Source organism: Paenibacillus sp. ALJ109b (assembly GCF_010747435.1).
GTDB lineage: Bacteria > Bacillota > Bacilli > Paenibacillales > Paenibacillaceae > Paenibacillus > Paenibacillus taichungensis.
In genome coordinates this window covers 1-57,671 of record NZ_JAAIFP010000006.1, presented here as the reverse complement: position 1 = coordinate 57,671, position 57,671 = coordinate 1, and the positions used below count along the sequence as shown (strand labels likewise).

General features: G+C 46.0%; 48 protein-coding genes (1 of these 48 running past the window's edge). 35 read left to right on the top strand and 13 right to left on the bottom strand.

The features are described 5' to 3' along the window. The 13 genes from G3352_RS06500 to cdiI (G3352_RS06440) all read left to right on the top strand — a co-directional run. Positions 1 to 334: the end of an LLM class flavin-dependent oxidoreductase gene (locus G3352_RS06500; RefSeq protein ID WP_163755389.1), read on the top strand. Its footprint begins 848 nt before the window's first position; the window shows 334 of its 1,182 coding nt (coding positions 849-1,182); its start codon lies beyond the left edge, outside the window; its stop codon occupies positions 332 to 334. 212 nt (positions 335 to 546) lie between these two features. After that, on the top strand, positions 547 to 1,821 hold the full coding sequence (locus G3352_RS06495) for an ABC transporter substrate-binding protein (RefSeq protein WP_163755135.1): 1,275 nt from the start codon (positions 547 to 549) through the stop codon (positions 1,819 to 1,821). Between the two features lie 3 nt (positions 1,822 to 1,824). Further along, positions 1,825 to 2,697, top strand: coding sequence for a carbohydrate ABC transporter permease (locus G3352_RS06490; protein WP_175480658.1), 873 nt, complete (start codon positions 1,825 to 1,827; stop codon positions 2,695 to 2,697). Between the two features lie 49 nt (positions 2,698 to 2,746). Continuing rightward, complete coding sequence (locus tag G3352_RS06485; protein ID WP_163755133.1) at positions 2,747 to 3,562, top strand: carbohydrate ABC transporter permease; 816 nt, start codon at positions 2,747 to 2,749, stop codon at positions 3,560 to 3,562. Positions 3,563 to 3,676: 114 nt separating this feature from the next. Next, positions 3,677 to 4,894, top strand: a complete 1,218-nt coding sequence (locus tag G3352_RS06480; RefSeq protein ID WP_076288250.1) for an MFS transporter — start codon at positions 3,677 to 3,679, stop codon at positions 4,892 to 4,894. Positions 4,895 to 5,175: 281 nt separating this feature from the next. Continuing rightward, positions 5,176 to 6,234, top strand: coding sequence for a cell wall hydrolase (locus G3352_RS31080; protein WP_240342968.1), 1,059 nt, complete (start codon positions 5,176 to 5,178; stop codon positions 6,232 to 6,234). A gap of 519 nt (positions 6,235 to 6,753) precedes the next feature. Further along, positions 6,754 to 8,460, top strand: a complete 1,707-nt coding sequence (locus tag G3352_RS06470; RefSeq protein ID WP_205524738.1) for an AraC family transcriptional regulator — start codon at positions 6,754 to 6,756, stop codon at positions 8,458 to 8,460. Between the two features lie 466 nt (positions 8,461 to 8,926). Beyond that, positions 8,927 to 10,486: a contractile injection system protein, VgrG/Pvc8 family gene (locus G3352_RS06465; RefSeq protein ID WP_163755129.1), complete on the top strand. Its 1,560-nt coding sequence runs from the start codon at positions 8,927 to 8,929 to the stop codon at positions 10,484 to 10,486. A gap of 20 nt (positions 10,487 to 10,506) precedes the next feature. Beyond that, the gene (locus tag G3352_RS06460) at positions 10,507 to 11,652 is read left to right on the top strand and encodes a pentapeptide repeat-containing protein (RefSeq protein WP_163755127.1); all 1,146 of its coding nucleotides are present in this window, start codon (positions 10,507 to 10,509) and stop codon (positions 11,650 to 11,652) included. Next, positions 11,649 to 12,176, top strand: coding sequence for a hypothetical protein (locus tag G3352_RS06455; protein ID WP_163755126.1), 528 nt, complete (start codon positions 11,649 to 11,651; stop codon positions 12,174 to 12,176). Before G3352_RS06460 ends, G3352_RS06455 begins: the two co-directional genes overlap by 4 nt. Then, positions 12,177 to 12,839 carry a PAAR-like protein gene (locus G3352_RS06450; protein WP_063565632.1) on the top strand — a complete coding sequence of 221 codons (663 nt, stop codon included), beginning with the start codon at positions 12,177 to 12,179 and terminating at the stop codon, positions 12,837 to 12,839. It abuts the gene before it with no gap. A gap of 28 nt (positions 12,840 to 12,867) precedes the next feature. Next, complete coding sequence (locus G3352_RS06445) at positions 12,868 to 16,023, top strand: CdiA family toxin C-terminal domain-containing protein (protein ID WP_163755124.1); 3,156 nt, start codon at positions 12,868 to 12,870, stop codon at positions 16,021 to 16,023. Positions 16,024 to 16,031: 8 nt separating this feature from the next. Continuing rightward, positions 16,032 to 16,412 carry a ribonuclease toxin immunity protein CdiI gene (gene cdiI / locus G3352_RS06440; protein ID WP_240342967.1) on the top strand — a complete coding sequence of 127 codons (381 nt, stop codon included), beginning with the start codon at positions 16,032 to 16,034 and terminating at the stop codon, positions 16,410 to 16,412. 100 nt (positions 16,413 to 16,512) lie between these two features. Here cdiI (G3352_RS06440) and G3352_RS06435 read toward each other — a convergent pair whose 3' ends face one another. Beyond that, positions 16,513 to 16,950 carry a transposase gene (locus G3352_RS06435; RefSeq protein ID WP_163755120.1) on the bottom strand — a complete coding sequence of 146 codons (438 nt, stop codon included), beginning with the start codon at positions 16,948 to 16,950 and terminating at the stop codon, positions 16,513 to 16,515. Between the two features lie 61 nt (positions 16,951 to 17,011). Then, positions 17,012 to 17,452, bottom strand: coding sequence for a COG3415 family protein (locus tag G3352_RS06430; protein WP_163755118.1), 441 nt, complete (start codon positions 17,450 to 17,452; stop codon positions 17,012 to 17,014). 321 nt (positions 17,453 to 17,773) lie between these two features. On the opposite strand from G3352_RS06430, the gene G3352_RS06425 reads away from it, so the two are divergent. The 6 genes from G3352_RS06425 (at position 17,774) to G3352_RS06400 (ending at position 25,192) form a co-directional block, all read left to right on the top strand. Then, positions 17,774 to 19,204 carry a hypothetical protein gene (locus G3352_RS06425; RefSeq protein WP_163755116.1) on the top strand — a complete coding sequence of 477 codons (1,431 nt, stop codon included), beginning with the start codon at positions 17,774 to 17,776 and terminating at the stop codon, positions 19,202 to 19,204. Next, positions 19,189 to 19,680, top strand: coding sequence for a CdiA family toxin C-terminal domain-containing protein (locus G3352_RS06420; protein ID WP_163755114.1), 492 nt, complete (start codon positions 19,189 to 19,191; stop codon positions 19,678 to 19,680). The genes G3352_RS06425 and G3352_RS06420 overlap by 16 nt, the downstream gene beginning before the upstream one ends. Positions 19,681 to 19,716: 36 nt before the next feature. Next, positions 19,717 to 20,109, top strand: coding sequence for a ribonuclease toxin immunity protein CdiI (gene cdiI, locus G3352_RS06415; protein WP_163755113.1), 393 nt, complete (start codon positions 19,717 to 19,719; stop codon positions 20,107 to 20,109). Between the two features lie 1,505 nt (positions 20,110 to 21,614). Beyond that, positions 21,615 to 22,493, top strand: a complete 879-nt coding sequence (locus G3352_RS06410; protein ID WP_163755111.1) for a prohibitin family protein — start codon at positions 21,615 to 21,617, stop codon at positions 22,491 to 22,493. Positions 22,494 to 22,709: 216 nt separating this feature from the next. Then, complete coding sequence (gene yaaA / locus G3352_RS06405) at positions 22,710 to 23,462, top strand: peroxide stress protein YaaA (RefSeq protein WP_163755109.1); 753 nt, start codon at positions 22,710 to 22,712, stop codon at positions 23,460 to 23,462. Between the two features lie 641 nt (positions 23,463 to 24,103). Next, the gene (locus G3352_RS06400; RefSeq protein ID WP_163755107.1) at positions 24,104 to 25,192 is read left to right on the top strand and encodes a DUF1648 domain-containing protein; all 1,089 of its coding nucleotides are present in this window, start codon (positions 24,104 to 24,106) and stop codon (positions 25,190 to 25,192) included. Between the two features lie 410 nt (positions 25,193 to 25,602). Here G3352_RS06400 and G3352_RS06395 read toward each other — a convergent pair whose 3' ends face one another. Beyond that, positions 25,603 to 26,958 (bottom strand): right-handed parallel beta-helix repeat-containing protein, encoded by a 1,356-nt coding sequence (locus tag G3352_RS06395; RefSeq protein ID WP_163755105.1) that lies wholly within the window; start codon positions 26,956 to 26,958, stop codon positions 25,603 to 25,605. Between the two features lie 467 nt (positions 26,959 to 27,425). Further along, complete coding sequence (locus tag G3352_RS06390; RefSeq protein ID WP_163755103.1) at positions 27,426 to 29,018, bottom strand: catalase; 1,593 nt, start codon at positions 29,016 to 29,018, stop codon at positions 27,426 to 27,428. A gap of 173 nt (positions 29,019 to 29,191) precedes the next feature. Here G3352_RS06390 and G3352_RS06385 point away from each other — a divergent pair, with 173 nt between their 5' ends. Continuing rightward, entirely contained in the window at positions 29,192 to 31,174 is a 1,983-nt protein-coding gene (locus G3352_RS06385) for an ATP-dependent DNA helicase (RefSeq protein ID WP_163755101.1), read from the top strand. A gap of 143 nt (positions 31,175 to 31,317) precedes the next feature. On the opposite strand, the gene cysK is transcribed toward G3352_RS06385, so the two are convergent. The 4 genes from cysK to G3352_RS06365 form a co-directional block, all read right to left on the bottom strand. Beyond that, positions 31,318 to 32,277, bottom strand: coding sequence for a cysteine synthase A (gene cysK, locus G3352_RS06380; RefSeq protein ID WP_205524737.1), 960 nt, complete (start codon positions 32,275 to 32,277; stop codon positions 31,318 to 31,320). 281 nt (positions 32,278 to 32,558) lie between these two features. Next, the gene (locus G3352_RS06375) at positions 32,559 to 32,945 is read right to left on the bottom strand and encodes a YhjD family protein (protein WP_163755099.1); all 387 of its coding nucleotides are present in this window, start codon (positions 32,943 to 32,945) and stop codon (positions 32,559 to 32,561) included. 391 nt (positions 32,946 to 33,336) lie between these two features. Further along, positions 33,337 to 33,570, bottom strand: a complete 234-nt coding sequence (locus tag G3352_RS06370) for a hypothetical protein (RefSeq protein WP_163755098.1) — start codon at positions 33,568 to 33,570, stop codon at positions 33,337 to 33,339. Then, on the bottom strand, positions 33,567 to 34,604 hold the full coding sequence (locus G3352_RS06365; protein WP_163755096.1) for a nucleotide-binding protein: 1,038 nt from the start codon (positions 34,602 to 34,604) through the stop codon (positions 33,567 to 33,569). The genes G3352_RS06370 and G3352_RS06365 overlap by 4 nt, the downstream gene beginning before the upstream one ends. 849 nt (positions 34,605 to 35,453) lie before the next feature. On the opposite strand from G3352_RS06365, the gene G3352_RS06360 reads away from it, so the two are divergent. Further along, entirely contained in the window at positions 35,454 to 36,176 is a 723-nt protein-coding gene (locus G3352_RS06360) for a YitT family protein (RefSeq protein ID WP_163755094.1), read from the top strand. A gap of 189 nt (positions 36,177 to 36,365) precedes the next feature. On the opposite strand, the gene G3352_RS06355 is transcribed toward G3352_RS06360, so the two are convergent. After that, a complete protein-coding gene (locus G3352_RS06355) occupies positions 36,366 to 36,839 on the bottom strand; it encodes a DUF2188 domain-containing protein (protein WP_163755092.1) in 474 nt (157 codons plus the stop codon). A gap of 226 nt (positions 36,840 to 37,065) precedes the next feature. Between G3352_RS06355 and G3352_RS06350 the strand changes: the two genes are divergently transcribed. Then, positions 37,066 to 37,866 (top strand): lipid II flippase Amj family protein, encoded by an 801-nt coding sequence (locus G3352_RS06350; RefSeq protein WP_163755090.1) that lies wholly within the window; start codon positions 37,066 to 37,068, stop codon positions 37,864 to 37,866. 319 nt (positions 37,867 to 38,185) lie between these two features. On the opposite strand, the gene msrA is transcribed toward G3352_RS06350, so the two are convergent. Both msrA and G3352_RS06340 read right to left on the bottom strand, forming a co-directional pair. Next, positions 38,186 to 39,148 carry a peptide-methionine (S)-S-oxide reductase MsrA gene (gene msrA, locus G3352_RS06345; protein WP_163755087.1) on the bottom strand — a complete coding sequence of 321 codons (963 nt, stop codon included), beginning with the start codon at positions 39,146 to 39,148 and terminating at the stop codon, positions 38,186 to 38,188. 128 nt (positions 39,149 to 39,276) lie between these two features. Then, on the bottom strand, positions 39,277 to 39,888 hold the full coding sequence (locus G3352_RS06340) for a TVP38/TMEM64 family protein (RefSeq protein WP_163755085.1): 612 nt from the start codon (positions 39,886 to 39,888) through the stop codon (positions 39,277 to 39,279). Between the two features lie 200 nt (positions 39,889 to 40,088). Between G3352_RS06340 and G3352_RS06335 the strand changes: the two genes are divergently transcribed. Next, positions 40,089 to 41,027: a Gfo/Idh/MocA family protein gene (locus G3352_RS06335; RefSeq protein WP_163755083.1), complete on the top strand. Its 939-nt coding sequence runs from the start codon at positions 40,089 to 40,091 to the stop codon at positions 41,025 to 41,027. 83 nt (positions 41,028 to 41,110) lie between these two features. Then, complete coding sequence (locus G3352_RS06330) at positions 41,111 to 41,425, top strand: hypothetical protein (RefSeq protein WP_090900900.1); 315 nt, start codon at positions 41,111 to 41,113, stop codon at positions 41,423 to 41,425. 41 nt (positions 41,426 to 41,466) lie between these two features. Here the strand turns inward: G3352_RS06330 and G3352_RS06325 are convergent, their stop codons facing one another. Beyond that, the gene (locus G3352_RS06325; protein ID WP_163755081.1) at positions 41,467 to 42,285 is read right to left on the bottom strand and encodes an AraC family transcriptional regulator; all 819 of its coding nucleotides are present in this window, start codon (positions 42,283 to 42,285) and stop codon (positions 41,467 to 41,469) included. Between the two features lie 189 nt (positions 42,286 to 42,474). On the opposite strand from G3352_RS06325, the gene G3352_RS06320 reads away from it, so the two are divergent. From G3352_RS06320 to G3352_RS06285, 8 genes are all read left to right on the top strand, one after another. Beyond that, complete coding sequence (locus G3352_RS06320) at positions 42,475 to 43,587, top strand: Gfo/Idh/MocA family oxidoreductase (protein WP_163755079.1); 1,113 nt, start codon at positions 42,475 to 42,477, stop codon at positions 43,585 to 43,587. A 27-nt stretch (positions 43,588 to 43,614) separates the two neighbouring features. Next, the gene (locus G3352_RS06315; RefSeq protein ID WP_163755078.1) at positions 43,615 to 44,379 is read left to right on the top strand and encodes a sugar phosphate isomerase/epimerase family protein; all 765 of its coding nucleotides are present in this window, start codon (positions 43,615 to 43,617) and stop codon (positions 44,377 to 44,379) included. Next, the gene (locus G3352_RS06310) at positions 44,372 to 45,454 is read left to right on the top strand and encodes a Gfo/Idh/MocA family protein (protein ID WP_076291845.1); all 1,083 of its coding nucleotides are present in this window, start codon (positions 44,372 to 44,374) and stop codon (positions 45,452 to 45,454) included. The genes G3352_RS06315 and G3352_RS06310 overlap by 8 nt, the downstream gene beginning before the upstream one ends. Before the next feature lie 180 nt (positions 45,455 to 45,634). Then, the gene (locus tag G3352_RS06305) at positions 45,635 to 46,603 is read left to right on the top strand and encodes a sugar phosphate isomerase/epimerase family protein (RefSeq protein WP_024631039.1); all 969 of its coding nucleotides are present in this window, start codon (positions 45,635 to 45,637) and stop codon (positions 46,601 to 46,603) included. A gap of 24 nt (positions 46,604 to 46,627) precedes the next feature. Beyond that, positions 46,628 to 47,356 carry a ThuA domain-containing protein gene (locus tag G3352_RS06300; protein ID WP_076291846.1) on the top strand — a complete coding sequence of 243 codons (729 nt, stop codon included), beginning with the start codon at positions 46,628 to 46,630 and terminating at the stop codon, positions 47,354 to 47,356. 322 nt (positions 47,357 to 47,678) lie between these two features. Beyond that, positions 47,679 to 47,975, top strand: a complete 297-nt coding sequence (locus G3352_RS06295; protein ID WP_148661829.1) for a winged helix-turn-helix transcriptional regulator — start codon at positions 47,679 to 47,681, stop codon at positions 47,973 to 47,975. Positions 47,976 to 48,142: 167 nt separating this feature from the next. Continuing rightward, entirely contained in the window at positions 48,143 to 48,874 is a 732-nt protein-coding gene (locus G3352_RS06290; protein WP_163755076.1) for a hypothetical protein, read from the top strand. Positions 48,875 to 49,071: 197 nt separating this feature from the next. Then, positions 49,072 to 49,785, top strand: coding sequence for a hypothetical protein (locus G3352_RS06285; RefSeq protein WP_163755074.1), 714 nt, complete (start codon positions 49,072 to 49,074; stop codon positions 49,783 to 49,785). A gap of 83 nt (positions 49,786 to 49,868) precedes the next feature. Here G3352_RS06285 and G3352_RS06280 read toward each other — a convergent pair whose 3' ends face one another. Further along, the gene (locus tag G3352_RS06280) at positions 49,869 to 50,585 is read right to left on the bottom strand and encodes a Crp/Fnr family transcriptional regulator (RefSeq protein WP_076291848.1); all 717 of its coding nucleotides are present in this window, start codon (positions 50,583 to 50,585) and stop codon (positions 49,869 to 49,871) included. A gap of 430 nt (positions 50,586 to 51,015) precedes the next feature. Here G3352_RS06280 and adhE point away from each other — a divergent pair, with 430 nt between their 5' ends. The 3 genes from adhE to pflA all read left to right on the top strand — a co-directional run bounded on the left by adhE (position 51,016) and on the right by pflA (position 57,499). Continuing rightward, positions 51,016 to 53,628 carry a bifunctional acetaldehyde-CoA/alcohol dehydrogenase gene (gene adhE / locus G3352_RS06275; RefSeq protein ID WP_163755072.1) on the top strand — a complete coding sequence of 871 codons (2,613 nt, stop codon included), beginning with the start codon at positions 51,016 to 51,018 and terminating at the stop codon, positions 53,626 to 53,628. Positions 53,629 to 54,400: 772 nt separating this feature from the next. Next, complete coding sequence (gene pflB, locus G3352_RS06270) at positions 54,401 to 56,659, top strand: formate C-acetyltransferase (RefSeq protein ID WP_163755070.1); 2,259 nt, start codon at positions 54,401 to 54,403, stop codon at positions 56,657 to 56,659. A 90-nt stretch (positions 56,660 to 56,749) separates the two neighbouring features. Further along, on the top strand, positions 56,750 to 57,499 hold the full coding sequence (pflA, locus tag G3352_RS06265) for a pyruvate formate-lyase-activating protein (RefSeq protein WP_163755068.1): 750 nt from the start codon (positions 56,750 to 56,752) through the stop codon (positions 57,497 to 57,499). Positions 57,500 to 57,671: the final 172 nt, after the last annotated feature.

The following is a 57,671-nucleotide window of genomic DNA, read 5'->3' as shown; positions in this document are numbered from 1 at the left end:
AAAAGCCAAAGCAGCCTTCGCAGAGACGGATGCAACCAACCAACGCAGACAGAATAAGCTGCGGGAGCTGTCCGAGAAACAGCAGTTCGTTGTAGGTCCAAACCTGTGGACAGGGTTATCCGTTGTACGTTCAGGCGGAGCGATCCTCATTGTCGGTACAGCGGAACAGGTCGCAGAACGATTGATGGAATATGGTGATCTGGGCGTGACCACATTTATATTGTCGGGATATCCTCATTTGGAAGAAGCCGAAATTTTCGGCCGGACCGTGATGCCCATTATTCGTGAGAAATGGAAAACAAGACAAATACAGCATTCAGTTACTACCAACTAAATAAGTGAAACCTTTTTTACACGGTAACGAAGAGGACAGAAAAAATCTGGAGAAGCGTAGCGTTCGCCTTTATCCCCGGATTTCCACCTTTAATTAAGTGATTTTAAAAAAATCTGGGGATAACAGCGATTGGAAGATGGTTCTGACCGCGTAGTGGTTCAGTGTAAAATCATTGTTTAACTTATATAACATCCTTCAGGAGGTCTTTTTTCATGAGAAAAAAACAAAAATATATCCTTCCCCTTGTCAGTATGCTGGTGATGTCCATCCTGCTGTCTGCCTGCGGCGGCGGGGATAACGCTGCATCAGGAGGGAACGATTCCTCCGGTTCGGGCAAAGTAACGATTAGCTTCATGCACTGGCGTGGAGAGGATGTGAAAGCATTGAACAAGACGATTGATGCGTTTGAAAAGGAAAATCCGAACATCCATGTGGAAATGCAGACTCTTCCTTCAGATCAATATCAATCTACTGTACAATCCAAAATCAGTGATGGTTCAGTTGGAGATGTATTTGCTTCCTTCCCTGGTGCACAGTTCGAAGCCTTCACCAAAGCCGGATTGTTCACCGATCTGACCGGGTCATCGTTTATGTCGGCCTACAATTCAAAGCTGATTGAAGCAGGCCAGCACGATGGCAAGCAATATGCAATTCCCTATCAACTCGTATACAACGATCCAATCTACAATGTGAAGCTGTTCGAAAAATATGGACTGACACCACCGACGGATTGGGAAGGCTTCCTGGCACTCTGCCAGACACTGAAAGACAACGGCATTATTCCGATTGCATTTGCTGGAGCGGACATTGGTCCGGGCCAATTCATGAATACGATGGTGATGAACAATGCACCGAGTGACGACATTTTTACCAAAGTGGAAGCCGGAGAGGCCAAACTGACGGATGAGTTTTGGGTGAAAACATTAACTCAGATCAAAGAACTGAACGACAAAGGATACTTCCAGCAGGACGCACTGGGAACGAAAGACCCGGCAGCGGGAGCACTCTTTATCCAGGAGAAAGCAGCCATGCTGGCAAGCGGATCGTATCAGCTGGCTCAGAACAAGCAGCAGAACCCGAATTTGGAGCAGAAGCTGCTTGCACCGATTACGGTGAGTACCGATCAGGCGAAGTATGAAGGTGTTCATACCACGACATTTATGCTTGCGGTGAACAGTAAGTCCAAACACCCGGAAGAAGCGAAGAAGTTCATTGAATTCCTGAGCAATCCGGAAGTGGCTGGCGAATATGCGAACCAGACGGGACAGAATGTAACGGTGAATGATGTGAAGTACGATACACCTGAGCTTCAGGTTGCCGGAGATTGGGCGAGCAAAAAGACCGTGTTCCAGCCACGGTTTACCATCCTGAACGGAGATAATCAGAAAGCGGTGACGAACTCTATTCAGGCTGTACTGAGCGGAACTTCTCCTGAAGAAGCAGCGCAGCAGGCACAGGCGATCATTGATCAGCATATCGGGAAATAAACGATGAAGAACCGTATTCAGCTATCCCTGTTTTTGTTACCCGGGTTGCTGCTGTACGTTGCACTGTTCGTATTTCCTACATTGACGGGGCTGTTCTACTCCTTTACGGATTGGGACGGGGTATCCCCGTCGTATGCATTTGTAGGGCTGGATAATTACAAGGACAGTCTCAGTAGCATCGTATTTCGCAAAGCCTTTGGCAACAACGTCGAGTTCATGTTAACGGTTGTCATTGCGCAAACCTTTATTTCACTTGTTCTGGCGCTGCTCCTGGTACGTAACACAAAGACACGCATCGCGCTCCGGGCGCTCTATTTTCTGCCTGCGATTCTGTCCTCTGTATCGGTGGGTTTGATCTGGGCATTTATGTACGATCCTTCCATTGGCCTCATTAACTATGGTTTGAACGAGGCAGGTATGGGGAGCATTGCCCACAACTGGATTGGTGATCCGAAGATCGCCATCTACTCGATTGCCGCGGTACAGGTCTGGGCACATGCCGGGCAGATGATGATCGTGTTTATCGCAGGTCTGCAAGGCATCCCAGCGGAGCTGTATGAAGCAGCACGTATGGATGGCGGCAGCAAATGGCAGGTATTCCGTACCGTGACCTGGCCGCTACTTGCACCTTCGGCAACGATTGTCGTGGCCTATACCACGATTCAATCCTTCAAGGCTTTTGATCTCATTTTCACAATGACGGACGGAGGCCCGAACTACGCAACTGAAATTTTGACGACATATATCTATCACACCGCCTTTGGCAGCTACTCATTTGGCCTCGCTTCTGCGGGTTCGATGATTTTCCTGGTTCTGCTCGCTTTGCTGACGTTATTGCAGTTCAAGGCGCTGCGTGCCGACCGGGTAAGCTATTGATATTGTTGCTGGAGCATTTATCCTGCACAAGAGGCAGAAGGGAGTTCACATGTTTCTAAAGTGGTTCAACCGCCTGATTTTAATGCTGTACGCGCTGCTGATTATCGTACCGCTGTACTTTGTATTTGTTTCATCGTTCAAAACGAGCAGTAACTTCTTCATCAGTCCATTTAGCTGGCCGGACCCGTTTACGTGGGACAATCTCACTGGCATGTTCCGCAACCAGCCGATGTGGCAGTATTTCGGGAACAGTCTGGTCGTAACGCTGGGTACGGTTGCGATTGAGTTATTGCTCAGCAGCATGATTGCGTATGGCATTGTCCGCTGGGGTGGCAGTGTGGGCAAAATTGTGTTTGCTTTGTTCGTTGCAGGTCTAATCGTTCCTTCCCAAGTGAGCATGCTGCCGATCTATTCTCTGACGCGTACGCTCGGGTGGTCGGACAGTCTGACAGGACTCATTGTAGTATCAGCCGCGATGTTAATGCCGGTCTCCGTATTTATGCTGACGGGTTTTATGCGTATGCTGAATGCGGAAATACTGGAAGCGGGCAGTATGGATGGAGCAAGCGAGTGGAGGCTCTATACACGAATTGCGCTACCACTCGCTGCACCTTCTCTGGCAGCTACAGCCACGTTCCTGCTCGTGATGGTCTGGAATGACTTGCTCATTCCGATGCTAATGCTCAGCAGTAAGTCCAAGCTAACGTTACCACTCGCACTCATGCAGTTCCGCGGGGAATACGTGACGAACTATCCGATGATGCTCACCGGTGTGCTAGTAACAGCCATTCCGATGATCGTGCTGTTCATTTTGCTCCAGCGTTATTTTGTAGCAGGCCTGACAGCGGGTTCACTCAAGGGGTAAGGTATGAGGAGAAGATCAACGGATATGCGTATTTTACATTGATTTCTGGATCATTCTGCATAATAATGGTTTAGTGTCAGAATGACTACATAGAGATCAAGGGAGCTATAAGACATGAGCAAACTGGAAGTATTGCGGAATCCCAAGCAGCGCAAGCTGCTGTTCAGTGCCGGCATGAGCTGGCTGTTTGATGCAATGGAAGTCGGCATGATTTCCTTCATCGTGGCTGCACTCGCCAAGGAATGGAGTCTCAGTCCCGGACAAGTCGGGGTGCTTACGAGTATCAACTCCATCGGTATGGCGCTAGGTGCATTGCTTGCGGGGGCACTCGCGGACCGTTTCGGCCGAAAGGCAATTTTGATGTGGACCCTGCTGGTATTTACGATTGCTAGTGGCCTGTCAGCATTGGCGACCGGATTCGCCGTATTGTGTGTACTGCGTCTGATTGCAGGTATTGGCCTTGGCGGGGAGCTGCCCGTTGCATCTACGTTGGTATCGGAGTCGATGCCTACGGCAGAACGTGGACGTGCAGTTGTACTGCTGGAGAGTTTCTGGGCAGGTGGCTGGATTGTATCAGCACTCATTGCCAACTTTGTTATCCCGGAATATGGCTGGAGAATTGCTTTTGCCATTGGTGCCGTTCCAGCGTTCTATGCGCTGTATCTGCGCCGTGCCATTCAGGACCCGCCTCGTTACAAGAACAATACCAAGATTAAGAAAATCACGTTCCGCGAAAAGGTTGCGACCGTATGGTCAGCACCTCATCGCCGTACAACGTTGATGCTCTGGATCTTGTGGTTTACCGTCATTTTCTCTTATTATGGTATGTTCCTCTGGTTGCCGTCGGTTGTTATGGCAAAAGGGTTTACGCTGGTCAAAAGCTTCCAGTACGTGCTGATTATGACGATCGCACAGCTGCCAGGTTACTTCACAGCGGCGTACTTCATTGAGCGGTTTGGCCGCAAATTTGTACTTGTCGTTTATCTTACATTGACAGCAGTAAGTGCGATTGCTTTTGGACTGGCAACAACGGAAGCGACGATTCTGACCGCAGGTATCTGTCTTTCCTTCTTCAATCTGGGAGCTTGGGGCGGTCTGTACGCGTATAGTCCGGAATTGTACCCCACTTCCGTTCGTTCAACAGGTGTGGGTCTTGCCACATCGGTAGGCCGGATTGGGGGCGTGCTTGCTCCATTAATGGTTGGTATGTTGGTTCAGCGTGAGGTTGCAATCAGCCTGATTTTCACGATTTTCTTCGTGACCATCCTCATTGGTGCAGCGGCTGTGCTGTTCCTGGGCCGGGAAACCAAGGGTCTGGAACTGGCTGAATAAATGTCAATAAATACAACGCAACTTTTGTGCGGGTCTGCCTGCCTACGCCTATAACGGGTTGGATAAGCGGCAGAAGGTTGATACAAGAAGAGGCATGACCATGGCGTGACCATGGGCTCATGCCTCTTTTTGCTGTGTGTGGAGTGGATTTTCGCCTGCGCCATCGGTCCGATAGACGTTACTTTTTCTATATCCTATAATGACACTCGGGATGTCCAACCGTGAGGATTCAGGGGGAAGAAGTGGGATCTGGATTCAGAAAAGTGGAGGTTAATCTAATCATGAAGAACAGTAATGAAATGGATCAGACGTGTGAAATGATTGAAAAGAATATGATGAATGAGAAGAATAAAATGAATGAAAAGCAAATGATGAGTGGACAGAATAGCGTGTGCGAACTGATACTTGTGATTGAGAATGTCGGGATGAATGTGATGTACAGCTATAATGGCAACGATAGGATGAGTGAGATAAACGGGAGATATGATGTGATTGATCTTACTCCTATTAGAGAGATGAAAGAAATGAACCAGATGAAGATGACGAGCTATATCTACAGCCTTGATGAAGAGTTTAGATTAGATAGCGGGGATGAGAGGCTTGATCTGCATGATTTGCACACAAGCACTGACCACATGGAACCTATTAACGTCAGCCGAAAAGTCACCCATCGCAGGGGAAGAAAGGCTGGCAAAAGAGCAGGACGAGTCAGTGTGCTTCTTGGTGCCTTCGCGATGGTTCTTGGACTTACGATGGCAGCTCCGTCTGCCGGGGCGCAGAAGCTGGAACAAGGCGTTCGCGGTGAACATGTTCTTCAATTGCAGGAGCAACTAAGCGAACTGGGGTATTTTAAAGCTGGATTGACCGGATATTACGGTTCTATTACCAAAGGGGCTGTCCGTAAGTTTCAGCAGGCTCAAGGGTTGAGTGCGGATGGAATTGCAGGTCCGGCAACACTGAACAGACTGAACAAGAAGGCTGCAGCCCAAGGTAATACGCTGCGCCAGCTCGCGAAGCTGATCCATGGGGAAGCACGCGGAGAATCCTTTGAAGGACAGGTTGCTGTTGGCGCGGTTGTATTGAATCGAGTGCATTCAAATGCATTCCCGTCATCAATTCCGAAAGTGATTTTCCAGAAAGGGCAGTTCACGGCCATAGACGATGGACAGTTTAATACAAAGCCAACCCAGACTTCCTATCAGGCAGCTCGTAAAGCCTTGAATGGCACCGACCCGACACACGGAGCGCTCTATTATTATAATCCGAAAATTGCCACTTCGTTGTGGAGTAAGAGCAGACCAACGTTGCTGACGATTGGGCAGCATGATTTTACAAGGTGAGTTAGGTTAAGAGATATAAGTAATAATTAAAATAATGGTGAACCCCGGTTGTGCGCTGCTGAATGCAGACGTGCTGCCGGGGTTCTGTTGGTTTTGGAGGGGAGTGACAGGGATTTCCTCCGCACCTTTAAGTTGCTCTCTAATTGACAATGATTATCGTTATCGAATATAGTCAAATTGAATTATAAAGGGATTTATTACTGAATGTAGGTTCAGTATGTGGTCAAACGGGGGAGAAAAATAGTGAACTGGGAAGAGTATATTCAAATGTGGGACCATTCATCGATTCAGCTGGTGGATATTCGCCAAATTGTAATAAGTAGCGGGGGGAAGCAGCAATATCATCTCCCAGTCAGTGGTTTTATATATATCGTGCAAGGACAAGGCTCCCTTTGGTTGGATGAGGATATACATATTTTTAAACGGTTTTATCTATTGCATGCAGGAAAGGGAAGTAGGATCAGGTTTGAGGCTGGACAGGATGAGGTGACGTACTATTACATTTTATATAGAGGTAGTATGTCCCCAAAAGCTAGCAAAGAAATTCAGAAGAACTATCTCATGAACAACCCATTTCAGCTACCCTATGCCTACCAGCCTTTTGCTCCGGTTAATCTGTATCGTCATGTCGATTCGATGTATGAGGAATGGAACCGAAGACAGGTTTTTGAACATTTTCATGTGAAAATCTTTTTTTACCAGTTCGTATATACACTCGTCCAGCAGCTTAAGCTTCAAGGAGTTACTTCAAAGGAAAAAGATATGGTAGAAGAGATCATCCAGTACATTCACGAACATTTTAATGAATCTATTTCACTTGAATCCTTGGCTGAACAATGGAATTATAGCATTCAATACTTATCGAAACAGTTCAAACTTCGTACTGGCAGAAGTCCTATCGAATACGTGATTAAGGCGCGGATGGCTAAAGCAAAAGAATTAATGATTCGGACAGATGCCACTGCACAGGAGATTGCTTCAAGTGTAGGTTATAGTGACGTATTTTATTTTACACGTCTGTTCAAGAAGCAGGTCGGGATGACGCCAGGGCAATATAAAAAGAAAATGAAGGAGAGCTTAGGCGATTCAGATAGTCCATGGGAAGGGTTCGTATCCTCTATGGGCAAACATTCTTCTACTTGTTATGTTATTGATGATAATCATTATCAATACAAAACAGAAGGGGATAGACAGATGTATAGAGGAACAAGATCGAAGATGGTATTAACACTTATGTTATGTTTTACATTGATGCTTGCAGCATGCACGAATGGGAACTCCAGTCAAAATAATAGCCAGGGGTCAGCAGGCGGAAATTCAAATCAGAGTGCAGAGTCTACTCAAAATTTGCCTTCCAATGAGGCCAAAGAAGATACGAGCATGCGGAAAGTATCAACGGTCATGGGAGAAGTTAGTGTTCCGACACATCCCAAACGTGTTGTTGTTGACTGGGACTTAGGGCCAGTACTAGCTGTAGGGGTCACGCCAGTTGGAGCGTCCAGTACACAAATGAACTTTGCCAAGTTTCTAAAACCTTATTTACCTGACACGGTTCAAGATATTGGTTTGGAGGGGAGCATCTCTTTAGAGAAAGTATTGGATTTGACTCCAGATATCATTATTACTTGGAATACCGCAGCCTATGAAAGTTACTCCAAAATTGCACCGACCGTTGTGTTTGAGACAAGCAAGTACTCCACGATTCAGGAAGAAATCACGGCCATGGGCGATATCCTGGGTAGACAAGAAGAAGCTAAAAAGTGGAATGAAGATTTTGAAAGACGTACGGAAGCTGCCCGCAATAAAATCAGAAATGTAATTCCTAAAGATGCAACGGTCTCCATTGTGGATTATATTACTGTAGACAAATTTTTGATGGTGATTGGCAATGCAGGCGAGCGTGGAGGAAGAGCTACATACGATATTTTGGGACTAAACCCAACGCCTAAAGTAAAAAGTGAAATCATCGACAAAAAAGAGGACCGTATTGAAGTGTCATGGGAGACTGTAAACGATTATGTAGGAGACTATGTCATTGTGCTTAGTGTTGAAGGCAAAGAGCGACCCAAGCTCCCGGTGACGTGGACATCCTTAGATGCCGTCAAAAATCATCATGTAATTGAGATTGAAATGGAAAAATATTTTGCGGCGGATTCATTCTCATCCCTTTTACAAGCAGAAGATATTGCCGACAAGATCACGAAAATGGCTGCCACTGCTAAATGATTAAATGCTCCAATTGGATTTAGGCTTTCAATGGCAAACTTGAAACAACGCACACCGATTGAACATCAATGCCTATCGTAGCTTAACTATTTTAGTTAGAGGGTACCATCAAAGTCGCCTACATGGCGGCTTTTTTGGCAACATATTCAAATGTACAATAGTAGAGATTTAGAGATTCTATCCAAATGGATATGGGGGGAAGAAAAAAAGGAATAGAAGATACTATTTAATATGGCTATTAACATAATGATGCTCAAATAAGAATCCAAAGCGTAGGAATAAAGGAGGAGTAGCAAGCGCGCTGCTCTTTTTTATTCGTGTTTAGGAATTTATGGAATATGAGTAAAGTCTTATTTTATATCCTTTTTATTGAATTTAAGGATAATGTATAAACAAACATATGTTAAAAGTCGATAAATAGTAAATTAAAGCATCAGAATAAAAAAAAGTAAGTAGGTGAGAGGTCATGACACTCGCGACAATTAGTTACGAGCAACTCCAGATACAGCCTTTTGAGATTCGAATACATCAAGTTGCGATACATATGAAAGTTCATGAGCACGGGAAGTTAAGATTCACTGGGGTCATTCCAGAGGAAAAAGAAGAGCAATACGTACGTATGGCCGATGAGAGCACTCCCGTTGAATTGTTTTATACCGATGAACATGGACAAAAACAGCGGTTATTTCACGGTGTCATTCTGAAGCTCCAGGTCAGAGTGGAAAATCAGGTGTACTGGCTAGAGGCGGAAGCCGTCTCGCATACGCATGCCATGGATATTAAGCGCGTGACACGTTCCTTTCAGAATGCTGCCAGTTTGATTCCAGATGTCATGCAGAAGATTAGCGGGCTCTATCCAGACGGTCAGACATTCAATACGTTTATGGAAAAGAAAAAACTTGGAGCTTATACACTCCAATACCAGGAGACCGACTGGGAGTTTCTGCAGCGATTAGCATCTCATTATCATACGGTATTGATTCCTGTATCAACGGAAAAACGCATTCGTATCTATCTAGGTATACCCGAGCAACGGGATGCAGGCAAGCTGGAAGCAACGCATTACCGCATGTATAAGGACATGCTGGCCTATCAACAAGAAGCGCAAGGTGCTAGTGGCCTTAGTGAACAGGATTATATCCGATATGAAGTTAAGGTACATGACCGAGTTTTGCAACTTGGGGATGAGGTACAGTTTAAAGGGCAAAGACTCAACGTCTTTGAAATTCGGACCGAAATGCAGCAAGGGCTACTTATCCACCATTATGTGCTCGGGCACATGAAATCTGCTTATCAACGTAAGCGATACAACTCACGCCTTGTCGGTGCATCCATTTCAGGACAGATTATGGGCGTCGTGAGAGATGAGGTTAAAGTCCAGTTGGACTGTGATCAGGAATGGAGTCTGGCCACGGCCAATCTGTTCCCTTACTCCACCATGTATGCTTCGGATGATCAGACTGGGTGGTACTGTATGCCTGAGCAAGGGGATAGTATCCGTCTTTACTTTCCTAATGCAAGGGAGGCGGAAGGCATTGCACTGAGCTCTGTTCGCAAGAAAATACCGGAAGAGGCCATCTCATCACCTTCTTCGTCGCCTGCATCGGCCCAAACTACCCAAACTGGAGGTGGTGGAGGAGGGATCACCACTACGGTTGTTCAGCAGGAGCAATTGCAGCCCATTGTGCAATATGACAAGGATTTAAAAGAAGATCTGATGGCCAATCCCAACACCAAATTCCTCCTTACACCGACTGGACAGAAGATTACCTTTGAAGAAGACAAAATCACTATTACTGGAGCCACAGGAGGAGCGACTCTGACGCTGACCAGTGCGGGAACCATTATCCTGAACTGTGAGAACAAGATTACCCTTCAGGCAAGTAAGCAGATTGAAATGGTATCCGAGTCCGTCGTCATGCTAGCTAACCAAATAGATCTGTCAACCAAGGATGGAAACGGCGGCCTAACCATCGACCAAGGCCAGGTTGTCATTAAAGGGATTGAGATCTTAATGAACCAATAAAGACAGTGAGGGGCTAGATCATGCATCAGATGGAGCTGTGGCAGCAGTTCTTGGAACAGGAAGTGCTGCCACTTCGGAATAGCAAGATACAGGAGTTGCACACCTATTATGTTAGGCATCGGCAAGAGATAGTACAGGGAATTGTTCCTCTATTTGACGCCTTCTGTGAACGGGTAAGATTGCAACAAGAACAGGGTGAGCTACAGGCGTGCAGTACGCTGCACGTATCGTTAATGCGGACCAGGCTGAATCAGGGAGATCCGGCTTATATGCTATACGCGAGTGATCGGTACCGTGAGGGGGAGATGCCCGCGAGCGGGTTTCTATACGATGCAAGCTGGATTTATCGTTATATGGAACAGTGGTTCGAGGAATGTGAGAGCAGTCGCAAGAGATATATGAACCGGATTGATCAGGTTGCCCTTCATGCATGGCAAACAGGACAGTTGTATCCCTTTCATGTCTATATGGTACATGCTGTCCGTTATGCAATGGATGACATTCGTAAACTAGATTCATTTCAGAACTTAAACAAGGACATAGAATTTGAAGTTCGTGTTGGTGAATTTCAGGATCATGAGGTGACTGAATCGGTATACCGAATGAATGGGATGCAGCGCAGCTCGATAACTTGTAAGGGTTGGCTGGAGAGCAAGCTGACCAGTGAATACATCTATGAACATATTGCGAGTGTAGATCTTACGCAGGGGGATTATGGGGAAATAGATTTCAATTACGCTCGGTTCGAAGAAGTGAAACTCAGCGGTAGCCACATGGAGGAGACGAGCCTACTGGGAACTCGGTTTATGCGGTGCCAGTGTGATCATGTCAACTTTGGAGAGACGCTTTTGTATGATGTGGACTTTCGAGGGTGTGATCTGAGCAAGGCAAGATTCGATGGTGCTTTGGGTGGCCGCGATACCTTCGTCGATACACATGGACTGTTCTACGGTATGAACGGTGTCCAGTTTCAGGGAGCCAATCTGAATCATGCAAGCTTTCGATATGCGAAAATTGCGGGTGACTTTACAGGTGCACAGCTGGAGCAGGTAGATTTCACCGGGGCTGATCTGGCAGGAAGCCAGATGCTTGTACAAGATCGATTTCGGGTGCAGTTAACTGCTGAACAGCGCGCTGCTATTGAATGGGTGGAGAAGGATTCATGAGTGAAACAAATTACTACGTGATCGAACATGACAGACAGCTTTCTTCCAACGGAGCCAGCCTTCAATGGCCAGAGCGAATGCTTCAAGGTTATGACTATGCTGCTGAAGAGGAAATCGTTTATGTGAAGAGTGGTCAACCCTTTTATTCTTCCAGTATCCTTGCGCAATATCCTTTGCTGCTGCTCAGTGATGAGTTATCCAAGTTCATCATGAAACTTGCACCTGAGATTACTTCTAAAAGAGTTGTGGTGATGAACCTGGAACAGTATAACCAGACATTCTATCACTGGATGGATCTGCCGAAGGCGACGTGTATCGCTCCTGATCTAGCCTTGATCCAGAGCGGGCAGGTTATGAGCATAATGGCTGATCTCAGTGGCCTTGAACAAGAACCTGCATTCCTCGTTCCGTATTATCGGACTCAGCTGGTGATTGTTCGTCTTGAACTGGCAGAACGTCTACTGCGGGCAGGTATATATGGTTTGAAAATCAGACCGATTCAGATCACAGAAGGAGACATGTAGATGGGAGTTACAGATACAATCTTAACGAAGGATACGCTAAACAAGCTGCTTTCCTCCCCCTGGAGGAGTGAAGATACATATGTAACGGCAGGAGCCTATATGCATTGTACGTTTGGAACCCATGAGGAGGTACTGAACAAGCTGGAGCCCAATGGGGTGTACATAAACGGTAGCCCGATGCTAACGGTCGAGGATTGTGCCACGTCCACTTCTGAGCCAGGGACGATTCACGGTATACCTTATACAAAAATGGGACAGGAAATTGACGGGAACTTCTACTCCTTCGGGTATTGCCGGAGTGAGCTGCATCCGATGAAGTTAGCTGAACGTGTCGCAGGCCCCAAATCGGATCCTTCGTACATTATTGACCCCGATCCAACAGAACCAACATGTGGACAGGCTATCTACCCTTGTGCCCCTGGAATTATGCCCACCGCCTCGGCTTCTGCTCAAAGCACATTGATGTCAAAGCCTTCGTTAAGTGCACTGATCGAGGCATTGGCAGGGGCAAAGCCCCAGTGGACCAATGGAAGCCCCAATGTGTCCATTCAGGGAGTACCGGCCCTGACCAGTAAGTCCTGCCTGTTCTGTACATGTGGAGGACAGATACGCTTGTTAACCAATGGCATGGATCCGGCTCCTCCGGAGTTTGCTGTAAGGTAAGGCTGGCATAACGGAGGAGGGTATCGAAATGGATGTTAACTATCAGGGAGATGGATTTGAACTGCAGTGGCCCTACAAGATCAAGGACCTCCGCAGTTTTCGAATTGAGCGAGCTTTCAATGCACATACACGTTGTGTTTTTACAGCCCGCATGAGCGAAGAGGAGGCAGAGCAATGCCTCCTCCAGAGTTCCTTTAACGACAGCCTCGTTCTGCAGAAGCCAACGGATGTCAGACCGGAGGGGTGGTTTGCCGGAGGAATTACCAAAGTCGATATCCAGATGGAAGATGGGATCCCCCTTTTAGAAGTGGAGGCTCTATCACGTACATATATCATGGATATGAAGCCGCGGAGTCGCTCGTATCAGAACAAGCATCTGACCTATACCGATGCGATTCGGCAGCTGGTTCGGAATTATGCCTCAGGAGATGCCCAGAATATGGCGACAAGTGACCAGGCTTCCATAGGTGCTTTGTTGGTTCAGTATGAAGAAACAGATTGGAAATTTCTGAAGCGACTGGCTTCTAGAGTGGGAACCGTCATTTTACCGGACGTCTCCATGGATGCACCTCGTGTCTACTTTGGAGTCCCGGACTTATCCTGGGGTAAAGAGCTACATGTCCGGCGTTACAAGGCCATGAAAGATCGAGCTGTCTATGAAGAGCTTCGAGCTAATGCTGAAGGCAAGGATGCAGAACAGCTAGTGGAAGCCGATTTTGTTAACTACCGAGTAACCAGTGATCAGTATTGCCAAGTTGGCGATGATGTGTCATTTAAGAAACAAATGTGGGTGGTCTCCGAGTCCGTGATCAGCTACTCAGCAGGTTTATTACAGTATGAATACTTGCTGGTAAAGCGCCAGAGTCTGCGCCGAAAATCCCGCCGTAATGATAAACTCCAAGGGATGTCTTTGGAAGGACGCGTGATTAAACGGGCCAACAATATGGTGAAGGTGCATTTAGATATCGACGATGCACATGATAAGCAGGGAAATTGGTGGTTTCCTTATTCGGGAGAGGGCAACAATATCTTTCACTGTCTGCCGGATGAGGGGGCTCGTATTAAGGTCTATTTCCCCAGTGGCACAGAGAAAAAGGCGATGGCTATTAATTCGGTTCGTGGCGGCGGCGAGGAAATGAAGAGCCGGACGGTGTTCCAGAAACCTTCCACAAAAGTATTCGAGATGCCTGGTGAGGCCAAAATGCAGCTGGGAGATGACGGGGTATTATTTGAGAAAGGCACCGTTAGCCTGCATCTGGATGGAGGAAATATCACGCTGAATGCCAGCGAGGATCTTCTCGTTGTAGCAGGAAATCAGATTGAAGCCGGCAGTGGGGGCGAAGAGGGAGTTCTCGAATCTCTTCGAATCCGTGCTGAGCAGGAAATTGTACTCCAGACGAATACGGACCAGTATGTTATCCTGAACGGTAACCGGATGGGGATCCAGAGTGCCAAGGTTGACTTCCAGAAGATCGAAGTGGACTTTGTGGATCTTCTAACCGAAGAAGAGCTGGAAGAGTTGTATGTAGATAAGCTCGCTCAAGGAGAAATTGCGAAACAAGAGATCGATCTATCGCTCCAACTCAAGGCTGCAGTTCAGCTAACGGATGGGCAGCGAGCGGATATTCGTAATCAAGTAGCCGAGACGGCTAAGAGTGATCCGGGAATGAAGGATCAAGCCAAGAACTGGCTGAGCACCATGTCTTCCGATGAACAAAAAACAATCTATCAACAAAAGTATATCAATCAGCCCGCTGTAGAGCCGGAAAAGAAAAGCAAAGCAGAAAAACAGGTCGAACTGGCGAACCAGCAGAAGGTTTACGACCAGATGGACCAGGATCGAACGGCGATGTACGATTGGAAGCAGCAAGCCAAACAGGTGATGGAACAAGGGGGGCAAGCAGGCAAGTCATCAGAGGAAATCCATGCGATGATGCCAGCTCCTCCAGTGCTGAGCGGTCAAGGATCCTCCCAACCGGCTGGATCGAGCGGAAAGCCAGGGATGATCCAGCAGTTCGTGGAAGCTACCGGAATCGGGGGAGTATTGGAAAAGATCAGTCCTTGGCTGGAACAGATGGAACTTGCCTATGGCATACCGCAAAAGCCCGACTACTTGAGTAAACAAACCCAAAAAACGGTATACTTATCCCGATATACGTTCGAAGAGCTTATTATTGGTCCCCAAGTATTGATTGCAGAATTCAACATCTTATTCGGGGTAGTTGCAATTATAGCGGCGATACCAACAGGTGGAGGATCTCTGTACATGCTGGCTGTAGCGGATGCTGCGCTGGGCGTCTCCATGATTGTGGTCAACGCGGAGAAGCTGAATGATCTGAAAAACGGAAACGCCAATACGAATCCAACGTTTCTTGGAATGGATCAGGATTTGCTGGATAAGTTGGGTATTACGTTGATGGTTGTAAACCTGGCTATGCTGGCCAAGCATGGGTTAAATAAGGCAGCGGACAAGCTGGTTAACAGTAAGAACAGTTCGGCGATGGGTGATACATGGGCAGCTTGGAAGCAGCAGGTTCAACAAGATCCAGCGGTAGCTAGCGGTAAGACTGGACCGAAGATTACAGCTAAATCCAAGCCTTCTAGAGAGACGCTGGGCGGTCCTGGTAAGAATCGGCCTTTCGATGAGTTTGATGACTCGCATCTATATGATGAGGCTAGTAAGGGACGGACAAGCGCAACTACTGAGGGAACTGGTAAAAATGTATTCACTTATGCCGCTGATTTCGAGGATCATATAATTAACGTGCAGGGTATTGTGAGAAAGAAAAATAAAGGAGTTGTTGGGGGACATAATAGGGAAAACTTCGAAAAGGCATTTACGGATGAAGGATGGAGTCTTGAAGATTGTATAATTTATGAAAGAAAGCACCCTTACATTGATGGAATTACAGAGATGAAATATGGAATTCCGGCTTTAGATAGAGAAGGGAATATTATTGTGGGTGAGTTGAAGAGCATTCCAAAACCGAAAACCGTATATGATCCCCAAAAGATATCGGATGCAGATATTATCAAGTGGGGGAAAGAGGCTATGGAAAATGGTGAAATGGATGGACGTGTAGTTAGAGGAAGTGCATCTAATGGTTTAGAGTTTGAGGGATATATAGATGAAACGACAGGAGAAATAACGAATGTATTTCCTATAGTTCCAAGAAATGAGTAGAGGTGAAAATGATGGGACACGAAATGGACTATGATAATGAAAAAAATAGAAAAATGATATTGAGTTATTATAAAGTGCTAGGGGATGATAGATTTTTAACTATTTTAGACAGTTACTCTAAAGCAGAGGGATATGGAGTGGAAGCAGTGTGGTGTGTATTTGCTCATGAATTCAAATCATGGGAGGAAGATTACTTCGGTGATACGGGGGTTATATATTTTTTTGATTATCCTATTGTGCCAGAAGAAGAATCTGTTATTTTAGATAATGAAGTTTTTATTAAGTATTTGAAAGAAGCCTCCGCCGAGTATCTTACTCGTCACCCTAATCAGCTTGCTACTGTAGAGGATTATATAATAAGGATTGAAAAAGAATTTGTTTCAAACTAGTACCTTGACCGAATCAAATTTGAGGATATAGATGTTTTAACTTGCCTCGCACTTGCTCAGTGGTAATTGCCAATCCACGGATTTCTGGACTCGGTTGCGTTCAGTTTCCCAAGCCGATACCTCGACTTGCAATTCTAATGGAAGCGATTTGGGGGTTCAGGCATTGAATCGTCAGAACACTGAATTCAATTTCTGCGATGTTCAACCAACTGCCATGCTTAGGGGCGTAATGGATTTCTAACCGTTTCGCCTCTGGGTAGTGGATCTCCAGTAACTCCTGGATCTGCAGAGCCCAATCGGATTTAGTCCGTTTTTCCGAAGCCTGCACGTGACGCCACCCGGCGAGCGGCTCCGTGAAAAGAAACAGGCTGCAGCTTCCTTTACGAACATATTCATAATCTTCTCGCAGAACCTGTCCAGGCTTCATGGTTTGTGGAGGCCGCGAATGATCTAACAGTTGAATCGGCTGTTCATCCATACAAATGAGCGGGATTTCTGGGTCATAAGGAAGGGCATAGGTCTCTAGGACATCTTCCATCCGAGCGACGAACTCGCTGTTTGATTTTTGGGGAATACATCATGGTTTTTTCAGGTGAGGCTTAAGTTTTGTTTTTTAAAGTCGTTCGAATGGTTTCTCGTCCGACAGATTCCAAAATATTCAGTTCTCGACGTGTCAACAAACGAATGGTCCAGCGAGCGTACCCCTTTGGAGGCACGGAATAAGCTAACGAAATAATTCGGGCATCCACCTCACCGGTGATTGGTGAAGGACGAGCCGGTTCATCGCGTCGACGGTAATGGAGCGTCTGATCCAACCCGCGGGTGCAATCGTCTTTTACAGTGTAATAAACGGTCACCTTACTGACTCCTGAACGACTAGCAATTTCAGTCTGCTTGGGGATGACACCTTGATTTTCGTTCGAAAGCAGCAGCACAAGACAGCGGCGGCGAATGCCAGGCGACGTCGAACCGGCATGGAGAAGTTGTTCGATCCATTCGCGTTCTTTTGGTTCAAGTCGAATCTCATATTTTTTGTTCATCTGCTATTCCTCCCATATTTTTCTTATAAGGTAGAGCCGATTTTGTTAGCTACCGAGTAATCAGTGATCAATATTGCGAAGTTGGCGATGATGTGTCATTTAAGAAACAAATGTGGGTGGTCTCCGAGTCCGTGATCAGCTACTCAGCAGGTTTATTACAGTATGAATACTTGCTGGTAAAACGCCAGAGTTTGCGCCGAAAATCCCGCCGTAATGATAAACTCCAAGGGATGTCTTGGAAGGACGCGTGATCAAACGGGCCAACAATATGGTGAAGGTGCATTTAGATATCGACGATGCACATGATCAGCAGGGAAATTGGTGGTTCCTTGTGGGGGTGAAGAGGGAGTTCTCGAATCTCTTCGAATCCGTGCTGAGCAGGAAATTGTACTCCAGACGAATACGGACCAGTATGTTATCCTGAACGGTAACCGGATGGGGATCCAAAGTGCCAAGGTCGACTTCCAGAAGATCGAAGTGGACTTTGTGGATCTTCTAACCGAAGAAGAGCTGGAAGAGTTGTATGTAGATAAGCTCGCTCAAGGAGAAATTGCGAAACAAGAGATCGATCTATCGCTCCAACTCAAGGCTGCAGTTCAGCTAACGGATGGACAGCGAGCGGATATTCGTAATCAAGTAGCCGAGACGGCTAAGAGTGATCCGGGAATGAAGGATCAAGCCAAGAACTGGCTGAGCACCATGTCTTCCGGTGAACAAAAAACAATCTATCAACAAAAGTATATCAATCAGCCCGCTACTGAGCCGGAAAAGAAAAGCAAAGCAGAAAAACAGGTCGAACTGGCGAACCAGCAGAAGGTTTACGACCAGATGGACCAGGATCGAACGGCGATGTACGATTGGAAGCAGCAAGCCAAACAGGTGATGGAACAAGGGGGGCAAGCAGGCAAGTCATCAGAGGAAATCCATGCGATGATGCCAGCTCCTCCAGTGCTGAGCGGTCAAGGATCCTCCCGACCGGCTGGATCGAGTGGAAAGCCAGGGATGATCCAGCAGTTCGTGGAAGCTACCGGAATCGGGGGCGTATTGGAAAAGATCAGTCCTTGGCTGGAACAGATGGAACTTGCCTATGGCATACCGCAAAAGCCCGACTACTTGAGCAAACAAACCCAAAAAACGGTATACTTATCCCGATATACGTTCGAAGAGCTTATTATTGGTCCCCAAGTATTGATTGCAGAATTCAACATCTTATTCGGGGTAGTTGCAATTATAGCGGCGATACCAACAGGTGGAGGATCTCTGTACATGCTGGCTGTAGCGGATGCTGCGCTGGGCGTCTCCATGATTGTGGTCAACGCGGAGAAGCTGAATGATCTGAAAAACGGAAACGCCAATACGAATCCAACGTTTCTTGGAATGGATCAGGATTTGCTGGATAAGTTGGGAATTACGTTGATGGTTGTAAACCTGGCTATGCTGGCCAAGCATGGGTTAAATAAGGCAGCGGACAAGCTGGTGAACAGTAAGAATAGTTCAGCGCTAGGTGATACATGGGCAGCCTGGAAGCAGCAGGTTCAACATGATCCGGCGGCAGCTAGCGGTAAGACTGGACCGAAGACTGTAAATCCAAGCCTTCCAGAGAGACGTTGGGCGGTCCTGGTAAGAACCGGCCTTTCGATGAGTTTGATGACTCGCATCTATATGATGAGGCTAGTAAGGGACGGACAAGCACGATTAAGCTTCTATCTGAAACAATTAGTAGGGATAATAAGGATTTGTTTGAACATTTGACTGAAGGCCACGGTATTGGTAGAGGACGTAATGTTAGTGTTAAAGGAGCACATAATATTAACGGATTTTATAAGACAATAGATGCTGAAGCAGAAAAATATGGGTTGTCTCGCTCTGATTTTATTATTGGTGAGCCAAAACCACATCCTAAAGTAACAGGTGTATATGAAATTAGATACCGTATCCCCTCATTGGAGACAGATTATGTTAACGGTGGGCTTAAGCTGAAATTAGATGCTAATGGGAATATTATGTATAAAGAAGTGAAGAACCCTAAAACGGTATACGGTCCACCTATTACTGATGATGATATCTTAAAATGGGGACAAGAAGCTGTAAAGAATGTTGAGAAGGCAGGAATACCAATGCAGGAAGGGATAAACCAAGGAGCTACAAGTAATGGTTTATTATTTGAATGGAGATTAAAAGATGGGAAAATAGATTCCATTTATCCAATTCTACTTGAAGGCAAATAATTTCAGTTGTCAAGTTTGGTGTGGGAAGGAATTATTATGAATGAAGTTAAATTGATTGCTGATAAGGAACGAAAGGAATGGCTTATACACCAACTATTTTTATCTATGGGTTTTTTGCGTTCTGATACGAGGAATCCATTTAAAATGTTAAATGAGTTTCAATATGATTCAGGAAGCAACGTATGTGGGTCTGAAACTATAGGATGTTCGTTGTCAGCTTACTATGCTTCTGATGATGAGTATTACATTGGAGAAAATAAAGTATGCGTTGCTGACGATGTTACTGAAGAAGAAATCATCATGGATGAAGTTGAATTCTATCCTTACATCGAAAAGTATAGCATGGAGTATGTGAGGAATAATCCAGAGTTGGAAGAAGAGGTATTGAATTGCTTGAAAAATATCAGAAAGAGATTCAAATTAGAATGACAAACTGAGATATCAGATTTTATTGCGCTGGCAAATAGAAGTCTGTTGGGGGCTACCCATTACCGAATGAAACCATCATTCAACCAATAACACGTATAATCCTTGTAATACCCGTATAAAAGATTTCGTCATTTCGGTTGTACGCACATAAATGCTTGATTTTTATGCCCTAAATAACGCTATTCCGTTACAAAAAAACAGGTCGATTATGGTCAGGTACTCCCATGACTGACCTGTTTTTTGTTATCTTCGTTTTCTCACAGGTTTTTCAAAATGCTATGCAACTGTAGAATACGCCGTCCCGATATGAAGATAAAATGGCAATGCACCTTTTATGTTGGATGATACGACCATACTAGTAGGGGCGGTCAAATCTAATAATTTGATTTTAACCTCAACAGAACGGTACATGATCACGATTGTTACGTCGAAGAAGGAAATCTGGTGACGACCAGTTCACATAAAGAGTAGGTCATGTGGTAAGGCTAGCCACCAACTTCCTAATTTCTATAATACAAGCGGCAAATCCGTCAAAAGTTTTGCCCGTGGGGGAACATATGAAAAGAGATTTATATCGAAAAGAAACCTGTTGGTTCTTGGAGACGGACTATCAGGAATCTTTGATATTAATCAGCAATTGAACCACATACTCAATCTTTTGGAGCCGCATATTGAAAAGCTGAAAACCTTGAGAATCAAGCGCATAATTTGAATTTTCTATTTAGCTTCTCGATCAGGATTATGGATAATGAGACCCCTGCGATTACTATCGAGCAAAAGGCAATCGGTATAGCCTATGACTTGAACGCGGAGTTTGATTTTGATTTGTATATTCTATAGCAATAGGAATAAGTTTCTTGTGAAAATACATACGTATAAAAAAGTGTCATATTATATCATTTGTATAGACCTACAGAGAAGAGCAATGGGTACAACTTACTCCTGATCCATAATTCCCAGATGAATTAATGATCACATTCTTGATAGGAATAACCGGGTACTGGACGTCCCTCACCCACCATTTACTTGTACTTTTCCTAATAGTGGTTCGATCTTCGGGTGCTCACAAGCCTCCTCAAAAGTAGAAATTCTAGGAATACAAGAAGTGGCGCTGGATATCCTTGAAACCGAATGGGAATTTACAAAGTATATATAAAGGAGGATATAATTAGTTGGTTATAAATTTGAATGAACGGAGAAGTAACATTTAAACAGATGTAGATGGAACCACAGCATTTTGCAAAGTAGAATTTGGCCACGAGGGTTTAGCATGGGATGCGATTAAGCGTAGATGAAGTTAAATAACTATGCGGATCCCACCGTGCAGATGAGGTTGTGCTTGGTTACTTTCATAGAAGGGAGGACGAATATGCCATTTATTGGGGGAATCATTTTAATCTTTATCCTAGCATTTATTCTATGGTCATTAATGTTCCCGCTATTCAATAAAATAGGTGGTAGACTGCTGAAGAAATACAATAAATTCAAACAAGAGGAGAATGGTGATGGAAAATTCAAAGACGTTTAAAGTAGGGGCTATTGCGGTTGCAGTAGTTATTATTGTGGGAGTGTTACTGGTGACCTTCTTTTTAACACGAATTCCTAATGGATATGTTGGGGTCGTCTATTCACCAAATGGAGGCGTAAAAGATAGTACACTGAGTCAAGGGTGGAAACTCGTTGGAGCGTTTGATAAAGTAACCAAATATCCGATCCGAATTCAAACGGTTGAATACAGAGATATTCAGATTGCTACTTCTGACGGGAAAAACATCACAATCGATTTTGCTTATAACTACCAAGTAGAACCAAGTAAAGTATCTTCTATATTCAATACATTTGGGCCAATTAGCATTCAAGAAATTGAGGATACATATCTCAAAACACGTTTCCGCGACGCAGCTCGTAAAGGTATTTCTAAGTTTACAGTCATTGATGTTTATGGTGAGAAGTCATCCGAGGCAGGAGTGGATGTCCAACAACGTTTTTCTGATGACGTTAAAGAGTTAGGCTTTATTGTATCCAACGTTACCGTAGGTGTTCCTCAACCTGATGCTAAGACTCAGGAGGCAATCGATAAGCGTGTCGAAGCTTCTCAAGAACTGGAACGTAAAACGACTGAACTTGAGATCGCCAAGAAAGAAGCAGATCGTAAGCGCGTGGAAGCACAAGGTAATGCAGACAAACTATTAATTGAAGCAGAAGGTCAGGCTAAAGCGAATAAAGAGCTTCAACAATCACTATCGAGTCAACTCGTTGAATATGAAACAATTAAGAAATGGGATGGAGCCCTTCCATATGTAAGTGGGTCAAATACTCCAATGATTCAATTGCCGACTACAAAAACAGAGCAAAATAGCGGCGCGGGGAGCGTATCTCCCTAATTAGCGGTTTGAAATGCACGCCTTACTTTTTCAACAATTTAATGTGTTGAATTCTAATGAACAAGCCGGTCCAATCGTGGGCTGACTTGTTCATTTTTGAGTCATTTCAAAGGCACCATGAAGGATTTAGTTAAGCCTTGACATTGGATTCACCTAGCCAATCCTGTACAATGAATAACGACAATAACAACGGTAGATTAAGGATGGATCAGCACGATGAGAATTATTATATCACCAGCTAAAAAGATGAAGATCGATACCGATCTTATGGCTATGGCACAGATGCCGCATTTTATAAACGAATCAGAACAGCTACTCAGTTTGCTTCAAAAGTTAACCTATGATGAACTCAAAGCAATGTGGAAGTGTAACGATGCAATCGCCGAACAGAACGTGGAGCGGATCCGGAATATGAATATAAAAGCAAATCTTACCCCAGCCATATACGCCTATGAGGGAATCCAGTATCAGTATATGGCTCCGGGTGTTTTTCAAAATAAGGAACTGGAGTATCTGGAGCAGCATTTACGCATATTATCCGGTTTTTATGGCATGTTACGGCCTTTGGATGGGGTTACCCCTTATCGGTTGGAGATGCAGGGCAAGTTACAAGGTCCGGGGTTCAAATCGCTCTATCAATTCTGGGGCAGCAAATTGGCAGATCAGCTTCAAGCGGACAGCAACTGTATTCTGAATCTGGCTTCCAAAGAGTATAGCAAAAACATCACGCCTTTTCTGAATGAGGAGACCCGCTTTATCACTTGTGTTTTTGGACAAATGGTCGATGGGAAACTGGTTGAAAAGGCAACCCGCGCCAAAATGGCTAGAGGTGAGATGGTACGATATATGGCAGAGCGGAAGATTACAGATGTGAGGGATGTCAGAAGCTTTACTCGGTTAAACTTTGGTTTTTCAGAAGAGTTATCGGATAAGAGTATGTATGTCTTCTTGTATTCAGGGGGTAAATAGCCAGTTTTAAAGCGATGGGTTTGATGTACATCCTGCAAGGGAGTTTGTTGTCACGTCTACATTGAACAAACATGGGAATTAGGAAATATTGATCTACACATCCCTGTCATTGATGGGATGTCTGCGTGAATCAATTTATAAAACGCCTGCTAATAAATATTGGTGGGAGTTTTTTGTTTTAAAGTATAGTTAGCAATCTTAATAATCTTCCATTTGATGATACAATATTAGCTGCCAGGGGTAGATTTGTTTGAGAATCTGACTCTTGCTAAAGCTCCCAGTTCAATTAAAAAGAGGAAAAGATAAATTACAATTGTGTTGAGGTCATTCGTTTCGTGGCTAAGCATCAAAAAATGGGATAACGAAAACCTGTCCTTTACCTACAGAATTTCAAACAGATGTACTTGCCATAATTCAGTTGTCAGATGAGTAACTCTATGTAGCAAAAAAATCTGGATAAATTGTTAATTTCACCCCTATAGTCACTAAAAGCGATTATAATTAAATTTATGTTCAAGTCGATTACCTATCCTAAGTTAATAGGATAATCATACGCAAAAAGGCATAGTGATGAATGGCCTATGCTATAAGGGTTATAGACTTTTCGAATACACACTTATGTATAAGAGGAGGCGAATAATATGACGATAATGTCTGTTATGGTAATGATCTTTGTATTTGTACCTACCATTGTACTCATGGTAAGCATGCCTTATTTAACAAGAGAGACGATTAGTTTTGGGGTCACCATCAGCGCTGTACAATTCCACAGTGAGCCTCTGCGCCAGATGCGGAAGTCATATGCTAGGATTAGCGCTACCTTACATACCATCCTATTCATTGTTTGTATCATCTGCCTAATATACGGTGATGAACATTCCAAGCAACAAAGTTGGATCATTGTCACTTATTCACTCGCCATGGTCGTAATCTCCCTAGTCATAAACATTAGCTATCATTTCAAAATGAAAAGTTTACTACCTATGCTGCCTATTGCTTCGGAACCATCGATCATGGCAATGGACACTGAATTTCGGAAAAGAAACATTGGCTTGTCTAGTAATTGGTTCCTCATTCATTTTTTATTTATTGGTGTTAGTATTCTAACTGTGCTACGCAACTACGATCTTATTCCTGATCAGATTCCGATCCATTTCAACAGCAGTTGGAACGTAGACCGCTATGCAGCTAAATCTTATAGTTCTGTGTTTATGCCTACGATCATGCAAGTGTTCATAACACTTTTGTTCATATTTGAGAATTGGAGTATTCGCAGAGTGAAGCATCAGGTTCAACCCACTGATCCTAACCGTTCCATCAGACAAGACGTAACATTCCGCCGTACTTGGTCATATTTTATGATTACAGCAAGCTTCTTAATAGTTATCCTGTTTTCCGTTGTGCAACTAAACATGATATCTCTGCTTAACATCAATTTCGCTATCCCCATTATCCTAATTATAATAGCTTTTATCATCCTATACGCCTTCGCCTTATCGTTCTGGGCTGGTCAGGGCGGAAGCCGCTTGGAGCGATCTGACGAATCCTCCAATGTCAGACCTGTCCATGATGATGATAAATGGCTATTAGGTATGATTTATTTCAATCGCAAAGATCCAAACCTAATGGTCGAGAAAAGGTTCGGAGTCGGCTGGGGATTAAATTTCGGTCACCCAGTAAGCTGGCTGATTTGTCTCGGAATTATAGTACTGTTAGTTGTGGTGCGGTAACAAGGCTTGGAGGTTAATATTCACCGGAGTATTCTAGCTTTCAACAAATAAATATTTTCGCTTCAAAATTAGACGCCATCCACATTAGACAAGCAGGTTCTGTATATAGCCTTTCTTTTTTACATATTGACTGATGACGTTCTTCAGCATTTTCACTGCATAAGCTGCTTGATTGTTTGCCATTGCATCATAAACACATTGTAGCTTCCACACAATAAAAGAGTAATAATGTACTCTTATTTAATAATCCTTCAGTCAGCAGGATATGCACAGCAACTCAAAAATCCCCCTCTCCAACACCAGCAATCCGGCTGGCATAGAGACGGGGATTTTACGTTTATTCCGTATCTTTTAATCCACATGTGCACTCAACACACATGTTTTACTTTAACTCCATACTAACCTACCACTTAACGCGCCCCGATATTCGTACCCGATGGCGTACCCGACCCAATCAGATCACTCCCGTTCGCAAGCTTCAGGAAATTACCCAAGACAGGCGTTCCATCCGCGCTGCGCGTCACCGAAGGCACAAGGGAGACAAAGTCGGCTGCGCTGGCGAGCAGGCCTTTGTCGTTCACGCTCTTTTTGTTTTTCCACCAGACGTTGGTGCTGCTGACGTCGGTTCCGCTGGTTTTGTCGCTGGCGCCGCCTTCGAAGGACAGGTTGTTGGTGAAAATGTGTGTGCCTACATCAAAGGCAAAGTTGCTTTGACCATTTTGCCAGGACGTATTGTTTTTCATCTGAATGGAACCGGGATTGCTGTTATAGGTGAAGCCGTGCTTTTTATTTTGAAAAGCAATGCTGTTCTCCACAATATGATTCACCGCGATTTTCTCGCCGCCCAGCTTGAAGCCGTTACCGTCACTATTGGTGGTGGATGTACCATCCGAAGTCTGCCCGTTGTGATGGGAGATGCTGTTGCGGATCGTCACGACGCCGATGGCGCCAGTATCTGTTTTGCTATAGAGATCCCAGCCATCGTCTACATTATAGGCAGCGATACAACCATCGAACAGGTTGCCAGGGCCTACCGTCAATTTGGCAGCAAAACCGTCGGCATCCTCGCCGTCATCCGGGTCATAGTTATCATGGGAATAGGAGCGAATAATCTCGTTATAGGCAGGCCATTCGCTGTTTGAAGCAGTCGAAGCATAACGTCCGAGCTGGATGCCAGTATCCCGGTTATGATGAGCTTCGATCTGTTCCAGGCGGTTGTAGCTGCCCCCGATAAAGATACCGTTGTCGCCCGCACCCTTCACTTCAAGCCCTTTGACGAGCCAGTAGTCTCCGAACATTTGCAGTCCGCGATTAGTGGAAGCGAAGGCTTGGGCTGAGAAATCGAAGACAGGCTTTTCCGATCCGTACGCCACCAGATTTTTGCGCTGTCCCGATGTACCACTGTTGCCTCGCTCAATCGTAACCGTTTCCGAGAAACTGTAGGTGCCACCGCGCAGATATATCGTTTTGCCCGGTGCGATTTGTGTCAGCGCGTTAGCCAGTGACGTAGGACTCGCAAGGGTTCCGGGATTGCTAGCCGAGCCGCCAGGAGCGACATATAGATCACCTGCAGCGAGTGCGATACTGGAGGCAGCCACAGAATCAGAGGGATTTTGCAGTCCGCTATCGATCAGTTCCGCCGCACCAGCCGATCCACCGCCGAGCAATAATAGTGGGAACGCGGCACTTAGGCAGATGTGAGTCATTTTCGATTTCAGCGAACGTTGAGATGAGGCATGAACAGAAGTAATAGGGAATAATTTCATTAAGCAAACCTCCTTAGTAATTGGGAAATGAAGTCCTAGAGGACACAGGTTTATGGTAAATGTTGTAAACGTTATCATCAATAATCATTTGATCAGATGGACTCAACCTGCTGACAAGCCTCGTATAACTGGTCGGAAATGGAAATTCATATGAGTAACGCATAATCTTCCGCTCAGTTCATGTCCCTCATTTAACAGGGGATCATCTGAAATGAACGTAGAAAGAGCCCCTTTTCTTAGCAAACGGCATGATCCATACCTCCAATCATCCGAAATCAACCTTATAAATATTTAAAATAGAAGGGGCCCACATGATCAGCTCACAGTCTGCCAGGTTGAAACGCCAAATACCCTCGATAGCAGCTGCTTAAGCAGTCTTTGCTACCGAGGGTTAATTAACGAACCTATACGTTCCTATATAACATGTCATTTACCTTAAAATACGCCTTAACTAAACCAGCTCGTGCTTAGTACGGATCTGCTTCATGACTGCGCTTGGCGGCCTGTTCCACTGTGGGCTCATGCTTGGGCTGAACCGTGGCACTGTCATCCGTTGAGACGGCGGATAATCCTTCCGCTACCCGGCGTCCATAATCAGCATCCGCTTGTGTGAAATGGGAGATCATGCGCTCGCGGATATCCGGTTTGCATGTGGCTAAAGCATCTACCAGATTGCTGATCAGCTCGTCTCGCTCCCAATCTTCAAACGAACGGTAGGTATCTCCGGCTTGTCCGAAGTCATTGGTACGCTCAATTTTTTCACGAACAAGACGCCCCTCAATAAGAGGTTCATGTTCCTTGCCGCGTGGAGTCGCTTCCTTCAAGCCACCCAATGAGGAAGGTTCATAGTTGACGTGTGGATTCTGACCCGGTGCACGATCGACCTGATATTGCATCTGTCCACCGCTCTGATTGGTGGCTACCCGCTTTTTCGGTGCATTAACTGGCAGTTGCAGGTAGTTGGCACCCACCCGGTGACGCTGGGTATCCGAGTAGGAGAAGGTGCGTCCTTGCAGCAGTTTATCATCCGAGAAATCCAGTCCATCCACCAGTACACCTGTGCCAAACGCTGCCTGTTCCACTTCATTAAAGTAGTCCTCTGGATTACGGTTTAACGTCATTTTCCCAACCGGCAAAAACGGAAACTGCTCTGGCGGCCACAACTTGGTCGGGTCCAGCGGGTCAAAATCCAGTTCGGGATGCTCGCCATCCTCCATAACCTGAACGCACAACTCCCATTCCGGATAATCTCCTTGTTCGATGGCGTGATACAGGTCGAGTGTGGCGTGGTTAAAGTTCTGCCCCTGAATATCACTGGCGTCCTTCTGGAGCAGGTTGCGTATGCCTTGATTGAGCGGTTCCCAGTGATATTTAATGAGCACGCCTGTGCCTTCCTGATTCACCCATTTGTATGTATTGACGCCCGACCCCTGCATTTGTCGATAGTTGGCCGGAATTCCCCAAGGGGAGAAGAGAAACGTAATCATATGGGTCGCTTCGGGACTAAGCGAAACGAAATCGAAAAACCGTTCCATATCCTGTGCATTGGTCAGCGGGTCCGGCTTGAAGGCATGCACCATATCAGGGAATTTGAGCGGGTCACGAATGAAAAAGATTTTCAGATTGTTGCCCACCAGATCCCAGTTGCCGTCCTCGGTATAGAATTTCACAGCAAATCCGCGCGGGTCCCGAAGAGTCTCCGGTGAATGCCCACCATGAATAACCGTAGAGAAGCGAACGAATACGGGCGTTTCTTTCCCTTTTTCCTGAAACAGACGTGCGCGTGTGTATTTTGATACCGGTTTGTCCCCGGCCGTTCCGTAAGCCTGAAATACGCCATGGGCGCCAGCGCCGCGGGCATGTACAACCCGTTCTGGAATACGTTCACGGTCAAAATGGGTGATCTTTTCGAGAAAATGATAGTTCTCCAGCGTAGTCGGTCCCCGGCTGCCGACGGTTCGAACATTCTGATTGTCCGTGATGGGATGGCCTTGCCGATCCGTTAATGTCTCGGGTGCCTTGTCTGAGGAATGCTCAGGTTGTGAAGACTGATGATTCATGGAGCACCGCCTTTCCTTATGATGGATTCGAATATATATTTTCCCTGCAAGGCGGTTCTATACATCGTTTTCATTAAAAAAAGCTTGTCACCCACCTCATGGCGTGGGATAATTAACTTTTGCCCAGCGGCCTTTTTTGAACGGAAAATGAAATTTGGACCGCTTGTCTAAGAATGGAGGCTGACTTAGGATTGTCTACACAACGTTATCCTTTTGCATATGATCCGGCAGAGCCCTTTGTATCCCGTTTAGGGGAATGGGTTGCCGATGTTTTTTACGATATTTTGCCTGAGTCCGGCTTCGAGGTACGAGATGAACAGATTTTTATGGCGTACCAGCTTGAACGGGCCTATGGAGATAAAAAGACCATTATGGCTGAGGCTGGTGTGGGAACAGGAAAGACATTAGTCTATCTGCTCTATGCGGTCTGTTATGCACGTTATACGGGTAAACCGGCGGTGATTGCCTGTGCGGATGAGTCCTTGATTGAACAACTGGTGAAGCCGGGCGGAGATATTGCAAAGCTGGCTGCACATCTGGACTTGGAAGTGGATGCACGTCTGGGCAAGTCACCGGACCAATACGTCTGTCTGAACAAATTAAGTGCGATGAGATTTGCGGATGAGGATGCGCCTGTCATTGAAGAAGTGCATGAGAGCCTTCCGGATTTTGTGAATACGCCGGGTACGCTTCAGGCATTCCATCCGTATGGTGACCGCAAACAGTATCCACATCTGAATGATCGCCAGTGGAATAAAATCAACTGGGACCCGTTCCAAGATTGCTTCGTTTGTCCCAAACGTCAACGCTGCGGCTTGACGCTGTCGCGTGACCACTATCGTCGTTCCAAGGACATCATCATCTGTTCCCATGATTACTATATGGAGCATGTGTGGACCTATGAAGCGCGCAAACGCGAGGGACAATTGCCACTGCTGCCAGATCACAGCTCGGTTGTATTTGATGAAGGACATTTGCTGGAAGAAGCGGCCCTGAACGCACTGAGCTACAAATTGAAACACCGCATCTTCGAGGAACTGGTTACCCGTCTGCTCGAAGGTGAGATTCGTGAATCCCTCGCCGAGCGTGTGGATGAAGCGATTGAGAGCAGTGAACGATTGTTCGCGCTGCTGGATACGTATACGGTAGCCATTCCCGGATCGGAACGGAAAGAAGTGCGGGTAGAACCGCCGCTGCTGCGTGAGATTGAACGACTGACCAGCGTATTGGATGCGATCGGCGAAGAATTGGTATTTGAGAGCGGATTGTTCTCGCTGGATGGCTATCAGATGCGTGTCGTGGAAGAACATTTGGACATGATTCAGTCTGCACTTGCGTTGTTCCGTAAGGAAGATGGATACATCTGTTGGGCTGAAGAGAGCGAAGACGAGATAACCTTATCGATCATGCCGCGTACCGTGAAGGAAATTCTGAACGAGCGTGTGTTCAATACAGGCATTCCGATTGTCTTCTCATCCGCAACATTATCTGTGGACAGTTCATTCCGTTATGTGGCAGACAGTCTGGGGATTGATGATTTTGTATCGTTCTCCGTGGCTTCTCCATATGACTATGCGGACAAAATGCAGATGAAGATTACCGATGAAACCGTACCTGGTCACCCGGAAAACGAAAATCGGTTGCGTGACGCCGTGACGCTGCTTCAGGAGAGTGGGGGGCGTGCCCTGATTCTGTTCCGTACGATGGAAGAGCTGCGTGCATTCAAGCAGGACATCGTTCATGTCCCTGAGGCTCAAGGGTTGCGTTTTATGTATGAGGGAGATCGGGAGATTAGTGACCTGATTGCCGCTTTCCAGGAGGATGAGGAAAGTGTGCTATGCTCCGTCAGTCTGTGGGAAGGTCTGGACGTTCCAGGACCGTCATTATCCAATGTCATGATCTGGTCGCTCCCGTATCCACCACAGGACCCTGTATTTAATGCAAAACGTACAGCGTCAGCTGCACCTTATGAAGAGATCGATCTTCCATACATGTTGCTGCGTGTGAAGCAAGGTCTGGGACGTTTGATTCGGACCAGCAGTGATTCGGGTACCGCCGCGATTCTGGATGAATCGTTATACAGCAAAAAGGAAGCCAAAGACCGCATTGCGGCTCTGCTTCCCGAAGGTGTAGAATGGACAACCCTGACACACTAGTTCACATTCATATTTAGAATATTTAACTTAACTGGCTCCCTTTCCAGAAGTAAGTACTTGTACGCTGCGGCTTCAACGTCCGGCTGTGATCAAGCGCTCATTTTGGAGGGGAGCCTTTGACTCGTTGTAAGAGTTTTTCTTTGTTAAAAAATACCCATGCTCAAATACCGTTCCCCGGTATCGGGCGCAATGCAGAGCACCCGGTGTCCCGGCCCCAGTTCCTTCGCGATGCGAAGGGAGGCCCACACCGAAGCGCCAGAGGAAGGGCCGAGCAGCAGCCCTTCCCGGGCAGCAAGCTGCCGCATCGTATCCAGTGCATCCTCATCGGACACCTGGATAATGGCATCCCACACGTCGGTATTCAGAATGTCCGGAATGAATCCTGGACTTGTACCGACGAGCTTGTGGGGTCCGGGCTCGCCACCGGACAGTACCGGAGAACCTTTTGGCTCAACGGCATAGATGCGAATGTCCGGCAGCTGCTTGCGCAGTTCTTCTCCCGTTCCGGTAATGGTACCGCCAGTTCCCGCCGTGGCAATGAAGGCGTCCAGCTTGCCTTCCATCTGCTGCATAATTTCGGGAGCCGTGGTGATCCGGTGGATGTCCGGGTTCGCCTGGTTCTCGAATTGCTGGGGAATGAAACTTCCTGGAATGTCGGCCTGCAGTTCTTTGGCCTTACGAATCGCACCAGGCATCCGTTCCGCAGCAGGGGTAAGTACGACATCTGCACCATAGGCTTTCAGAATGTTGATGCGTTCCTTGGACATGTTGTCCGGCATGATCAGAATGGCCTTATATCCTTTGGCAGCAGCATTCATCGCAAGACCGATGCCGGTATTGCCGCTGGTCGGTTCGATAATGGTTGCGCCGGGAAGCAGGAGTCCTGCCCGTTCAGCCTGAACGATCAGGTTATAGGCGGCACGGTCTTTGACGCTGCCGCTGGGGTTGAAATATTCCAGCTTGACGTATACGTCAGCGGAATCGCTGCCTGTAAGTCTGTTCAGTTTAACGGCAGGTGTCTGGCCGATCAGTTCGGTAACATCTGCGGCAATGCCTGTATGTGCGGGTGTTTGATTTTTAATTAAATGCGAATTCAAGTCCATGAAGTTCAACTCCTTGATTGATAAGACGTTAAAAGCAATTCCAATGAACAAGTCTGTCCGCCGCTAATGGCATGCAGGCTTGTTTGCTTATAGGAATCCATTTTCATTACAAGTCTGAACGGAATGTACAGATATGTCTATTCCATCTTAATGAACGCATCCTCCCGGGGTCAACCTGTTTCGATTAGGCAGAAGGGTGGGGAGTCTGAGGAGTAAGTGAACTAAGTGGACTAAGTAATGTGAATTTAAACGATGACGGGTACATTAAGCAGATGAATCAGCTATAACGGCTGGGTCAAATCCATATCCAGATGCTGGCTAAGCTCTTTTTTGACTTCATTCCGCGCGAACGTCCACAGCATATAGAACCGCTGCAAATAGCCTCTGCACAGGTACTGGGTTTCGATTCCATCGACTTGCCGTTTCTCCTCCAGAACCTTGACGCCACGAGTTCTCATCTGTTTGCGAAGCGTCAGCATTTCCTTAAGTACATCATTTTGAATGCGGGTTAGAGACAGAATGTACACCTCTGGCATTTTGAGCTGCAACGTATCCAGTGTGCGAATATCCCGTTCAAGCACATCCAGCAGCAGAGTGCGTACAACCATGCTTTTAATCAATCGGTGGTCTTCATCCGCAGGGGATGGGGCGGAAGGGGATGATGACATACTTTCACTTCCTTAACCTTGAATTCGGACAAGTTCTTATTTACAGAACGTATGTTCCTATATTATAATCAATATATGCAATGATGATACACAATACAACCGAGAAATATTGGAAGTAGTCCGTATGCGATTGATGTTAAGGTTGTAGGCGGTGAAATAGGGACAGGCCTTCTCCAAAATAAGGTATAATATTTGGGTTTTGCAGGAAACCTAAGGGCATAAAGAAAACGACTTAATGCAGAGGAAGAGATGAAGAGCTTTTGGTTCGTTGATTGGCGAAGGTTATGAAGAATTGCCAAAGTGATTGCAACAAAAAAAGCCCCTGCCTTGGGCGGCGGGGCCAGATGATCTGCCGAACCAGACGGCAGAGTTGTAAATGAGCATAAAGCGGTTAAGCCAGATACTGAGGCTTCTCATAAAGAGCCTCTTTTTCCAGAATCACTTTGTAAGGTCTTTCTTTACCCTTCAGCGAAGGGCCAATCGTAGTCAGCGGTACGGCCGGTTTGTGGAAACGATCTTTTTCCTTGGGTTCCGGAACCGGTCGTGATGATTCGGGCGCAGAACTGAGGCGTACCTTTTTGTCGCTGCCCCAGCGCTTGCTTATTTTTTTCGTTTCCGGTTTCATTCCGGTTCGCCTCCTAACAAATCGTTGATGGCGTTGAACAGATGACGATTCTCCAAATCCATCTGCTGAAATATCGCCTCATCCGCTTCAATATGTCCAATAATATGGACCGTGATTACATACCTCTTGGCTACAGGATAGCATAGCAGATACTCTTTCTCAAGGTAGTCGTCGTAGAGATTGATCTTGATTTTGTTCTCCCGGTAAGAATCAATAACCAGAATTCGCTTCGGATCATCAGGCTGTTTGTCGTCGTTGGCGGACAAGTTATATTTTCTCCCCGGTTCCCCAACATTACCACATAATTGTTCAATATGACCACTGTCATCTGTACGGTATATCGCAGTCCCACGCACGGCAAATGGAGGAAGGGATACAAATGCACTTCGAAGTGCATCGCTCATTCGCTCCAACATAACCGAATCTGCTTTGCGGGTACGCAGTAACTCCCTGAAGAATCGCAGCAGCTTGAGCAACTGTAACCGGGCTTCACCCTCAGATCTTTTGTGCTTCTCGATGATTTTTTCCACTTCGGGATCGCTCCATCGTCCCTGTTCTTCGATGCTGTCGGCGATTTTGGAACAGGCCACCGAGACGGCTGGCGCCCATTTCCCGTCTGAACGAATTTCATAAACCAGTGGATTTAATCCCAGCAGGTCTGTAGGCATGCGTAAACCTTCGATCTTGGAAGCGTCTTTGATGTCCGTAATATCTTCAGGGAGAATGAAAAAAATACGCTTTCGTCCTAGCCGACCCATAAACAAACCCATTTCCAGCATTGTATTATCACGGACAGAGGCATAGTACTTCCCGCGAATTTTCGATATATCATCCGGATGAAAAATAAAAATGGCAAAGTCAGTCGTACGCACTTCTGTTTCCAAATCGTCCATGGTATAACTGCTTGGATTAAAAACTCCGGAGTACCAAGGGGTAACTTCGGCCGAGAAACGCAAGTTTTCGTGTACTGCGGCTGCAATCGGCTTCGCTTCCAGCGAGCAGCCAATAAAGACTCTTGGCTTTAACGTTTTCATTAATCCGCCTCGCTTAAACGGGTAGTGGGAATCAATTGTTATATTATACCATAAACAGCAGAGTAAGTCTGGAAACGTTTAGCTGGACCAAGATAAGCCGATTACATTTGCTATAGTGTATGTGCAAGAGGGAAATGATTCCTTTAAAATCCGCGGAATAATAAAAAATGGACCCAAATTGTCACAGTTGGGTGACTGGACAGTTATATTTGGAAGCTTCAGTCATAGAATGAAGGAGCAGGTAGCACCATTAGTTAGAGAAGCTTGTCCTGGTGTGGCTGTTTGAGTGCTCAAGCAGGCCAGAGTGTGCTTTTTGCGCATATTTGAAGGGTCTGCTGTTTCGACCCAATCACATCGGTGTTATATAATAGAAGAACAAGCAAGTTAGCTTTGATGTTTAAACTAAACCTTTACACGGTAACGGAGAGTGTAGACCCGTCTGAAGAAACGAAGTGTTCGCCTTTATCACAGGATTTTTCCCTTAGAAAAAGGGAATCAAAAAAATCCGGGGATAACAGCGATCGGAAGAGGGTGCTACAATCGAAGTGATTAGTGGAAAGTATACGTTTAACCAAGCATAGCTAACCACCAACAGACAGAAAGGATCAGGATACCATGAGTTCCCGAAGGATAATCTCCCCAAGGACGATCTGGAAACGTTACGATCTCTCTTACACTTAGCGCCCCTTGTAGAGTACACCACCGTAAAGAAAAAAACGGCTGACTCTGCGAAAGAGGGGATTGGAATGAATAATATTCGAAGGACAAATACGATGATTTCTTCCAGGCTTGCCTTTTGCAGGGTACGGTCGGTGCAAACCAACCTTTACAAACTGCGAGGGAACCTGAATGAAGAGAACATCGTTAACCTTACAACAAGTTAAGACAGAGGCGGGAAAGTTCGCCATTATGCTGCTCGGAACATTTATCTTGGCATTTGCCTACTATCACATTAATTTTCAGAATCATTTATCGGAGGGCGGATTTGTCGGTCTGGCCCTGCTTGGAAAGTACGCGACAGGCTTATCACCTGCAATCGGCATGCTACTGCTGGATATTCCAGTCATGATTCTGGCCTGGTTCCTCAAGGGCTGGAAGTTCATGATTCAGGCGCTGCTGGGTGTGGCCGCATTCTCATTGTTCTATGACGGGTTTGAGCGGTACTCTACCCTGGTCATTCCTTTTCATGGTAATCTGTGGATTCCGGCAGTCCTGTCCGGTGTTATTACCGGCGTGGGAGCTGGCATGGTGCTACGATTCGGAGGAGCGACAGGTGGAGATGACATTCTGGCGGTGCTCATTAGCCGTTGGAAGGGCTGGAAGCTGGGAACGGTTTTCTTTGTCAGCGATGCGTTTGTACTCGGATTGTCGCTTTTCTTTCTACCGGTAAAAGAAACTTTATATACCATTCTGGCCGTATGGATTGCCAGTAAGGTGATTACGTACATGGTCAGTTTCCCGGCTCGCCGGACGGTTACGACCTCAGCTGTGAAACTGCCCGTGTCGACTGCAGCCAAAGTAGTCAGCGGTGCTACACAACGAGCTCCGGTGGCTAGAGGTGTTTCGCATTAAACGTAACGACCACCCTATTCGAAATGAATGTTGTTTGAATAAGGTGGGCTGGCCTCATACCAAACACAAAGCCCTTTTGCATGCTTGATGGGAATCATTCCATTAGCGGCGAAAGGGCTTTTTTGCTTGCCTTCATTAAAAAAATAGCGTAATACATTCACGATATATCCTATTTTAGAACAGATTCACTTAAGGCTTAAGGGAAGAGGCAATTTGCCCATCTTCATTATGGATAATAGCCCGAATGTTCTGTTTTTCACTCTTTTCTTTGGCAGCATCCACAGCTTCGGCTTTGGTTCGGAACGTAGCTAGAGATTTGGATTGACCTTCTTCCTTGATGGCCCAGCCGGAGTCAGTAGGAACGACATGAATGTTATCATGGCTTTTGGAAGAAGAGACGGGCTCGGAATGACGGCGTGGAGAGGAAGACTTTCCATGCTCCGATTTGCTGTCTGATGAAGTATGTTTTGTAGCCTGCTTCGAATTCTTCGATGTGGGATGATTCTCATCCCATTCTTCCGCTTTGGCAGTCGCGATTGCAATGGAGCGTCCTTCCTCATAACCGTCGTCCAGCAATGCATTGGCAATCTCAATGGCCTTATGTCTGACACGAGGCTCCAGATTTTTCATAGAAACGGGATAATACTGTTTGTTCCACGGCATATTGATTCCCTCCTGTACAATATAGTTATTGTATATTACCCTTTACCCGGTTGAATAAACGATTATTGTGGAGAACCTTGAAGCATATCATGTAGTTTTGGTGCATTTTACTGTTCAGCTTCTCTGCCCTTTCTATACTTTTATGTGGATGAGGAGTATAATGCTTCCATACTTGAAATTACAATAGAAGCATAATGAGAAAAAGAAAAGATAAGGAGATTTACATATGTTTAGTTTGAGCCTAGCCATTCCTATGTTGTTTACGATGCTTATTCATGCGGCTGACAGTCTGTCCTATGCGCTACGCCTTGGAGGATTACGTACTCGCAGAATAGCGCTGGCCTTATCTCTGTCTGGAATTTTGCTGCTGGTGTCGCGTACCTCCAATATGGCCCAAGGGCCGATGGTAGGTAATCTCGTGGATACTGCGACGAATGGAGGGAATCCCCACTTTGCAGCACAACTGCACTGGCTAATGGGTGCGGCTACGGTAGGAACAGCCCTGGCTATTCTAAGTTTTCCAACGATGGTCAAGCTCGCTTCCCGAATGGTCGTTCATTTTGAGGCGGCAGGATCGATTCCATCCATGGTTCGAGGTCTAATGAAGCGCAGCAAGCTCAAAAACGCGATGTATTATATTACCCCGCCATCATGGAAAATGGCAAAGTTATTGGTACACAACGGAATGCCCAGACGTCTAATGACGTTGAACATAGCGGTGACAGCAATCTATACGACAGGAGTTCTATCCAGTCTGTACGCTGCTTATCTTTATCCGGGGCAGGCTGTAGCTGCTTCGCAATCCACCGGACTCATTAATGGAGTAGCAACCATTCTGTTAACCATCCTGATTGATCCTCGTATTTCGTTGCTTAGCGACAAATCTCTGCGTGGTGAAATCCGGCTGGATCGAATGAATCAGATCTATGGCTGTATGCTTGTATCCCGTTTATTTGGCACATTGTTAGCGCAGTTGTTATTGATTCCATTTGCTTACTGGATCGGCTGGATTGTGAGTACGATGTAAGCTAATTCCAATCTATATACAAAAAAAGAAAGGGGACTTCCCATGCGTCATGAAGATGACGGGAAGTCCCTTTTTTAGTCTTAATTAATGTCTAACGAACGGAGCACAAGTTAATAGCTTCAATTGCCTCAAGTTTGTAATGTAACGAATCGGAGAGACGTTATTTCATCGCTTTACACGCTGCTTCAGGCTGTTCCGCAGTTTTCACCGGAATAACGTGACTGAAATTCTTTAAAATTAGCATTTCAAGTGAATTGTCCTCTTAAGAGGCGGTCGATTCGCTAGCGCTTCTTAAATACGTACTTCAATGAACCATTACTTAATTAAACAGTACGGCGTATTCGGCATATCCTTCTTTTTCAAGATCTTCTTTGGGTACAAAACGAAGGGCTGCGGAATTGATGCAATAACGCATTCCACCAGCTTCGGCAGGGCCGTCGTTGAACAGGTGACCCAGATGGGAATCCCCTTCACGACTTCTCACTTCGGTACGAATCATGAAATGGCTGAGATCCGTTTTTTCCTTCACATTGTAGTCCCGCAGTGGACGGGTGAAGCTTGGCCAGCCGCAGCCTGAATCGTATTTGTCGGTGGAACTGAACAGTGGCTCACCGGATACGATGTCCACGTAAATTCCGTCACCGTGGTGATCCCAGAACTCGTTATGGAACGCTGGTTCGGTTGCGTTGTTTTGGGTAACTTCATATTGCAGCGGCGTCAGACGCTCCTTCAGGCCGTCTTTATCCACTTTGCCGGACCAGTTACGTTCGATAAAGTCTTCACGTCCAGAACCTTTACGGTACCGTTTGTAGTGCGCAGGGTTTTTGTGATGGTAACCTTGGTGATGCTCCTCTGCTTCATAGAACGTTTTCGCTGGCAAAATCGGTGTGAAGATTGGTTTGTCAAAACGTCCGCTTTGTGCCAAAGCTGCTTTGGAGGCTTCTGCGATCTGGCGTTGTTCTTCACTATGATAGAAGATGGCTGTCTGATAAGATGATCCACGGTCATGGAATTGTCCACCCGTATCCGTTGGGTCGATCTGTTGCCAGAACAATTCAACGAGTTTCTCATATGGGAAGATGGCAGGGTCGAACGTAATTTGAACGGCCTCTACGTGACCTGTCGTTTCCGAGCAGACCTCCTCATATGTTGGGTTCTCCGTATGTCCTCCTGTATATCCCGATACAATCTTATGAATACCGGGTAGTTCCTCGAAGGGGGATACCATACACCAGAAGCACCCGCCTGCAAAAGTTGCTTTTTCACTAGTATGTTGTTCCATGCTATAGTCACTCCATTTCTGATGAAGAATGATATTTTGGCTTACTCTTCTATTATATCCCGAATTGGCAAGCCAACCAAGCAGGATCGTAAAGAGGATGAGTCTGAAATGTTTCTGAATGTTCCGACTTAGACCTTTTTACGAGAGCGTAAGCGAAACAAGAGCAATATTATCGTCATGAACACGAGATAACCGGCAAGGATTAACAGGCTCACCCAGATTGATGATTCTGCTTGTGCACCCGCATAGGCAAAAACAAAAATCGCAGGCAATTTGCCAATCGCTGTCGCAACCATGAACACCCAGAATGGGGTGTAGGTAATGCCCGCATAGATATTAACCGCCATTTGGGGCACGATGGGCAGCAGCCGCATAGACATGATACCCATGAAGGGATGAGCCTCCATCCATGTTGTAAATCGATTCAAACCTCGAATGCGTTCAAGATAGGTTCTGGCCTGATTTCGGAATATCGTTCTTGCTCCGGTGTATACCAGCAGTGCAGCAAATGTGGTTCCAAGCCAGCATATCCAGGCTGCTGTTGCAGTGCCGTAACTGTAGCCAAAGGCAATAATGACGATTTTGTACGGAATTACGGGTACAAGAGCAAACAACGTCGCCATGGCGAGTAAAAGTGGTATGGACTGATGCAGATCGGTCCAGGCCAGCAGTTCATATCTGTAAATAAACGTGACTCCGGCAAGTAAAACATATAAGAGGAGCCATAACCATTTTCGCAAAATCCCAAACGCTCCTTTCAGACCAGGAAGTTCTTACCGTATCCCAATCCGTATTGCTATCTCTCTAAAGTTTACCACGTTCAACCAAAGGATGGACAATTCGTGCCGGTTCTAGCTGCAATCACTGGCATGTTGCTGTCTGAAGGGTTACACTATAGGACGTAGAAATATAGAAATCATCTGAAGGTGGAATGATCATAATGGAAACAACCAAGCGAACCCGTGCTGCGATCATCGGACTCGGGGATATTGCACGTAAAGTATATTTGCCGCTGTTGACTGCCCACACTAACGTGGAAATTACGGGGATTATGAACCGTTCTCCCGAGCCGGTGAAGGAAATACAGCATACCTATAGATTGAACAATGGAACAACGGATATAAAAGAATTGTTGTCCTGGGATCTGGATGCGGTGTTTGTACATACAGCGACAGAAGCTCATTTTGACATTGTCATGCAATGTTTGGAGCGGGGGCTGGCGGTATACGTGGACAAACCGCTGTCCTATACGTTGCGGGAATCGGAAGAAATGACCGCATTTGCTGAAGCACAGGGTCTTCTTTTGGGGGTAGGTTTTAACCGGAGATTTGCACCTTTGTATCAAAACGCGAAGGAATGGATGCAGGCTGGACAGGGTTTTGAATCGCTGACAGTTACTAAACATCGGACAGGAATTCAGGATCGTCCCGCTGCGGAAACCATCTATGATGATCTGATTCATATCCTTGACCTGATGTTATGGTATTCGGATCACAATGTGCAGCTGCTCCATCAGTGGATACGTAAAAATGATCTGGACCGACTGTTGCATGCGGCTGGATCAGCCAAGCTGGGCAGAACGGCATTTGGCAGATTCGATATGGTACGCCAAGCAGGAGCGGATCTGGAGAAGCTTGAGCTATATGGCGGGGGAAGATCGGTAGAAGTGCTGAACATGGAAATAGCGAAGTATGAGGAACGCGGTGCACAGGAACGCAAGGAAACCTTTGGCAGCTGGGAAAGTATTTTGACCCGAAGAGGATTTACGGGAGCCATTGATCAATTTTTGGCAAATCTTGAAACCCCGGATGACTGTGCCATCAGTGCAAGTCATGTCATGGACAGTCATGACCTGGCCGAACAGCTTATTCGCGGTTAATCTTGCAGAAGGTCGTGCGGGAGTGTGAATGAAGCCTTCCGCACCAATGATTCATTAAACGATATTGGAGGAAGTATAATACCATGGATGAATATGAAAAAGAACGCAACAAACAGATTGAGGAAGCTGTAATTGAAACGTATAAACAGGAAGAGGAAATGATGATTCTGGTATTTGCCCAGTGGTGTGTCAATCATGGACTGGATCCGGAAGAGATGTACCAGCAAGCCTACCCGGAACAACTGAGCAACGAGCGTTTGCAGCAGGTGCTGAAGCTAGTTGTATCCAAGGAGGAAGCCGGTGACATTCCGGACGACACTGTATTGGGTGTGCTATCCATGTTTGGCAATGAAGATCTGGCTATGGTTGTATCCGAGGCGATTGCCGCGCGCAAATAAGTTTCGGTTACGAATAATACGTATACGTATTAATGAAGCGATTACATCTGTTCCCGGTGAATGACGCGGAATTCTTTGGGCGACATGCCGAACCGGGAGCGGAATACCCGGTGGAAATACGTATAATTGTTAAAGCCGGAAGATTCGGCTACATGTTCGAGTGTCATTGGACTAAAAATGATCCGTTCCCTGGCCATGTTCAGTCGTACATCCAGTGTATATTGCATAATACTTTTACCAAACGCTTCTTTGAAGAGATGAACTCCCCTTGAGACACTGATTCCAATATGGGTAGCTATATCTTCAAGCTTGAATAGAGAAGAAGCGTTTTCCTCGATGTAACTTTTAATCTCATATGCCACATAGTTGGTATTAGTAATCGTCGGATGCTCCGAGAGCATACGATCCACTTCAAGACAAAGAATTCGCATATAATAACTGGCGATTTCAGGGTAAGGATTGGAAATACGGCGCTGCTCCAGTACGAGCTGACGAAACAGGGTGAGCAGGCTTTCGGTCAGCTGCACCTTGATCCGGTTCGGCCTCTTGTGATGTTTCCACCACTCATCCACCCAGTCCCCATTGAAGAAAATATGGTAATCACCACTCTCCACAAGTCGTTCACCCATCGGATTTTGCTCCTTGTCTACTCTCAGTTCATATGGCTCATCTGGACTAAACAGAAGCAGGTCACCCGCATCAACAAGCGACATCTCGCCGTCTACACGGGCTCGGCAACGTCCGTCCGTCTGGAGCCTCATCAGGTAATTCTTTACTCCCTCAGGATGCAAGCCTATATAAGGTTTGCGATGAAACGAGAAGCCTGCTGTAAGAACCTGGCAGGAATAATCAGTCGGCATTGGCATACTCCTTGCAATTTGAAAATTATGACCAGATAGTTCATGTTTCGATCATATTATTCATTTTAATTGAAGCCGAAACGGAATACCATAGTATTAAATTCAAGTGCAACACTTAAGCGTAAAACCTTCAATTTCAAATATGCAAATTTACAGGTTCTCACCATTCATAAGGAGATGAACATCACTGTGGAGAAAATGAAAGCGGGCATTATTGGTTGCGGTAACATTAGCGCCATTTATCTTGAAAATTTTAAAGATAATCCTCTCATTGAAGTGGTGGCTGTTGCGGATTTGATCCGTGAACGGGCACAAGAACGAGCTGATGAATTCAATATCGCAAACGTTTACAATGTAGATGAGTTGCTGCAAGATAACGAAATTGAGCTTGTGTTAAACCTCACGGTTCCTGGCAGTCATGCCATGACTGATCTGGCTGTGCTTGAAGCAGGCAAACATGTGTATGCCGAGAAACCACTTGCAATCTCTCTTGAGGATGGTCGCAAGGTAATCGAACTGGCTGAGGAAAAAGGATTGTATGTTGGTTCAGCACCGGATACGTTCCTTGGATCAGGCATTCAGACTGCCCGCAAGGCAATTGAAGAAGGACTGATCGGTAAACCGATTGCGGCAACTTCATTCTTCATGGGTGGAGGGCCGGAGGCATGGCATCAAAATCCAGAGTTCTTTTATGTCGCTGGTGGCGGACCGATGTTCGATATGGGGCCTTACTATTTGACCGCTCTGATTACTCTCCTTGGACCGATTCGCAGAATCAGTTCATCGGCAGGTGTACAGATCACGGACCGCGTTATTGGTTCCGGGCCGAAGGAAGGTACACCTCTTGAGGTACAGACGCCAACACACTTGGCAGGAACGATTGATTTTGAGGAAGGTGCCATTGCAACCATGATCACCAGTTTCGATATCCGGGGTGCTTCGGATTTGCCACGGATTGAAATTTACGGTACCGAAGGCACGATGAGCATACCGGACCCCAACTTTTTTAACGGTGAAGTGAAGCTGCGCAGATTCGGTCAGGACACATGGGAGACTGTGACGCCTGCTTTTGAAAGCAGACAGAACGAGCGCGGAATCGGCGTTACCGAAATGGTTGAATCCATTCGAGCCGGACGCGAACACAAGGCCAGCGGTAAGCTCGCCTACCATGTGCTTGAAGCTATGCATGCGTTCCAGCGCTCCTCGCTTGAGGGCAAACATATCCAAATGGAGAGCACTTATCAAGCAAGAGCAAAAAACAATACAGATGAAAATCAGTCAGAGGCTGTACAGTCACACTAATTGATCTCGGATGAGGTGAACCGGTAAATGTTGAAGGTTGGATTACAGCTATATACGGTACGTGATGAACTGGAATGCGATTTCAAAGGTACACTTGCTAAGGTTGCAGAGCTTGGATATCAAGGCGTAGAGTTCCATAACTTTTACGGGCATAGCCCGGAAGAAGTAAGGGCCATTCTGGATGAATTCGGTCTGGAGATTGTGGGTACCCATGTTCAGTACAATAGTCTGCTTGAGGATCTTGATGGCGTGATCGCTTATCACAAAGCCATCGGAAACAAAAACCTGATTGTCCCTTATCTGTCGGAAGAACAACGACAATGGGATAACGTATTTGCTTCCCTGAATGATATTGGTGAGAAATGTGCAGAGCAGGATATGGTGTTAATGTATCACAATCATGATTTTGAATTTACAGAGCAGGTTGAGGGGCAGCCGGCGTTATACGCGATGTATGATACCGTAACCGCTTCCCATCTGCAAGTGGAGTTGGATTCGTGTTGGGCTCACGCCGCAGGATACCCGCCAACGGAAGTCATCGCGAAGTATGCGGGACGTTTGCCACTGGTCCACTGGAAAGACATGCGCCGTTCAGAAGGTCAAGTCCTGACAGTGGAATTCGGCCATGGTGAGGTAGATTTGGGGGCTGTAGCTACAGCGTCAGATCAGGCGGGAGCCGAGTGGCTTGTTGTGGAACAGGATGTATGTCAGAATCCTCCACTGCAAAGCATCGAGAGCAGTATGAACTGGATTAGAAAATATGCCGCTAATGGAGGACTTGTTCATGTCTAAAGTACTTAATATCGCCATCGTAGGTTGTGGCGGAATCGCCAAAGGTAAACATATGCCCAGCCTGTCCAAACAATCTCAGGGCCGTATGGTCGCTTTCTGCGACATTGTGAAAGAACGTGCGGAGGAGGCAGCAGCTGAATTCGGTGCTGAGGGAGCCAAAGTATATACGGATTATAACGAGATGCTGAAGGATGAAAGCATTGATGTGGTACACGTGTGTACACCAAACGACTCCCATTCCGTGATCACGGTCGCTTCTCTTGAGGCGGGCAAACATGTAATGTGTGAAAAGCCAATGGCGAAGACGTCTGCACAAGCGCAGGCTATGCTGGAAGCCGCACAACGTACAGGCAAAAAGTTGTCCATTGCGTATCAGAACCGATTCCGCAATGATAGCCAATACCTGAAACAAATGTGTGAAGAAGGTGAACTGGGCGATATTTATTTCGGTAAGGCAATTGCACTTCGCCGCCGTGCTGTACCTACCTGGGGTGTGTTTCTTGATGAGGAAAAGCAGGGCGGAGGACCGTTGATTGATATCGGTACACATGCGCTGGACCTGACTCTTTGGTTGATGGATAATTACAAACCGAAGAGTGTAATGGGCTCAACGTTCCACAAGCTGGGTCAACGTGAGAATGCGGCCAATGCTTTTGGTCCGTGGGACCCGGAACAATTCAAGGTAGAGGATTCTGCATTCGGCTTTGTGACGATGGAGAATGGGGCTACAATTATTATCGAGTCCAGCTGGGCACTGAATGTTGCTGAATTCGGCGAAGCCAAATCACTGCTTTGCGGAACAGAAGGTGGCGCGGATATGAAGGATGGTCTGCGTATCAATGGCGAGAAACGCAGCCGTCTGTTTGAAACTAAGGTAGATCTGGATGCAGGTGGAGTTGCTTTTTATTCTGGTAGTGCAGAAAATGAAGCGGATCGTGAAGCTAGAATGTGGCTTGAAGCGATCATTGAAGACAAAGATCCAGTTGTAAAACCTGAACAAGCCATCGTGGTTACTCAGATCCTTGAAGCGATCTACGAGTCTGCTCAGACAGGCAAAGCGGTTTATTTCGACTAAACCAACCAGATATCATTTCCAATGAAATAACCAGTATTCTTACGTTTAATTTCAGGATAGAATAGCTCTTGATTTTCCACAATAACGATACAATCATGTGATCTGAACGGTATTTTTATGCAGTTCATTGTTCATAAAACCAGCAAATATTATGATATTTAATCTAGGGAGGAATCGCACTTGAAACTCGGCGTATTTTTGGTACTATTCGGAGGACGTAAATTGGAGGATGCACTTGACTATGTTGCATCCAAGGGCTTGAAAGCAGTAGAAATCGGAACTGGTGGACATCCAGGTAATGCTCATTGTAAACCGGATGAGCTTCTGAGCAATCCGACAGCATTGAAAAACTTCAAAAATGCAGTAGAATCTCGCGGTCTGACTATCAGCGCATTGAGCTGTCACGGTAACCCGCTTCATCCACAAAAGGATATTGCAAAAGGATTCCACGATGACTTCGTTAAGACGGTAGAACTGGCTGAGAAACTGGAAGTGCCTGTTGTAAACACATTCTCCGGTTGTCCAGGAGACCATGAGGATGCCAAATATCCGAACTGGCCTGTTGCACCATGGCCGAATGACTTCCAGGAAGTTCTTAAATGGCAATGGGACAACAAAGTTATCCCTTACTGGACAGAGTGGGGCAAGTTCGCTGCAGATCACAATGTGAAAGTGGGACTGGAACTGCACGGTGGATTCTCGGTGCATACACCAGCTACCTTGCTGAGATTGCGTGAAGCAGCAGGCGAAGTGATTGGCGCTAACTTGGACCCAAGCCACATGTGGTGGCAAGGTATTGATCCGGTGCAAGCAATCCACATTCTGGGACGTGAAGGCGCGATTCATCACTTCCATGCGAAAGATACAACTATTGATCCAATTAACGTGAACAAATATGGTGTAACAGATATGCAGGATTATACAAACATGCTTGATCGTGCTTGGCAATTCCGCTCGGTCGGTTATGGTCACGATAACAAAACTTGGGCTGATATTATTAGCGCTCTGCGTCTGGTTGGATATGATTATGTCGTAAGTATTGAACACGAAGATGGTCTGATGTCGGTAGAAGAAGGATTCTCTAAAGCTGTGCAAAATCTCCAACAAGTATTGATTGAAGAGCCGCTGGGAGATATGTGGTGGGTTTAGAGTTACACTAGGGGGAAAATGAATATGATTAACGTCACCATTTGGAATGAATTTGTCCATGAGAAAATTCACGATGAAGTAAGGGAAGTCTACCCAGACGGTTTGCATATGGCGTTGGCAAACGGACTGGGAGGCGAAGGCTTTGCCATTCGCACTGCAACACTGGATCAGCCCGAACATGGATTAAGTGATGAGGTGCTGAATTCTACAGATGTGCTTATATGGTGGGGACATATGGCGCATGATCGTGTGAGCGACGAGATTACACAGAAGGTTGCACAGCGGGTCCTGGATGGTATGGGGTTGATTGTACTGCACTCCGGTCACTTCTCCAAGCCATTCAAAGCGCTGATGGGCACAAGTTGTGACCTGAAATGGCGTGAAGCCAATGAGCAGGAGATTATCTGGTGTGTGAATCCGTCCCATCCGATTGCCGAAGGCATCAACAGCAAGATAATTCTGGAAAAAGAAGAAATGTACGGGGAATTCTTCGATATTCCAGTACCGGATGAGCTGGTGTTTGTAAGCAACTTCCAAGGCGGAGAGGTATTCCGAAGCGGATGTACGTTCCTCCGCGGCTCAGGTAAAATCTTCTATTTCCGTCCAGGTCATGAAACATACCCGACCTTCTATAATCCGGAAATTTTAAAAGTGATCAGCAATGGAGTGAAGTGGGCATATCCTACGCGCAACGTTAAGCCGGAATTTGGCTTCAGCGAGCCTGTAAGATCACTTGGTAACGTGCTGGTTTAAGCTGCAAATTGGCTGTGTGAAAGCATAAAATAAACGATATACCAAAGAACCCTTCTCCAAGTCAAGTATGACTGTGGCAGCTGGGTTCTTTTTGGGTAAGATAGCTACATGGGAGTTAGACGATATTTTCCCATGGTTCCGTTGTCCCATGTGATGTATACTGAGTTGTATCATCGAAGTTGAGTTATGCCTCTAAAATTTTAACTTTTTAGCGGCAGACGTTTTCTTTGAGACTTAAATATGTTATTATGAAATATACTAACTAAACGTAAGTTGAGTGATCTCTAAAGAGGTGATTAATGTGGAAGGCCAAGATTTGCGGATGTGTCCGCGCTTTGAGACGGCGTTTTCTTTTCTGGGTAAACGCTGGAACGGTCTGATTATTCAAACGTTGATGAGTGGTTCAAAGCGATTCAAGGATATCTCCAACCTGATACCATCCATGAGTGATAAGATGTTGTCAGAACGGATGAAGGATCTGGAAAGCGAAGGAATTCTGATCCGTCATGTCTATCCGGAGACGCCAGTTCGTATTGAATATGAACTGACAGAGAAAGGCAAGGCGCTACAGCCTGTTATGAATCAAATTCAAGACTGGGCAGAGCAGTGGGTTGAGTAGTAACAGCTTCCCCAGCTCAAACTAAGTTAACTGGTGGGATAAAGGCTCTTGATTTCCAGTGGAAATCAGGAGTTTTTGTCTTCAGGGTCCTGCACATGTTGTCGCGAGTTGTAGTATAATTGTAAATAAAATGGCCGCAGGCGGCCGGAGCGAGGAGGCCACTTGTCATGAGAGAAGAAAGCTTATCCCGTGAAGTACGCTACGGCAAGCAAGATATTGCAGAACTTGAGAGCGCATCCATCCAGGTACATTTAATCTACAAAAAAGCTGCGGAGCTATTTAAACGAACTTCATATTCCGCGTCGGTTAAGGATGATGTTGCAGGAGAGAAGACTCATTCCACGAATAGCAATGGTCAGGTAATGGCTCCGGCGGTACTGCAAAAATGGATTCAGACAGCAAGAGGCTGGAAATGTATCGGATGTGAACTGAGACAACCCGATTCCATCGGGGTTCAGGCCGAAGCCAACTTTCATGAAGAGCGTGTGTATCTGGATGTGGGCGAAGGTCGTTTTGTTCAAGCGGAGATGTTGATTCAGGCGATTGTATGGTCACAATATGAGAAGATCCGCCTGTTCGCGCCTTGGCTGGGTGATGACACCTTCTACACTGTACAGGAGCTTGATGTGATTGCCCGTTATATTGTACCTACCTATTTCTCCGAACGGCCGCTGCATGAGCAAGGCAAGGTATCCAAGGTACACCATTCATCGGGTCAGATTCCGTTTTATCAGGAATATGTGGATGCACCTTCGTTCTGTGTACAAGTGGATGGTGGATTACTTGAAGGGCGTTTGCTGACAGGCGTTTATGTGTCGGAAGAACAGTTCTTTGGGCTCAATCCATATCTGAAGGATGGAGACGGAGGCCGTACCTATATGCAGGCTTGTGTTCAGTAAACATACTACTTAATAGACCCTAATGATAATTAGGAGCCAAAGGGCCTGCTTGCAGGCTCTTTGTGTTGTACAAACCAGTTATGGACGCTGCTGGATGAAAAGTAACGGCATTGACACTTTTTTTGCATGAATTTTGTGCCATAATAGAGGTTATGGACAACAGGGTGAATGATTTTACGCAGGGTGGTGTTACCTACATGAAGAAGAGAATCCCCGGTTACATAGGTATATGTCTGCTTATTCTGGTTATATTAGCCGGTTGTAGCGAGACACAGCCTTCCGAACAGCCAATCGTCAAAGAGACCGAATCGCATAATACTATTACTGTGGCAGTCGATGGCAGTACTTTTTTGCCTGACGCAACGAAGTCCATTAAGAGAGATTTTAGTGAAGGTCTGACGCTCAAGAAAGCACTATTGAACAGTGGACTTGTCGATTTTACAGCAGATGGAAAGCGGATCCAATCCGTGGGGGAAGTTTCTCTGGACTCCTCACTTAGCTGGGCGGTCAAACTGAATGGCAAGGATATTGACCCGGAAAATTGGGACATGGAGCTTCATGTCAAAGATGAAGTGATCATATATGTAAAAGCCGCTGACAGTGGGGGAGACGATGTTGTTTACCAAACAACATTACTCAAGGTGAGCGGTGGAAATATTATGCCAAATCTCAATCGTCAATATGCCGGGGTGTATGTTCAGGAATGTACTGTGCGTGATGTATTGAAGTCCAGTGGGATTGTAAGAATGTCGGAAAACAACAAATTCGTCGTTTCCGTTGAAAATGTAACTCCCCGGATGAACCAACGCTGGATGATCATGGTGAATGATAAGGAACTGATGGAAAACGGTTTGGACATGAAGTTGAATCCACGTGATGCAGTAAAGCTCGAGTTGACTACTGTATCTTAAGTATAAAAAGAAGCCCAATCTTCGTTATAGAAGATGGGCTTTTTTCATTTGCGTATCAAATGTTTTACAAGACGGAAAAAGCGTCAGATTCGGCAAATCTCGTTAGGACACAATTCACAGTGACAGATGCCCTGGAGCATGTGTAGATCTTTGATGACAATCATGCCGTTGTCGTATTCTATGGCGTCTTTTTTACGCAGATCGCTTAACATACGGTTGACACTTTCACGGGTTGCTCCAATCATATTGGACAGATCCGTGTGTGTTATTTTTTTATGAATCATGACATGCTCTCCGTGAGGCTCGCCGTAGGAATTGGACAATCGAATTAGCGTGGAGCAGAGTGCCCCCGGTTTGCCATATAACATCAGATCACGGAATTTGGTTTGGGTTAACCGGTGATGGATACCCATCCATTTCATAAAGTCGATCGCAAAGTCACAGTGTTGGCAGATCAGCATCTCCAGGTCTTTATGCTCCAGTACACCGATCTCACTATCCTCCAGCACTTCCGCCGAAAAGCTGTGTTTCGATCCGAAGAACGGATCAGCTTGACCAATCATATCACCAGATTGATACATATACATGATCAGTTCCTTGCCTTCATCCGTGGATTTGGTGATCTGGGCACGTCCCCGTTTCATATAATAAAGTTTGTCAGAGACATCTCCTTCCCAATACAGATGGGTTCCCTCCGGATAGGTTCTGTCCTTCATCGTTACGAGTAGATGGTTGAAATTCGCTTCCGAGAAACAGTTGGTATTTCCGCGTTTTTCCAGTACACTCAGTTGTTCTCTCATAAGTCTATCTCCCCTTTGTGTCCATCGGACGGCCTTCTGCAGCTTGGACTGGCCCCCGTGGTTCGCCGCAAACCGTTGCCGTCCTGATCAGGGTCATCTCTCGGCCGGGAAGGACGGTACAAATTGCGGTGGTTCAATTTTTAAGTTCAGTATATACCTTATCTTGCCGTTTGAGGGGCATGGAAAGGGGGCAAAAATGGCGAAATTTCAAACATTGTGATTAAATTCACTTTCGAAAGGGGAAAATGAATCTGACAGCCCTATAGTTTAAATAGGAAGTGTAAATGGCTAAGTGAGAGACACTAAAAAACTTAAATTAAATTTGTTATACTTTGTGAAAAAAATCACATAATTAACTCTTTCCCCATGGTACGATGTGAATGTAAAGAAGAGAGACAAACCAATACGAACCTTTAGGAGGATGAGGGAGATGGCTGTAAAGAACGAAGTCGCCCCAGTAAAAGAACCGACAGCAGGTCAGTATATTCAAACGTTAATTGACAAAGCGAATAAAGCACATGCAGCATTCATGTCCATGGATCAGAAACAGATTGACCGCATCGTGCAAGCGATGGCGCTGGCAGGTCTGGACAAACATATGATGCTCGCCAAAATGGCCGTGGAAGAAACAGGTCGGGGTGTGTATGAGGATAAAATCACCAAAAATATATTTGCAACAGAATATGTGTATCATAGCATAAAATATGACAAAACAGTAGGGGTTATCGAAGATAACGAGTACGAAAGCTTCCAGAAAATTGCGGAGCCTGTCGGCATCATCATGGGGATTACCCCGGTAACGAATCCGACATCCACCACGATGTTCAAAGCACTGATTTCCATCAAAACGCGTAACCCAATCATCTTCGGTTTCCACCCATCTGCACAGAACTGTAGCCGGGAAGCTGCCAAAATCCTGCTTGATGCTGCAGTGAAGCATGGTGCTCCAGCGGATTGTATCCAGTGGATTGATGATCCTTCCATGGATCGAACAAACGCGCTGATGAATCATAACGATGTGGCGCTCATTCTGGCAACAGGCGGATCAGGCATGGTACGGGCGGCATACAGCTGTGGTAAACCGGCACTGGGCGTAGGGCCAGGGAACGTACCTTGCTTTATTGAGAAAAGTGCAGATATCAATCAAGCGGTAACGGATCTGATTTTGTCCAAATCGTTCGATAACGGCATGATCTGTGCTTCCGAGCAAGCAGTCATCATCGAAGAACAGATCTTCGATCAGGTGAAAAAGAAAATGATCGCAAACGGCTGTTACTTCGTCAACAAGGATGAGGCAGCGAAACTGACCGCAGGTGCGATTAATGCTGAGAAATGTGCAGTGAACCCAGCGATTGTTGGTCAATCTGCAGTCAGCATTGCGCAAATGTGCGGTATCGAGGTCCCTGCTAACACCAAAATTCTCGTAGCCGAGATTGAGGGTGTTGGCACGAAGTTCCCGTTGTCGGCTGAAAAACTAAGCCCGGTACTGGCTTGTTACAAAGTGAAAACGGCAGCTGAAGGGATTGAGCGTGCAGCAGAAGTGGTTGCTTTTGGCGGCATGGGTCACTCCTCTGTTATTCATTCGACGAACGAAGAAGTCATTGGCAAATTCGCAGATCGCCTGCAAACCGGACGGATTATCGTGAATTCGCCATCCACACACGGCGCCATAGGTGACATCTACAACACCAACATGCCGTCACTGACATTGGGCTGCGGATCGTATGGACGTAACTCGACTTCTTCCAACGTAACCGCTGTGAACTTAATCAACGTGAAGAGGGTGGCTCGCCGTACCGTGAATATGCAATGGTTCAAAGTGCCGAACAAAGTCTACTTCGAAAAAGGTGCAACACAGTATCTTGCCAAAATGCCGGACATCACACGCGTAGCCATTATTACGGATGCGATGATGGTCAAACTCGGTTATGTGGAAAAAGTAGAGCACTATCTGCGTCAACGTCAAATGCCAGTAGCCATTGAAGTGTTCTCTGATGTCGAACCCGATCCATCCACAACAACGGTAGATCGCGGTACGGAAATGATGCGCCGCTTCCAGCCAGACTGCATTATCGCACTCGGCGGGGGATCACCGATGGATGCTGCCAAAGCGATGTGGCTGTTCTATGAATATCCTGACACAGACTTTAACGACTTGAAGCAAAAATTCATGGATATCCGCAAACGGATCTACAAATATCCACGTCTCGGCGTGAAAGCGAAATTCGTAGCAATCCCGACAACTTCGGGCACAGGTTCGGAAGTAACATCGTTCGCAGTTATTACAGATAAAAATCAAGGCAATACGAAATATCCACTGGCAGACTACGAGTTGACACCAGATGTAGCGATCGTCGACCCTGAGTTTGTATACACTCTGCCTAAAACGGCTGTCGCAGACACAGGTATGGACGTATTGACGCATGCGATCGAAGCATATGTCTCCGTTATGGCGAATGATTACACGGATGGACTCGCGATCAAAGCGATTCAACTGGTATTCCAATACCTCGAGCAATCGGCACTGCAAGGTGACAAATTGGCTCGTGAGAAAATGCATAACGCTTCGACAATTGCCGGTATGGCTTTTGCCAACGCATTCCTGGGCATTAACCACAGCTTGGCACACAAATGGGGCGGTCAGTACCACACCGCACATGGACGTACCAATGCGATCCTGATGCCGCACGTCATTCGCTACAATGCGAAAAAACCGACGAAGTTTGCATCGTTCCCGAAATATTCGCACTTTGTTGCAGATGAGCGTTATGCCGAAATTGCCCGAATTCTGGGATTGCCTGCACGTACGACAGAAGAAGGGGTTACCAGCCTCATCAATGCCATTCGCAAACTGAACAAAACATTGGGTATTGAAGAGTCGTTCCAGGAAATCGGATTCGATGCCAAAGACTTTGAGGCACATGTCGATTATCTGGCAGACCGCGCATTCGAGGACCAATGTACAACAGCCAATCCAAAACTGCCGCTGGTGACTGAACTGGCAGATGTATACCGCAACGCATTCTACGGCAAGTTTGAATAACAACTAATGCAACAGCAGGATTAAGGCAGATATAGTCAGGGTTCCCCGTAAGGGGAGCCCCGATTGCCGTCTTTCCTATAAAAAAAGGTATAACGTAATCTTCGCAGTTGCCTTTTTTAAAAGAGGTTACACGGAATCCGTGATGTTACTTTTTGAACCAGGAGGTATTCACACCATAACGGAGGGGCAGAAAAAACTGAAGAAGCGAAGCGTTCGCTTTTAAGCACGATTTCAACCTTCTATGCTATATAGTTTGAACCATACATGTACACGATAACGGAGAGGAGAGAAAAAACCTGAAGAAGCGAAGCGCTCGCCTTTATCCCCGGATTTTCCCTTTTTAAAAGGTAATCTAAAAAATCTGGGGGTAACAGCGATCGGAAGGTTGTTCTATCCTCGGAGTGGCTAGTGTACATATCCTTTCGTTCAAATTATATTGTTCAATCCGGGAAATCGGGTTTGAACATTGATCGGAAGTTGTTCTGCCCGCGCAGTGGCTAAGTGTGAATAATTTAGGGTTCAACTTGACACAGCACAAGTGGAGTGAGGATGGTCACAAACTTTGTGATAAAAATCACAGATGATGAAAGAACGAAGACGTATACTGAAAATGTAAGAAAAACATTCATCCGCGGTTCCGGTTCCCAAGTAGAGAGAACATGTTCCGGCTTACATGTGAAATTTATCACATTAATCGCGGCTCTGGGCACAGATGAGACGAGTGAAGCATCCTGTCATGTGTCCGGAAATCCAAATTTGTGGAGGGATTACTATGTCGGTGATCGAAAAAGATGTCAAACAACAAACAGGTTGGAGAAACTTTACCAAAGGAACATGGACGAAATCCGTAGATGTGAATGATTTTCTAGTACGCAACTTATCACCTTACTATGGCGACGAAGCATTTCTTGCAGGTGCAACTCAGAATACAAAAGAGTTATGGGATATCGTATCCGATCTGACAAAAAAAGAGCGCGATAACGGCGGGGTACTCGATGTTGACGTAAACACGCCAGCAACGATTGTTTCTCACCAACCAGGTTATCTGGATAAATCCAAAGAGCAGATTGTTGGTGTTCAAACGGATGCTCCATTCAAACGTTCCATTCAGCCATTCGGTGGAATTCGCATGATGATTGATGCTTGTGAAGCTTATGGTTTTGAAATGCCTCAAGGCGTCATTGATATATTTACGAACATCCGTAAAACACATAACCAGGGCGTATTTGATGCTTATACATCCGAAATGCGTGCAGCACGTAAAGCAGGGATTATTACCGGTCTGCCTGATGCTTACGGCCGTGGCCGGATCATCGGTGACTATCGCCGGGTAGCTCTGTATGGCGTGGACTTCCTGATTCGGAATAAAAAAGGTGAACTGAATGCACTTGAAGTCGATGTGATTGATGAAGATGTCATTCGCCTGCGTGAAGAACTGTCCGAGCAGATTCGTGCATTGCAAGAATTGAAACAACTGGGCGAAATGCACGGTTTCGATATTTCCTTGCCAGCCACAACCGCAAAAGAAGCGTTCCAATGGCTCTACTTCGGTTACCTGGCTGCGATCAAAGAGCAAAATGGTGCAGCAATGTCGCTCGGACGTGTTTCTTCTTTTCTTGATATTTACATTGAACGTGACTTGCAAGAAGGCTTGCTAACTGAAGAACAGGCTCAAGAACTGGTTGACCATTTTGTTATGAAACTGCGGATCGTCAAGTTCCTGCGTACGCCGGATTATAATGAATTGTTCAGTGGAGACCCAACATGGGTAACTGAATCCATCGGAGGCATGTCCGTAAATGGAGAAACCCGTGTTACGAAAAACAGCTTCCGTTTCCTGCATACCCTGAACAACCTTGGTCCTGCACCTGAGCCAAACCTTACTGTACTTTGGTCCATCAAGCTTCCGGAAGCATTCAAACAATACTGTACGAAAGTATCCATCGAAACGAGCTCCATCCAGTATGAAAATGATGATCTGATGCGTCCGATCTACGGAGACGATTATGGTATTGCTTGCTGCGTATCTGCGATGAAGATCGGGAAACAAATGCAGTTCTTCGGCGCTCGTGCGAACCTGGCAAAAGCATTGCTGTATGCAATCAACGGCGGTCGTGATGAGAAATCGGGAGCACAAGTTGGACCTGAATATCCAGCGATTACAAGCGAAGTGCTGGATTACAATGAAGTTATGAAACGTTTCAAACCGATGATGGAATGGCTCGCCAAACTGTATATGAACTCACTCAACGTCATTCACTACATGCATGACAAATACAGCTATGAGCGTATTGAAATGGCCTTGCATGACCGTGACATCGTACGTACTATGGCTTGTGGTATTGCTGGTCTCTCAGTTGCAGCAGACTCTCTGAGTGCAATCAAATATGCGAAAGTCAAACCGATCCGCAACGAACAAGGCATCGCAATTGATTTTGAAATTGAAGGTGAATTCCCTTGTTACGGTAATAATGAGGACAGTGTCGACAGCATCGCTGTTGAATTGGTTGAAAGCTTCATGGGCATGATTCGCAAACACAAAGCGTATCGTAATGCGATCCCAACACAGTCTGTACTGACGATCACATCGAACGTGGTTTACGGCAAGAAAACAGGTACAACACCGGATGGCCGTAAAGCAGGCGAACCGTTTGCTCCAGGAGCGAACCCAATGCATGGTCGGGACAAAAAAGGTGCACTGGCATCCCTGGGTTCAGTAGCCAAACTGCCATATGAACACAGCCTTGACGGGATCTCTAACACATTCTCCATCGTGCCTAAAGCACTCGGAAAAGAGTCAGACACACGTAAATCCAATCTGGTTGCCATGATGGACGGTTATTTTGGTCAAGGGGCACACCATCTGAACGTGAACGTATTTGATCGCCAGCAGTTGATTGACGCGATGGATCACCCGGAAAACTATCCGCAGCTGACAGTACGGGTATCCGGTTACGCGGTTAACTTCATCAAACTGACACGTGAGCAACAACTCGATGTCATTAACCGGACCTTCCACGGTTCGATGTAACTCGGGCTTAGCTCAACAGTTCATAGGAGATAGGAGTAGAACCTCCATATTAAACGCACAGCGGATGCGATACAGAAAGGAAGAGGCAGCATGGTTAATGGACATATTCACTCACTCGAAACTTTCGGGACGGTTGACGGCCCAGGCATCCGCTTCGTGCTTTTTATGCAGGGATGTCTGCTCAAATGCCAGTATTGTCACAATCCGGATACATGGGCACTGGATGGTGGCAGGGAAATGAGCGTGGAGGAGGTACTGGCTGAAATTGAGCCGTACTTGTCCTACTACCGCAGTTCCGGCGGAGGACTTACGGTATCCGGTGGGGAGCCAACATTACAGGCTCATTTTGTAGCCGAAGTTTTCAAAGAAGCGAAACGCCGCTGGGGATTGCATACTACGCTGGACAGCAACGGTTTCAATGAACCGGATCGAATTCATGATTTGTTAGATAACACAGACCTGGTTTTGTTGGATCTGAAGCACATCAATGATGAGAAACATATCAAGCTGACAGGCAAATCCAACGAGAGAACATTGCGCACCGCACAATGGTTATCGGACAATGGACGAAAAATGTGGATTCGCCACGTATATGTGCCAGGGATTCACAATGAGGAAGAAGACTTGCTTAATCTGGGGCGGTTTATTGGAACGCTAAATGGAGTCGAGAAGTTCGAAATCCTGCCTTATCATCAGATGGGTATTTACAAATGGCAGACGCTGGGGAAAGCCTATCCGCTCGATGGAGTTCCTTCTCCAAGTGATGAGGAAGTGGAGCGTGCGTATCGTTTGATTGAACAAGGTCGTACGGAAACAGCGGGCATGACTTGCTCCAAATAAGTAACAACAGTTATGTACATGACCCAAATAAATTGAACTAACTATTTACACGAGAACGTAGAGGACAGAAATAAGCTGGAGAAGCGGAGCGTTCGCCTTTATCCCCAGATTTTCACCTTTGTAAAAGTGAATCAAAAAAATCGGGGGATAACAGCGATCGGAAGGTTGTTCT

Bases quoted from the DNA above. Each gene is read 5' to 3' on its own strand.
- G3352_RS06495 (WP_163755135.1), top strand. From the start codon at position 547: ATGAGAAAAAAACAAAAATATATCCTTCCCCTTGTCAGTATGCTGGTG.
- G3352_RS06490 (WP_175480658.1), top strand. From the start codon at position 1,825: ATGAAGAACCGTATTCAGCTATCCCTGTTTTTGTTACCCGGGTTGCTG.
- G3352_RS06485 (WP_163755133.1), top strand. From the start codon at position 2,747: ATGTTTCTAAAGTGGTTCAACCGCCTGATTTTAATGCTGTACGCGCTG.
- G3352_RS06480 (WP_076288250.1), top strand. From the start codon at position 3,677: ATGAGCAAACTGGAAGTATTGCGGAATCCCAAGCAGCGCAAGCTGCTG.
- G3352_RS31080 (WP_240342968.1), top strand. From the start codon at position 5,176: ATGAAGAACAGTAATGAAATGGATCAGACGTGTGAAATGATTGAAAAG.
- G3352_RS06470 (WP_205524738.1), top strand. From the start codon at position 6,754: ATGTCCCCAAAAGCTAGCAAAGAAATTCAGAAGAACTATCTCATGAAC.
- G3352_RS06465 (WP_163755129.1), top strand. From the start codon at position 8,927: ATGACACTCGCGACAATTAGTTACGAGCAACTCCAGATACAGCCTTTT.
- G3352_RS06460 (WP_163755127.1), top strand. From the start codon at position 10,507: ATGCATCAGATGGAGCTGTGGCAGCAGTTCTTGGAACAGGAAGTGCTG.
- G3352_RS06455 (WP_163755126.1), top strand. From the start codon at position 11,649: ATGAGTGAAACAAATTACTACGTGATCGAACATGACAGACAGCTTTCT.
- G3352_RS06450 (WP_063565632.1), top strand. From the start codon at position 12,177: ATGGGAGTTACAGATACAATCTTAACGAAGGATACGCTAAACAAGCTG.
- G3352_RS06445 (WP_163755124.1), top strand. From the start codon at position 12,868: ATGGATGTTAACTATCAGGGAGATGGATTTGAACTGCAGTGGCCCTAC.
- cdiI (WP_240342967.1), top strand. From the start codon at position 16,032: ATGATGGGACACGAAATGGACTATGATAATGAAAAAAATAGAAAAATG.
- G3352_RS06435 (WP_163755120.1), bottom strand. From the start codon at position 16,950: ATGGAAGATGTCCTAGAGACCTATGCCCTTCCTTATGACCCAGAAATC.
- G3352_RS06430 (WP_163755118.1), bottom strand. From the start codon at position 17,452: ATGAACAAAAAATATGAGATTCGACTTGAACCAAAAGAACGCGAATGG.
- cdiI (WP_163755113.1), top strand. From the start codon at position 19,717: ATGAATGAAGTTAAATTGATTGCTGATAAGGAACGAAAGGAATGGCTT.
- G3352_RS06410 (WP_163755111.1), top strand. From the start codon at position 21,615: ATGGAAAATTCAAAGACGTTTAAAGTAGGGGCTATTGCGGTTGCAGTA.
- yaaA (WP_163755109.1), top strand. From the start codon at position 22,710: ATGAGAATTATTATATCACCAGCTAAAAAGATGAAGATCGATACCGAT.
- G3352_RS06400 (WP_163755107.1), top strand. From the start codon at position 24,104: ATGACGATAATGTCTGTTATGGTAATGATCTTTGTATTTGTACCTACC.
- G3352_RS06395 (WP_163755105.1), bottom strand. From the start codon at position 26,958: ATGAAATTATTCCCTATTACTTCTGTTCATGCCTCATCTCAACGTTCG.
- G3352_RS06390 (WP_163755103.1), bottom strand. From the start codon at position 29,018: ATGAATCATCAGTCTTCACAACCTGAGCATTCCTCAGACAAGGCACCC.
- G3352_RS06385 (WP_163755101.1), top strand. From the start codon at position 29,192: ATGGAGGCTGACTTAGGATTGTCTACACAACGTTATCCTTTTGCATAT.
- cysK (WP_205524737.1), bottom strand. From the start codon at position 32,277: ATGGACTTGAATTCGCATTTAATTAAAAATCAAACACCCGCACATACA.
- G3352_RS06375 (WP_163755099.1), bottom strand. From the start codon at position 32,945: ATGTCATCATCCCCTTCCGCCCCATCCCCTGCGGATGAAGACCACCGA.
- G3352_RS06370 (WP_163755098.1), bottom strand. From the start codon at position 33,570: ATGAAACCGGAAACGAAAAAAATAAGCAAGCGCTGGGGCAGCGACAAA.
- G3352_RS06365 (WP_163755096.1), bottom strand. From the start codon at position 34,604: ATGAAAACGTTAAAGCCAAGAGTCTTTATTGGCTGCTCGCTGGAAGCG.
- G3352_RS06360 (WP_163755094.1), top strand. From the start codon at position 35,454: ATGAAGAGAACATCGTTAACCTTACAACAAGTTAAGACAGAGGCGGGA.
- G3352_RS06355 (WP_163755092.1), bottom strand. From the start codon at position 36,839: ATGCCGTGGAACAAACAGTATTATCCCGTTTCTATGAAAAATCTGGAG.
- G3352_RS06350 (WP_163755090.1), top strand. From the start codon at position 37,066: ATGTTTAGTTTGAGCCTAGCCATTCCTATGTTGTTTACGATGCTTATT.
- msrA (WP_163755087.1), bottom strand. From the start codon at position 39,148: ATGGAACAACATACTAGTGAAAAAGCAACTTTTGCAGGCGGGTGCTTC.
- G3352_RS06335 (WP_163755083.1), top strand. From the start codon at position 40,089: ATGGAAACAACCAAGCGAACCCGTGCTGCGATCATCGGACTCGGGGAT.
- G3352_RS06330 (WP_090900900.1), top strand. From the start codon at position 41,111: ATGGATGAATATGAAAAAGAACGCAACAAACAGATTGAGGAAGCTGTA.
- G3352_RS06325 (WP_163755081.1), bottom strand. From the start codon at position 42,285: ATGCCGACTGATTATTCCTGCCAGGTTCTTACAGCAGGCTTCTCGTTT.
- G3352_RS06315 (WP_163755078.1), top strand. From the start codon at position 43,615: ATGTTGAAGGTTGGATTACAGCTATATACGGTACGTGATGAACTGGAA.
- G3352_RS06310 (WP_076291845.1), top strand. From the start codon at position 44,372: ATGTCTAAAGTACTTAATATCGCCATCGTAGGTTGTGGCGGAATCGCC.
- G3352_RS06300 (WP_076291846.1), top strand. From the start codon at position 46,628: ATGATTAACGTCACCATTTGGAATGAATTTGTCCATGAGAAAATTCAC.
- G3352_RS06295 (WP_148661829.1), top strand. From the start codon at position 47,679: ATGTGTCCGCGCTTTGAGACGGCGTTTTCTTTTCTGGGTAAACGCTGG.
- G3352_RS06290 (WP_163755076.1), top strand. From the start codon at position 48,143: ATGAGAGAAGAAAGCTTATCCCGTGAAGTACGCTACGGCAAGCAAGAT.
- G3352_RS06285 (WP_163755074.1), top strand. From the start codon at position 49,072: ATGAAGAAGAGAATCCCCGGTTACATAGGTATATGTCTGCTTATTCTG.
- G3352_RS06280 (WP_076291848.1), bottom strand. From the start codon at position 50,585: ATGAGAGAACAACTGAGTGTACTGGAAAAACGCGGAAATACCAACTGT.
- adhE (WP_163755072.1), top strand. From the start codon at position 51,016: ATGGCTGTAAAGAACGAAGTCGCCCCAGTAAAAGAACCGACAGCAGGT.
- pflB (WP_163755070.1), top strand. From the start codon at position 54,401: ATGTCGGTGATCGAAAAAGATGTCAAACAACAAACAGGTTGGAGAAAC.
- pflA (WP_163755068.1), top strand. From the start codon at position 56,750: ATGGTTAATGGACATATTCACTCACTCGAAACTTTCGGGACGGTTGAC.